Origin of the sequence: Pantoea sp. AN62 (assembly GCF_050432985.1) — a bacterium.
Taxonomy (GTDB): domain Bacteria; phylum Pseudomonadota; class Gammaproteobacteria; order Enterobacterales; family Enterobacteriaceae; genus Pantoea; species Pantoea brenneri.
This window is the reverse complement of record NZ_JBNPYB010000011.1, coordinates 1-56,350: the sequence shown is the minus strand read 5'-3', so window position 1 is coordinate 56,350 and position 56,350 is coordinate 1. Positions and strand designations below refer to the sequence as shown.

Annotated in this window: 54 protein-coding genes, 1 other RNA gene, 1 pseudogene and 1 other annotated feature; of the genes and pseudogenes, 33 read left to right on the top strand and 23 right to left on the bottom strand. The window is 56.3% G+C overall.

Going from position 1 to position 56,350, the window contains the following annotated elements; translation table 11 throughout:
- Positions 1-7 precede the first annotated feature (7 nt).
- From clpX to FHW04_RS14045, 6 genes are all read left to right on the top strand, one after another.
- Positions 8-1,279, top strand: coding sequence for an ATP-dependent protease ATP-binding subunit ClpX (clpX, locus tag FHW04_RS14070; protein WP_031374674.1), 1,272 nt, complete (start codon positions 8-10; stop codon positions 1,277-1,279).
- A 186-nt stretch (positions 1,280-1,465) separates the two neighbouring features.
- A complete protein-coding gene (gene lon / locus FHW04_RS14065; RefSeq protein WP_031374673.1) occupies positions 1,466-3,820 on the top strand; it encodes an endopeptidase La in 2,355 nt (784 codons plus the stop codon).
- A gap of 215 nt (positions 3,821-4,035) precedes the next feature.
- Positions 4,036-4,308: a nucleoid-associated protein HU-beta gene (gene hupB / locus FHW04_RS14060; RefSeq protein ID WP_014606441.1), complete on the top strand. Its 273-nt coding sequence runs from the start codon at positions 4,036-4,038 to the stop codon at positions 4,306-4,308.
- A 247-nt stretch (positions 4,309-4,555) separates the two neighbouring features.
- Positions 4,556-6,424: a peptidylprolyl isomerase gene (gene ppiD / locus FHW04_RS14055; protein WP_031374672.1), complete on the top strand. Its 1,869-nt coding sequence runs from the start codon at positions 4,556-4,558 to the stop codon at positions 6,422-6,424.
- Between the two features lie 139 nt (positions 6,425-6,563).
- Positions 6,564-6,917: a helix-hairpin-helix domain-containing protein gene (locus FHW04_RS14050; protein ID WP_089562052.1), complete on the top strand. Its 354-nt coding sequence runs from the start codon at positions 6,564-6,566 to the stop codon at positions 6,915-6,917.
- 100 nt (positions 6,918-7,017) lie between these two features.
- Positions 7,018-7,416 carry an acyl-CoA thioesterase gene (locus FHW04_RS14045; protein ID WP_031374670.1) on the top strand — a complete coding sequence of 133 codons (399 nt, stop codon included), beginning with the start codon at positions 7,018-7,020 and terminating at the stop codon, positions 7,414-7,416.
- Positions 7,417-7,482: 66 nt separating this feature from the next.
- Here FHW04_RS14045 and queC read toward each other — a convergent pair whose 3' ends face one another.
- A complete protein-coding gene (gene queC / locus FHW04_RS14040; RefSeq protein ID WP_031374669.1) occupies positions 7,483-8,178 on the bottom strand; it encodes a 7-cyano-7-deazaguanine synthase QueC in 696 nt (231 codons plus the stop codon).
- 41 nt (positions 8,179-8,219) lie between these two features.
- Entirely contained in the window at positions 8,220-9,938 is a 1,719-nt protein-coding gene (locus tag FHW04_RS14035) for an SgrR family transcriptional regulator (RefSeq protein ID WP_089562053.1), read from the bottom strand.
- 93 nt (positions 9,939-10,031) lie between these two features.
- Between FHW04_RS14035 and cof the strand changes: the two genes are divergently transcribed.
- Entirely contained in the window at positions 10,032-10,853 is an 822-nt protein-coding gene (gene cof / locus FHW04_RS14030) for an HMP-PP phosphatase (protein WP_089562054.1), read from the top strand.
- 34 nt (positions 10,854-10,887) lie between these two features.
- Here cof and FHW04_RS14025 read toward each other — a convergent pair whose 3' ends face one another.
- The gene (locus FHW04_RS14025; protein ID WP_031374667.1) at positions 10,888-11,922 is read right to left on the bottom strand and encodes a PLP-dependent cysteine synthase family protein; all 1,035 of its coding nucleotides are present in this window, start codon (positions 11,920-11,922) and stop codon (positions 10,888-10,890) included.
- Between the two features lie 116 nt (positions 11,923-12,038).
- Here FHW04_RS14025 and FHW04_RS14020 point away from each other — a divergent pair, with 116 nt between their 5' ends.
- The 5 genes from FHW04_RS14020 (at position 12,039) to amtB (ending at position 17,978) form a co-directional block, all read left to right on the top strand.
- Positions 12,039-12,500, top strand: coding sequence for an Lrp/AsnC family transcriptional regulator (locus FHW04_RS14020; RefSeq protein ID WP_031374666.1), 462 nt, complete (start codon positions 12,039-12,041; stop codon positions 12,498-12,500).
- 24 nt (positions 12,501-12,524) lie between these two features.
- A complete protein-coding gene (locus tag FHW04_RS14015) occupies positions 12,525-14,294 on the top strand; it encodes a SmdA family multidrug ABC transporter permease/ATP-binding protein (protein WP_031374665.1) in 1,770 nt (589 codons plus the stop codon).
- Positions 14,287-16,062 carry a SmdB family multidrug efflux ABC transporter permease/ATP-binding protein gene (locus FHW04_RS14010; RefSeq protein WP_089562055.1) on the top strand — a complete coding sequence of 592 codons (1,776 nt, stop codon included), beginning with the start codon at positions 14,287-14,289 and terminating at the stop codon, positions 16,060-16,062. The genes FHW04_RS14015 and FHW04_RS14010 overlap by 8 nt, the downstream gene beginning before the upstream one ends.
- A gap of 257 nt (positions 16,063-16,319) precedes the next feature.
- Positions 16,320-16,658, top strand: coding sequence for a P-II family nitrogen regulator (glnK, locus tag FHW04_RS14005; RefSeq protein ID WP_003850469.1), 339 nt, complete (start codon positions 16,320-16,322; stop codon positions 16,656-16,658).
- Positions 16,659-16,691: 33 nt separating this feature from the next.
- Positions 16,692-17,978, top strand: a complete 1,287-nt coding sequence (gene amtB, locus FHW04_RS14000) for an ammonium transporter AmtB (protein WP_089562056.1) — start codon at positions 16,692-16,694, stop codon at positions 17,976-17,978.
- A gap of 47 nt (positions 17,979-18,025) precedes the next feature.
- Here the strand turns inward: amtB and tesB are convergent, their stop codons facing one another.
- The gene (tesB, locus tag FHW04_RS13995; protein WP_031374662.1) at positions 18,026-18,889 is read right to left on the bottom strand and encodes an acyl-CoA thioesterase II; all 864 of its coding nucleotides are present in this window, start codon (positions 18,887-18,889) and stop codon (positions 18,026-18,028) included.
- A gap of 189 nt (positions 18,890-19,078) precedes the next feature.
- On the opposite strand from tesB, the gene FHW04_RS13990 reads away from it, so the two are divergent.
- Positions 19,079-19,636, top strand: coding sequence for a YbaY family lipoprotein (locus FHW04_RS13990; protein WP_046288482.1), 558 nt, complete (start codon positions 19,079-19,081; stop codon positions 19,634-19,636).
- Positions 19,637-19,675: 39 nt separating this feature from the next.
- On the opposite strand, the gene FHW04_RS13985 is transcribed toward FHW04_RS13990, so the two are convergent.
- The gene (locus FHW04_RS13985; protein WP_069727948.1) at positions 19,676-19,987 is read right to left on the bottom strand and encodes an MGMT family protein; all 312 of its coding nucleotides are present in this window, start codon (positions 19,985-19,987) and stop codon (positions 19,676-19,678) included.
- A gap of 175 nt (positions 19,988-20,162) precedes the next feature.
- Between FHW04_RS13985 and ffs the strand changes: the two genes are divergently transcribed.
- An RNA gene (ffs, locus tag FHW04_RS13980) (signal recognition particle sRNA small type) lies at positions 20,163-20,259 on the top strand.
- A 135-nt stretch (positions 20,260-20,394) separates the two neighbouring features.
- Here the strand turns inward: ffs and FHW04_RS13975 are convergent.
- The 3 genes from FHW04_RS13975 to FHW04_RS13965 all read right to left on the bottom strand — a co-directional run bounded on the left by FHW04_RS13975 (position 20,395) and on the right by FHW04_RS13965 (position 21,514).
- Positions 20,395-20,610 (bottom strand): HHA domain-containing protein, encoded by a 216-nt coding sequence (locus FHW04_RS13975; protein ID WP_031374659.1) that lies wholly within the window; start codon positions 20,608-20,610, stop codon positions 20,395-20,397.
- A 25-nt stretch (positions 20,611-20,635) separates the two neighbouring features.
- Positions 20,636-21,013 carry an Hha toxicity modulator TomB gene (gene tomB / locus FHW04_RS13970; protein WP_031374658.1) on the bottom strand — a complete coding sequence of 126 codons (378 nt, stop codon included), beginning with the start codon at positions 21,011-21,013 and terminating at the stop codon, positions 20,636-20,638.
- Positions 21,014-21,160: 147 nt separating this feature from the next.
- Positions 21,161-21,514 (bottom strand): hypothetical protein, encoded by a 354-nt coding sequence (locus FHW04_RS13965; RefSeq protein ID WP_031374657.1) that lies wholly within the window; start codon positions 21,512-21,514, stop codon positions 21,161-21,163.
- Positions 21,515-21,864: 350 nt separating this feature from the next.
- On the opposite strand from FHW04_RS13965, the gene FHW04_RS13960 reads away from it, so the two are divergent.
- The 3 genes from FHW04_RS13960 to FHW04_RS13950 are packed head-to-tail and all read left to right on the top strand — an operon-like array spanning position 21,865 to position 24,264.
- Positions 21,865-22,533: a metal ABC transporter ATP-binding protein gene (locus FHW04_RS13960; RefSeq protein WP_031374656.1), complete on the top strand. Its 669-nt coding sequence runs from the start codon at positions 21,865-21,867 to the stop codon at positions 22,531-22,533.
- Complete coding sequence (locus FHW04_RS13955; RefSeq protein ID WP_089562057.1) at positions 22,530-23,369, top strand: metal ABC transporter permease; 840 nt, start codon at positions 22,530-22,532, stop codon at positions 23,367-23,369. The genes FHW04_RS13960 and FHW04_RS13955 overlap by 4 nt, the downstream gene beginning before the upstream one ends.
- 16 nt (positions 23,370-23,385) lie before the next feature.
- Positions 23,386-24,264 (top strand): metal ABC transporter substrate-binding protein, encoded by an 879-nt coding sequence (locus tag FHW04_RS13950; RefSeq protein ID WP_089562058.1) that lies wholly within the window; start codon positions 23,386-23,388, stop codon positions 24,262-24,264.
- 45 nt (positions 24,265-24,309) lie between these two features.
- On the opposite strand, the gene ykgO is transcribed toward FHW04_RS13950, so the two are convergent.
- The 4 genes from ykgO to FHW04_RS13930 all read right to left on the bottom strand — a co-directional run bounded on the left by ykgO (position 24,310) and on the right by FHW04_RS13930 (position 29,520).
- Entirely contained in the window at positions 24,310-24,450 is a 141-nt protein-coding gene (gene ykgO / locus FHW04_RS13945; RefSeq protein WP_031374653.1) for a type B 50S ribosomal protein L36, read from the bottom strand.
- Between the two features lie 11 nt (positions 24,451-24,461).
- Positions 24,462-24,716 (bottom strand): type B 50S ribosomal protein L31, encoded by a 255-nt coding sequence (locus FHW04_RS13940; protein ID WP_031374652.1) that lies wholly within the window; start codon positions 24,714-24,716, stop codon positions 24,462-24,464.
- 435 nt (positions 24,717-25,151) lie between these two features.
- The gene (locus tag FHW04_RS13935; protein ID WP_046288481.1) at positions 25,152-28,307 is read right to left on the bottom strand and encodes a multidrug efflux RND transporter permease subunit AcrB; all 3,156 of its coding nucleotides are present in this window, start codon (positions 28,305-28,307) and stop codon (positions 25,152-25,154) included.
- Positions 28,308-28,323: 16 nt separating this feature from the next.
- Complete coding sequence (locus FHW04_RS13930) at positions 28,324-29,520, bottom strand: efflux RND transporter periplasmic adaptor subunit (RefSeq protein ID WP_031374651.1); 1,197 nt, start codon at positions 29,518-29,520, stop codon at positions 28,324-28,326.
- 142 nt (positions 29,521-29,662) lie between these two features.
- On the opposite strand from FHW04_RS13930, the gene acrR reads away from it, so the two are divergent.
- Complete coding sequence (gene acrR / locus FHW04_RS13925; protein ID WP_031374650.1) at positions 29,663-30,301, top strand: multidrug efflux transporter transcriptional repressor AcrR; 639 nt, start codon at positions 29,663-29,665, stop codon at positions 30,299-30,301.
- On the opposite strand, the gene rsmS is transcribed toward acrR, so the two are convergent.
- The 3 genes from rsmS to priC are packed head-to-tail and all read right to left on the bottom strand — an operon-like array spanning position 30,298 to position 31,295.
- Entirely contained in the window at positions 30,298-30,453 is a 156-nt protein-coding gene (gene rsmS / locus FHW04_RS13920) for a pleiotropic regulatory protein RsmS (RefSeq protein ID WP_069727952.1), read from the bottom strand. The genes acrR and rsmS overlap by 4 nt on opposite strands.
- A gap of 8 nt (positions 30,454-30,461) precedes the next feature.
- Complete coding sequence (locus FHW04_RS13915) at positions 30,462-30,707, bottom strand: membrane protein (RefSeq protein ID WP_031374649.1); 246 nt, start codon at positions 30,705-30,707, stop codon at positions 30,462-30,464.
- A 57-nt stretch (positions 30,708-30,764) separates the two neighbouring features.
- On the bottom strand, positions 30,765-31,295 hold the full coding sequence (gene priC / locus FHW04_RS13910; protein WP_089562059.1) for a primosomal replication protein PriC: 531 nt from the start codon (positions 31,293-31,295) through the stop codon (positions 30,765-30,767).
- Between the two features lie 57 nt (positions 31,296-31,352).
- On the opposite strand from priC, the gene FHW04_RS13905 reads away from it, so the two are divergent.
- From FHW04_RS13905 to htpG, 6 genes are all read left to right on the top strand, one after another.
- Positions 31,353-31,742: a DUF454 family protein gene (locus tag FHW04_RS13905; protein ID WP_031374647.1), complete on the top strand. Its 390-nt coding sequence runs from the start codon at positions 31,353-31,355 to the stop codon at positions 31,740-31,742.
- Between the two features lie 144 nt (positions 31,743-31,886).
- On the top strand, positions 31,887-32,438 hold the full coding sequence (apt, locus tag FHW04_RS13900; RefSeq protein ID WP_089562064.1) for an adenine phosphoribosyltransferase: 552 nt from the start codon (positions 31,887-31,889) through the stop codon (positions 32,436-32,438).
- A gap of 157 nt (positions 32,439-32,595) precedes the next feature.
- Positions 32,596-34,689: a DNA polymerase III subunit gamma/tau gene (dnaX, locus tag FHW04_RS13895; protein WP_089562060.1), complete on the top strand. Its 2,094-nt coding sequence runs from the start codon at positions 32,596-32,598 to the stop codon at positions 34,687-34,689.
- Positions 34,031-34,092 (top strand) — a sequence feature (DnaX frameshifting element). It overlaps the preceding gene by 62 nt.
- 55 nt (positions 34,690-34,744) lie before the next feature.
- Positions 34,745-35,074, top strand: coding sequence for a YbaB/EbfC family nucleoid-associated protein (locus FHW04_RS13890; protein WP_031377860.1), 330 nt, complete (start codon positions 34,745-34,747; stop codon positions 35,072-35,074).
- Entirely contained in the window at positions 35,074-35,679 is a 606-nt protein-coding gene (recR, locus tag FHW04_RS13885) for a recombination mediator RecR (protein WP_031377861.1), read from the top strand. Before FHW04_RS13890 ends, recR begins: the two co-directional genes overlap by 1 nt.
- Before the next feature lie 97 nt (positions 35,680-35,776).
- On the top strand, positions 35,777-37,651 hold the full coding sequence (htpG, locus tag FHW04_RS13880) for a molecular chaperone HtpG (protein ID WP_046288479.1): 1,875 nt from the start codon (positions 35,777-35,779) through the stop codon (positions 37,649-37,651).
- Positions 37,652-37,683: 32 nt separating this feature from the next.
- On the opposite strand, the gene FHW04_RS13875 is transcribed toward htpG, so the two are convergent.
- Complete coding sequence (locus FHW04_RS13875; RefSeq protein ID WP_031377862.1) at positions 37,684-38,553, bottom strand: LysR substrate-binding domain-containing protein; 870 nt, start codon at positions 38,551-38,553, stop codon at positions 37,684-37,686.
- 186 nt (positions 38,554-38,739) lie between these two features.
- Here FHW04_RS13875 and FHW04_RS13870 point away from each other — a divergent pair, with 186 nt between their 5' ends.
- The 4 genes from FHW04_RS13870 (at position 38,740) to FHW04_RS13855 (ending at position 42,806) form a co-directional block, all read left to right on the top strand.
- Positions 38,740-39,624 (top strand): DUF6024 family protein, encoded by an 885-nt coding sequence (locus tag FHW04_RS13870; protein ID WP_069728181.1) that lies wholly within the window; start codon positions 38,740-38,742, stop codon positions 39,622-39,624.
- Positions 39,625-39,729: 105 nt separating this feature from the next.
- Positions 39,730-40,374, top strand: a complete 645-nt coding sequence (adk, locus tag FHW04_RS13865) for an adenylate kinase (RefSeq protein ID WP_031376054.1) — start codon at positions 39,730-39,732, stop codon at positions 40,372-40,374.
- Positions 40,375-40,487: 113 nt separating this feature from the next.
- Entirely contained in the window at positions 40,488-41,447 is a 960-nt protein-coding gene (gene hemH / locus FHW04_RS13860) for a ferrochelatase (RefSeq protein WP_031376055.1), read from the top strand.
- Between the two features lie 57 nt (positions 41,448-41,504).
- Positions 41,505-42,806, top strand: a complete 1,302-nt coding sequence (locus tag FHW04_RS13855) for an inosine/guanosine kinase (protein WP_069727956.1) — start codon at positions 41,505-41,507, stop codon at positions 42,804-42,806.
- Between the two features lie 298 nt (positions 42,807-43,104).
- Here FHW04_RS13855 and ybaL read toward each other — a convergent pair whose 3' ends face one another.
- Positions 43,105-44,799, bottom strand: a complete 1,695-nt coding sequence (ybaL, locus tag FHW04_RS13850) for a YbaL family putative K(+) efflux transporter (protein ID WP_031376056.1) — start codon at positions 44,797-44,799, stop codon at positions 43,105-43,107.
- A gap of 487 nt (positions 44,800-45,286) precedes the next feature.
- Between ybaL and ushA the strand changes: the two genes are divergently transcribed.
- A complete protein-coding gene (gene ushA / locus FHW04_RS13845) occupies positions 45,287-47,053 on the top strand; it encodes a bifunctional UDP-sugar hydrolase/5'-nucleotidase UshA (RefSeq protein WP_069727957.1) in 1,767 nt (588 codons plus the stop codon).
- Between the two features lie 35 nt (positions 47,054-47,088).
- Here the strand turns inward: ushA and FHW04_RS13840 are convergent, their stop codons facing one another.
- Complete coding sequence (locus tag FHW04_RS13840) at positions 47,089-47,520, bottom strand: multidrug/biocide efflux PACE transporter (protein WP_046288477.1); 432 nt, start codon at positions 47,518-47,520, stop codon at positions 47,089-47,091.
- A 90-nt stretch (positions 47,521-47,610) separates the two neighbouring features.
- On the opposite strand from FHW04_RS13840, the gene FHW04_RS13835 reads away from it, so the two are divergent.
- A complete protein-coding gene (locus FHW04_RS13835) occupies positions 47,611-48,480 on the top strand; it encodes a LysR family transcriptional regulator (RefSeq protein ID WP_089562065.1) in 870 nt (289 codons plus the stop codon).
- Here FHW04_RS13835 and ybaK read toward each other — a convergent pair.
- The 3 genes from ybaK to copA form a co-directional block, all read right to left on the bottom strand.
- Positions 48,477-48,956, bottom strand: a complete 480-nt coding sequence (gene ybaK / locus FHW04_RS13830; RefSeq protein WP_069727959.1) for a Cys-tRNA(Pro)/Cys-tRNA(Cys) deacylase YbaK — start codon at positions 48,954-48,956, stop codon at positions 48,477-48,479. The two genes, FHW04_RS13835 and ybaK, sit on opposite strands and share 4 nt — an antisense overlap.
- Before the next feature lie 176 nt (positions 48,957-49,132).
- A complete protein-coding gene (locus FHW04_RS13825; RefSeq protein WP_069727960.1) occupies positions 49,133-49,936 on the bottom strand; it encodes a TraB/GumN family protein in 804 nt (267 codons plus the stop codon).
- Between the two features lie 68 nt (positions 49,937-50,004).
- The gene (gene copA / locus FHW04_RS13820) at positions 50,005-52,521 is read right to left on the bottom strand and encodes a copper-exporting P-type ATPase CopA (protein ID WP_089562061.1); all 2,517 of its coding nucleotides are present in this window, start codon (positions 52,519-52,521) and stop codon (positions 50,005-50,007) included.
- Positions 52,522-52,618: 97 nt separating this feature from the next.
- On the opposite strand from copA, the gene cueR reads away from it, so the two are divergent.
- Positions 52,619-53,035, top strand: coding sequence for a Cu(I)-responsive transcriptional regulator (cueR, locus tag FHW04_RS13815; RefSeq protein ID WP_089562062.1), 417 nt, complete (start codon positions 52,619-52,621; stop codon positions 53,033-53,035).
- On the opposite strand, the gene FHW04_RS13810 is transcribed toward cueR, so the two are convergent.
- Entirely contained in the window at positions 53,011-53,469 is a 459-nt protein-coding gene (locus FHW04_RS13810; RefSeq protein ID WP_031376062.1) for an NfeD family protein, read from the bottom strand. The two genes, cueR and FHW04_RS13810, sit on opposite strands and share 25 nt — an antisense overlap.
- A pseudogene (locus FHW04_RS13805) lies at positions 53,469-54,053 on the bottom strand (SPFH domain-containing protein); the annotation flags it as partial. The gene FHW04_RS13810 and the pseudogene FHW04_RS13805, both read right to left, overlap by 1 nt.
- 56 nt (positions 54,054-54,109) lie before the next feature.
- On the opposite strand from FHW04_RS13805, the gene FHW04_RS13800 reads away from it, so the two are divergent.
- Positions 54,110-55,813 carry a recombinase family protein gene (locus FHW04_RS13800; protein ID WP_089562063.1) on the top strand — a complete coding sequence of 568 codons (1,704 nt, stop codon included), beginning with the start codon at positions 54,110-54,112 and terminating at the stop codon, positions 55,811-55,813.
- Positions 55,814-55,947: 134 nt separating this feature from the next.
- Positions 55,948-56,277 (top strand): hypothetical protein, encoded by a 330-nt coding sequence (locus FHW04_RS13795; RefSeq protein ID WP_158215718.1) that lies wholly within the window; start codon positions 55,948-55,950, stop codon positions 56,275-56,277.
- Positions 56,278-56,350 lie beyond the last annotated feature (73 nt).

Sequence of the window (56,350 nt, the reverse complement as noted above, 5' to 3'; positions counted from 1 at the left end):
TTAACTGATGACAGATAAGCGCAAAGACGGTTCAGGAAAGTTGCTGTACTGCTCTTTTTGCGGCAAAAGCCAGCATGAAGTGCGAAAGCTGATTGCCGGGCCGTCAGTGTATATCTGCGATGAGTGTGTTGATCTGTGTAACGACATCATTCGCGAAGAGATTAAAGAAGTTGCCCCGCATCGCGAACGTAGCGCGCTGCCTACACCGCATGAAATTCGCCATCACCTCGATGATTATGTAATCGGCCAGGAAAAGGCGAAGAAAGTGCTGGCTGTGGCGGTGTATAACCACTACAAACGCCTGCGTAACGGCGATACCAGCAATGGCATCGAACTGGGCAAAAGTAACATTCTGCTGATTGGCCCGACCGGTAGCGGTAAAACGCTGCTGGCAGAAACACTGGCACGCTTGCTGGATGTGCCGTTCACCATGGCTGACGCCACCACGCTGACCGAAGCGGGTTACGTGGGTGAAGATGTGGAAAACATCATTCAGAAACTGCTGCAGAAGTGCGACTACGACGTGCAGAAAGCGCAGCGCGGCATCGTTTATATTGATGAAATCGACAAAATCTCACGTAAGTCTGATAACCCGTCGATTACCCGTGACGTTTCAGGCGAAGGCGTGCAGCAGGCATTACTGAAGCTGATTGAAGGCACCGTGGCTGCCGTTCCACCGCAGGGTGGACGTAAGCATCCGCAGCAGGAATTCTTGCAGGTTGATACCTCTAAGATTCTGTTTATCTGCGGCGGCGCATTTGCCGGACTGGATAAAGTGATTGCCCAGCGTGTGGAGACCGGATCGGGTATCGGTTTCGGCGCCACCGTAAAAGGCAAATCGCAGAAAGCCACCGAAGGCGAACTGCTTTCACAGTGTGAACCGGAAGATTTGATCAAATTTGGTCTGATCCCCGAATTCATCGGTCGTCTGCCGGTAGTCGCTACCCTGAGCGAACTGAGTGAAGAAGCGCTGATACAGATTCTGCGTGAACCGAAAAACGCCCTGACCAAACAGTACCAGGCGCTGTTTAACCTGGAAGGCGTTGAGCTGGAATTCCGTGACGAGGCGTTAACTGCTATCGCGAAAAAAGCGATGTCACGCAAAACCGGCGCACGTGGTTTACGTTCAATCGTCGAAGGGGCGTTGCTGGAAACGATGTACGACCTGCCGTCGATGGACGATGTCGAAAAAGTGGTGATTGATGAATCAGTTATTGAAGGCCAGTCTGAGCCGATGCTGATTTACGGTAAGCACGAAGCGCAGGCTTCTGGCGAATAAATAAACAGATCATCCAGGTTGTCATCTTAAAAAAGGGGAAAATGTTTCCCCTTTTGCTTTTCTCGCCTCTGTGACGTTGAATGTCGGACGATCATCCCCATATACTCAGATACCTGTGGGTTTAACTGCATACCTGCCTGATGCGGTTCCCATCACCTGGCGGACATTAAACTAAGAGAGAGCTCTATGAATCCTGAGCGTTCTGAACGCATTGAAATCCCCGTGTTGCCGCTGCGCGACGTGGTGGTTTATCCGCACATGGTAATTCCGTTGTTTGTTGGCCGGGAAAAATCAATTCGGTGCCTCGAAGCCGCAATGGATCATGATAAGAAGATCATGCTGGTCGCACAGAAAGAGGCTTCAACGGATGAACCTGGCATTAACGATCTCTTCTCGGTAGGGACCGTTGCATCTGTATTGCAAATGCTGAAACTGCCGGACGGTACGGTTAAAGTGCTGGTCGAAGGTTTGCAGCGCGCCCACATCACCACGCTGGCGGATAACGGTGATCATTTTGTGGCCGAGGCTGAATATCTGGTGTCGCCAGAGATTGAAGAGCGCGAGCAGGAAGTGCTGGTGCGCACCGCAATCAATCAGTTTGAAGGCTACATCAAACTTAATAAAAAGATCCCGCCTGAGGTTTTAACCTCGCTGAACAACATTGACGATGCGGCCCGTCTGGCTGACACCGTCGCTGCACATATGCCGTTGAAACTGGCAGACAAACAGTCTGTGCTGGAGATGTCCGACGTTAACGAACGTCTGGAATATCTGATGGCGATGATGGAGTCTGAAATCGATCTGCTGCAGGTTGAGAAGCGTATTCGCAACCGCGTTAAAAAGCAGATGGAGAAGAGCCAGCGTGAGTACTATCTGAATGAGCAGATGAAGGCGATTCAGAAAGAGCTGGGCGAAATGGACGATGCGCCTGACGAGTACGAAGCGTTAAAACGCAAAATCGACGCGGCCAAAATGCCGGAAGAGGCGCGTGAAAAAGCCGAAGCTGAGCTGCAGAAGCTGAAAATGATGTCTCCGATGTCAGCGGAAGCGACCGTGGTACGTGGCTACATCGACTGGATGGTGCAGGTTCCATGGAACGCGCGCAGCAAAGTCAAAAAAGATCTGCGTAAAGCCCAGGAGACGCTGGATATCGACCATTACGGCCTTGAGCGCGTGAAGGATCGTATCCTTGAGTATCTTGCGGTGCAGAGTCGCGTCAGCAAAATCAAAGGCCCGATCCTCTGCCTGGTCGGACCGCCAGGGGTAGGTAAAACCTCCCTCGGTCAGTCGATCGCGAAAGCGACCGGACGTAAATATGTGCGTATGGCGCTGGGCGGCGTACGTGACGAAGCCGAGATCCGTGGTCACCGTCGTACCTATATCGGTTCGATGCCGGGCAAGCTGATCCAGAAAATGGCTAAAGTCGGGGTTAAAAACCCGCTGTTCCTGCTGGATGAGATTGACAAAATGTCGTCCGACATGCGCGGCGATCCGGCTTCAGCATTGCTGGAAGTGCTTGATCCAGAACAAAACATTGCGTTCAACGATCACTATCTGGAAGTCGATTATGACCTGTCAGATGTGATGTTCGTGGCGACCTCGAACTCCATGAACATTCCGGCACCGCTGCTGGACCGTATGGAAGTGATTCGTCTATCGGGTTACACCGAGGATGAAAAACTGAACATCGCCAAACAGCATCTGTTGCCGAAACAGATTGAGCGTAACGCGCTGAAAGCCAATGAGATCACGGTCGAAGACAGTGCGATTGTCGGCATTATCCGTTACTACACGCGTGAAGCCGGGGTGCGTAGCCTTGAGCGTGAGCTGTCGAAATTGTGCCGTAAAGCGGTCAAGTCGCTGCTGATGGACAAGACGAAAAAGCACATCACTATCAATGGTGAAAACCTGAAGGATTTCCTCGGGGTGCAACGCTTCGACTACGGTCGTGCTGACAGTGAAAACCGCGTGGGCCAGGTAACCGGTCTGGCGTGGACCGAAGTGGGTGGCGATCTGCTGACGATTGAAACCGCCTGCGTACCGGGTAAAGGCAAGCTGACCTATACCGGTTCACTGGGTGAGGTGATGCAGGAGTCAATTCAGGCCGCCTTAACCGTGGTGCGTGCGCGTGCCGAGAAGCTGGGCATCAACGGCGACTTCTACGAGAAACGTGATATCCACGTTCACGTTCCGGAAGGGGCAACGCCGAAAGATGGTCCAAGCGCCGGTATTGCGATGTGTACGGCGCTGGTCTCCTGCCTGACCGGTAACCCGGTCCGTGCTGATGTCGCCATGACCGGTGAAATCACCCTGCGCGGACAGGTACTGCCGATTGGCGGACTGAAAGAGAAGCTGCTGGCAGCCCACCGCGGTGGCATTAAAACGGTGCTGATCCCGGACGACAACAAACGCGATCTGGAAGAGATTCCACAGAACGTGATTGCCGATCTCGACATCCATCCGGTCAAACGCATCGAAGAAGTGCTGAATCTGGCACTGGAAAATGCGCCGTACGGTATGCAGGTTGCGACCGCAAAATAGTGATTAACGGCATAAACCGTTAAAAAGCGAAGCTGGCAAGGCAATTGGCGCTTGCCAGCTTTTTTTTGTGCCGCTAATTTAGGTGGCTGCCGACGCGGTGTTCTCAGAGAAATTCCGTTGTTTCGGCTCCACAGGCTTGATATAACTTGCTGCGCGTGCGTATCCGGCGGGAAGCGCGGGTACGATGTGAAATAATAAAAGAGGGGATGAAGAGAGTGAATAAGTCACAGTTGATCGACAAAATTGCTGCGGATGCTGATATTTCTAAAGCAGCAGCGGGACGTGTTTTAGATGCATTCATGGGTTCTGTTTCTGACGCGCTGAAAGGCGGCGACGAAGTGGCGCTGGTCGGTTTCGGCACTTTCTCCGTGCGCGAGCGTGCTGCACGCACTGGCCGCAACCCACAAACCGGCAAAGAGATTACAATTCCGGCCGGTAAAGTACCGGGCTTCCGTGCTGGTAAAGCATTGAAAGACGCAGTCAATTAATAACAACGAAAACGTTCATTGACGTATTTTCTTCAGTGGATCAGAGGACGGTTAACGCGTTCTCATGTAACATACGGGCACATCAATCAGATGTGCCTTTTTTGTTTTAACCGGCGATAATCAGGCCATAATATGGACCGGAGCCGGCTTGAGGCTGACAGCGAAGTCTGCAGCTGCGTGATGCGTCAGGATACGGCGTATTGCGCCCGAGCTTTACATTCACACTACAGCGGAGTGTTGTCATACCATGATGGACAATTTACGCGCGGCGTCGAACCATGTCGTGCTCAAGATTATTTTGGGGTTGATTATCCTCTCCTTTGTGCTGACCGGCGTTGGCAACTATCTGATTGGCGGCAACAACGATTATGCGGCCAAAGTTAACGGTCAGGAAATCAGCCGGGCACAGCTGGAACAGGCGTTCAACAGCGAGCGCAGCCGTCAGCAGCAGATGCTGGGCGATCAATTTTCTCAGCTGGCCAGTAACGATGGCTACATGCAGCAGATCCGCCAGCAGGCGCTGTCGCAGTTAATCGATCAGGCCCTGCTCGACAGCTACATCAAAGACTTACATCTCAGCATCAGTGACGATCAGGTTAAGCAGGCGATTTTTAATCAGCAGGCTTTCCAGACCAACGGCAAATTTGATAATGCCAAATATCTTGGTCTGATCGGCAACATGGGCTTTTCTGCCGACCAGTATGCTGAAGCGCTGCGTAAGCAGCTCTCTAATCAGCAACTGATCAATGCGGTGGCAAACACCGACTTCATGCTTAAGGGCGAAACCAGCAAACTGGTGGAGCTGGTTTCACAACAGCGTGTTATTCGTCAGGCGACCCTCGACGTCAATGCTCTGGCGGCTAAGCAGACCGTGTCTGATGACGAGATAAATCAGTATTACCAGCAGCATAAAACCAGCTTCATGGCGCCGGAGCAGTTCCGTGTCAGCTACATCCTGATGGATGCAGCCAGCATGCAACAGGATGCCAGCGAGGCCGATATTCAGGCCTGGTACGACCAGCATAAAGCTGATTACACCCAGCCGCAGCGTAATCGCTACAGTGTTATTCAGACCAAAACGGAAGCGGACGCCAATGCGTTGCTGACCCAGCTGAAAGGCGGCGCCAGCTTCACCGAACTGGCAAAAAGCAAATCCATCGACCCGATCTCTGCGCGTAAGGGCGGGGATATGGGCTGGCTGGAACCTGCGACCACGCCAGATGAGCTGAAAAATGCCGGTCTGACCGAAAAAGGCCAGATGTCCGGGGTGATTAAATCCTCGGTCGGTTTCCTGATTGTGCGTCTCGACGATATCCAGCCAGAGCAGGTTAAGCCGCTGGATGAAGTTCGTGATGCCATTGCGGCGAAAGTGAAGCAGGAGAAGGGCGTCGATGCCTTCTATAAACTGCAGCAGAAAGTCAGCGAAGCGGCCAGCAACGATAACGAATCGCTGGCGGGTGCCGAGCAGGCTTCCGGCCTGAAAGCCAAAGAAACCGGCTGGTTCAGCCAGGATGCGCTGCCGAAGGAACTCGACTTCGACGCGGTGAAACAGGCGATCTTTAACGGTGGACTGGTCGGGCAGAATGGTGCACCGGGCAATAACTCTGACATCATCAGCGTCGACGGTGACCGGGCCTTTGTGCTGCGCGTCAGCGAGCATAAGCCGGAAGCAGTGAAGCCGCTGGATCAGGTTAAAACTCAGATTGCTGACACCCTGAAACACGATAAAGCTACCCAACAGGCGAAATCGCAGGCTGACAAGCTGCTGGCCGACCTTAAAGCCGGTAAACAGGATGCGTTAACCGCCGCAGGTCTGACCCTGAGCGCCAGTAAAACGGTCGATCGTAATGCCCAGGACCCGGTTGCACAGGCGGCTTTCAATCTGCCACAGCCGGCGGAGAATAAACCGTCGTGGGGCGTGAGCGAAGATATGCAGGGTAATGTGGTGCTGGTGGCGGTGGATAAAGTCACTACCGGCAGCATGCCACAGGCGCAGATCGATGAAATGGTCAAAGGCGTGACGCAGAATAATGCCCAGCTGGCGTTTGAAGCCCTGCTGCAAAATCTGCGCAAAGAGGCAAAAATTAAGTACGGCGCAGCCGCACAAATGCAGTAAGCCTCGCAGAACCTGCGTAACAAATGAAATAATCAAAGGCCGCATTCGCGGCCTTTTCCATATCTGCAATCTGGCTTTTGAAGCCATCCGGCGGGGATGCCATCCTGTGGCTGCTGTTAACCACAAGGAGAAACACAGCATGGCTAAATCGACTTTATGTGCCCTCTATTTTTCACTCGCGCTGGGCGGCGCGTTCTATCAGACCTTACTGTCTGCCGCACCTGCGCCTGCTTCGGACAGCAGCGCAGCTGCGAAAAGTATTTTGCCGTCCACACCATCGGCGGTCGTCACGCCGCAGGAGCAGGTCAGTATCAATCAGGCCACAGCCGAGCAGCTCTCTGCCGCCATGCAAGGTGTCGGGCTGAAGAAGGCGCAATCAATCGTCAGCTACCGTGAACAGTACGGACCGTTCAGCGCCATCCAGCAGTTAAATGAGGTGCCGGGTATTGGCAATTCGCTGCTGGAGCGTAATGCGGCCCGCCTGAAATTGTGAGGCGCCACGCATCTCTGATGCTTTGTCTGCTGTAGCAGAACGACTCTGCTAAAGTGAACAGGTCCAACCAGTTCACTCGCAGCAGCAGGAGAGCATAAACATGCAGACCACAATTAAAGTGCGCGGCTACCATCTTGATGTCTATCAGCACGTTAACAACGCGCGCTATCTCGAATTCCTCGAGGAGGCGCGCTGGCAATGGCTGGAAGAAGTTGAGGCATTTCACTGGCTGCTGGAACAGAAACTGGCATTTGTGGTGGTGAATATCAATATCAACTATCGTCGCCCGGCCGTGCTGGGCGACGTTCTGGCAATCGACAGCCAGATTACCCAGTTGAACGGTAAAAGCGGAATTATTGCGCAGCGGGTGTTGCTGGCGGGAGAAGAGACGGTGGTCGCTGATGCCGCGCTGACCTTCGTTTGCATCGACCTGAGAACCCAGAAGGCGGTACCGCTGGAGGGAGAATTGCGTGAACGACTGACGCGCCTGATGGCCTGAGCACATTGTGGCGCATCCTGATGAAGCAGAGGCGGCAACGGTGGCGTGATTGCCGCCCCGATAGGCTTACTCCAGGCCGCTTTTGGCCTTCATGGCGGCCATGACGCCGGCACGATCGTTAAGGTAACCCTGCAGGCCATTGGCGCGTAAATGGCAGGCGGCACACTCACCGCATCCATCGCCTTTCACGCCGTTATAGCAGGTCAGAGTCTGCTCGCGTACCAGTGGTAACTGCTGCCAGTAGTCCGCCAGCGCCCAGGTTTCAGCTTTATTCAGCCACATCAGCGGGGTTTCAAAACGGACCTCGCGCGCCATACCGAGGCTGACCGCATGATTCAGCGCTTTGACAAACTCATCGCGGCAGTCGGGATAGCCGGAAAAGTCCGTTTCACATACCCCGGTAATCACCGCTTCCGCTTCAACCTGATAGGCATAAACTGACGCTAGGGTCAGGAACAGGATATTGCGGCCCGGTACGAAGGTGCTCGGCAAGCCGCTGGCGTTGGGATCGTAGGTCGGAACCGGGATGTTATCTCGCGTCAGGCTGCTGACAGCCAGATCGTTCAGCATCGTAACATCCAGCACTTTATGGGCGCGTGCGCCCAGCCTGATGGCCAGGTCGCGTGCTACCTCAATCTCTTCACGATGACGCTGACCATAATCGAATGTGACACAGTGAACTTCATCGTATTGCTGTAACGCCTGAACAAGGCAGGTGGTGGAATCTTGTCCACCGCTAAAAACGACAACGGCGCGTTTCATGCTATTTTCCCGATGGTGAGTTATGCGCTTATGGTAATGCCTCACTCCGCCGCTGAACAGCTGTGCGGCCGATCAATCGGCGGTGGAATCCAGGCACGACTGAAATCGAACCAGCCCAGGGTGTTTAACTGAATGCCTTCAACGCCGGGCGGCGCGTAAATCTGATAGCGGTAATTGAATAGCGGCAGCAGGATACCGGCGCGCATCAGTTGATGATAGAGCTGATGCAGGGCCTGATCACGAGCCTCACTGTCGGCCAGTTGCTGCAGGGTCAGCAGTTGCGCTTGTACCGCTTCACCCTGAGCGGTGGCCATGAAAGGGCGCCATAATCTGTCGAGCTGTAACCAGCCTGCAAGAGTAAACACCGGCGCATCCCCGATCAGCCGATCCCCCATCACGATATCTGCTTCATCAAGCTGCGGCACGCTGTGCCAGCTCTTAACCTCATGAAATACCACCCGCAACGTGCAGCCGTGCTGTTGTAATAGCTGGCGCAGGGCCTCAGCGGTCTGGTGCAGTTCGACCGGCAGTTGATAATACAGCGTCAGGCTGGCTGGCAGTGACAGTGGTTCGGCATCAATCGGCGGCACCGGCCAGCCTGGCAGTAACTCCTGGCTGGGGGTAATCAATCCTTCATCAAGCGGCAAGCGCGCGATAATGCCGCTTTGCTGGATCAGCTGGAACAGCCGTCGCGCCTTGGCAGGCGTAAAACCGGCGCGTGGACGACAGACCAGATAGCAAAAGCCAAGGCTGATACTGCTGCTGACCGGTTGCAGGGCTTTCAGATCGCCGGCGTCGCCAATCGCAATCTGCACCGGATGACGGCAACTGCTGCCGAGCATCGGATCAAACAGCTGCGGAGTAATCCAGTACTCCACCGCCTGCAGCAAGGGCAGACGCAGATGCCAGCGGGCATGACTTTCAATTCTCACCAGTTCCGGGGTGAAGTGCATTAGCTTCCAGGGGCCACTGCCGATACTGGCATCGTCGGGATGGGGCAGCAGGCACAGCAGGTGAGCGAGACGATGGGGCAGCCAGAAATCGCTGCGCCGCAGGGTAAACCGCACCGCGAGCGGATGAGGCGCATCGACTTCGATCACCTCAGCCAGCAGCGTGCTGACCCGCGGGTCCTGTAACAGATGCTGCAACTGCGTGACCAGCTGAGCGGCCCGAATTGGCTCCTCGTTATGCCACACCAGCTGCGGGCGTAACCAGAACAGCCAGCGGCAGGCGGACTCATCGTGTTGCCAGTGGTGGGCCAGATCCCCGACCGGCTCGTCCTGCTCAAAACGGGTCAGCCCGGAATAGAGTTGACGCACCAGATGCTGCTCGGCCCGGCCGGTGATGTGTCGCGGCTCGGTACTTTCCAGCGGGCGATAGTACGGAATGCGCAGAACCGGTGAATCGTTCTGCCATTGCCCGCCCATCAGCGGCCGCAGCATATTAATCAGCCGTTCCGGCGGGACATCCAGCAATTGCAGCGCGTCGGCGGTATCCCCGGCATCCAGCTGGCTTTGCAGCAGCTGCTGACGTAGTTGCTCAGGCGAGCGCAGAAACTGCAGCTGTCCCTGTTTGCCGCGACCCGGTTCGCCGTGCCACTGCAACCAGCCGGCATGCTGCCATTGTGACAACAGGGTACGCAGATGGCGCTCACTACAAATGCAGTGGCGGGCCATCTCGGCAACGCAGGTTTGCTGGGCTGCGCCCTGGCTTTGCTGCCACAGGCGCTGAAACTGATTAAGACGGTTGAGCTGACGCATAGTAAACCCGGAACAGTTTTTTCAAAGTATTCACTATTAGTTCCGTAATTAACAGGCAATAGTAAGGCTCACCTTTACAGCAGAGGATTGATTATGGTGCGCTTAGCCGCCTTCGATATGGATGGCACCCTGTTACTGCCCGATCATCAGTTGGGCCAGCAAACGCTGGCGAGCCTGCATGCCCTGCATCAGCGCGGTATTCATCTGGCGCTGGCCACCGGTCGTCACCTGCTGGAGATGCAGATCCTGCGGCAACAGATGATCCTGCCGGCGTGGCTGATCACGGGTAACGGCACCCGGATACACGATCAGCAGGGTAATCTGCTGTTTGCCCAGGATCTGCCGCCTCAGGTGGCGGAAGAGGTGATCCACAGCCACTGGCAGACCCGCGCCAGCATCCATATTTTCAACGATCAGGGCTGGTTTACCGATCGTCCGCAGCCGGATCTGCTGGCGGCCCATCAGATGAGCGGGTTCCACTATCAGCTGCGCGATTTAAAAACCATGCCGGCACATCAGGTCACTAAAATCTGTTTTGTCGATCATCATCAGTCGCTCTGCCAGTTAAAAACGCAGCTGGATGCCGCGCTGGGCGAGCAGGCCAATATCTGTTTCTCTGCCGCCGATTGTCTCGAAGTATTGCCGAAAAACTGCAACAAAGGCAGCGCCCTGGCACGGTTATGCGATGGTCTTTCATTGACCCTGGCAGAGTGCATGGCGTTTGGCGATGCGATGAACGATCGGGAAATGCTGGCGCAGGCGGGGCACGGTTTCATCATGGGCAATGCGATGGCGCAGTTAAAGGCGGCGTTACCGCATCTGCCGGTCTTAGGACATTGCGAGACACAGGCGGTGTCTCACTATTTAAATCACTGGCTGGCGACACCCCACCTCGCGTATTCCCCCGAATGCTGAGGATTGCCGTGTACCGGACAGGATGTCCGGTTTTTTATTCCAGCTCGCGCTGCCACGGCGTGATATCACCGATGTGTTTCGCTACCCACTCCGGCTGATAATAACTATCCGGATAACGCTCGCCGCTGTCACACAGCAGCGTCACCAGCGCGCCCTGCTGGTTAGCCGCCCGTAAACGTTTCGCGACCTGCATCATGCCCCAGAAATTGGTACCGGTAGAGGCACCCGGTTTGCGTCCCAGAATTTTTTCCAGCTTCAGCATGGCGGCCAGCGTCGCGCCATCGGGGACTTTGATCATTTCATCTATTACGTCTGGCATAAACGAAGGCTCCACCCGCGGACGACCAATGCCTTCAATCAGGCTGCCACGCGTGCTGGTCAGGCTGGCATCGCGCTGATGCCAGTAATCAAAAAATACCGAGTGCTGCGGATCGACCACCAGTAACTTCGTGGAGAAACCCTGATAGCGGATATAACGTCCCAGCGTAGCGGAAGTGCCGCCGGTACCGGCACTCATGATCAGCGTATGGGGAACCGGATAGGGCTCATGCTGCATCTGGCGGAAAATGCTTTCGGCAATGTTGTTGTTACCGCGCCAGTCGGTTGCCCGCTCGGCATAGGTAAACTGATCCATAAAGTGGCCGTTCAGCTCGCGCGCCAGCCGTTCAGATTCGACATAAAGCTGGCAGGGATCGTCAACGAAATGGCACTGCCCGCCATAAAAGGTGATCTGCTCAATTTTCCGTTTCGCCGTGCTGGCAGGCATTACCGCGATAAACGGCAGGCCGAGCAGCCGTGCGAAGTACGCCTCAGAAACGGCAGTGCTGCCTGACGAGGCTTCAATTATTGGCGTATCCTGTTTAATCCAGCCGTTCGCCAGGCCATACAGAAACAGTGATCGCGCCAGTCGGTGTTTGAGGCTGCCACTTGGATGGGTGCTCTCATCTTTCAGGTAAAACCAGATGCCGGGATAATCCGCCAGATCGAAACGGATCAGGTGGGTTTCAGCCGATCGTTGAAAATCGGCGTTAATTTCGTTGATAGCGTGGCGAATCCAGCAGCTGTGCATCTTACGCGTCCGGCAGAGAGAGTTGCGGCTATTTTAAGGCACGAGCAGGAAAAAGAGATTGCAATATTGACGCTAAAATAGCGCTAATGGAGAAAATCATTCTCTCGGAGTGGCGAATGTTAGATAAAACTGACCTGAAACTGCTGGCGTTGTTGCAACGCGATTGTACGCTGTCGCTGCAGGCATTAGCCGAGGCGGTCAACCTCACCACCACGCCCTGCTGGAAGCGCCTGAAAAAGCTCGAAGATGATGGCATTATTCGCGCTCGGGTGGCGTTGCTGGATGGCGAAAAAATCGGATTGTCACTGACGGCGTTTATGTTTGTGAAAACCCAGCAGCACAGTCGCGACTGGTATCAGGCGTTTGTCTCGGTGGTCAACAGCATGCCGGAAGTGATGGCCTTTTACCGGATGGCCGGCGAGTATGACTATCTGCTGCGCATCCAGGTGGCCGACATGAAAAGTTATGATGCTTTTTACAAGCGGTTAGTCAACGGCGTCCCAGGCCTGATTGATGTAACCTCCAGCTTCGCCATGGAAGAGATTAAATACACCACGGCCTTACCTGTCGCCCCATAAAGGCATGAGATTGAGAACAGCGTTGTGCGATTATTCAGTCAATTAAGTTGGTACTTTCTGCGTGAGTGGCGGCGCTATCTGGGCGCGGTCACCTTACTGATCATTATTGCCATTCTGCAACTGTTGCCGCCGCATGTGGTCGGGGTAATCGTCGATGGCGTGACGCAAAACAGCATGAGCATGAGCCGCATCATGCTGTGGATCGGCGTGATGCTGGCTACCGCGCTGGTAGTTTATCTGCTGCGCTACGTCTGGCGGGTATTGCTGTTTGGTGCCTCTTACCAGCTGGCGGTCGAGTTGCGCGAAGATTTTTATCGCCAGCTGAGCCGTCAGCAACCCGCATTTTACCTGCGCCACCGTACCGGTGACCTGATTGCGCGCGCCACTAATGATGTCGATCGGGTGGTGTTTGCCGCCGGGGAAGGGGTACTGACGCTGGTCGATTCGCTGGTGATGGGCTGCGTTGTGCTGTTGGTGATGAGCACCCAAATCAGCTGGCAGCTGACGCTGCTTTCGCTGGTGCCGATGCCGATCATGGCAATCGTCATTCATCGCTACGGTAATCAGCTGCACCATCGCTTTAAGGTGGCGCAGGCCGCCTTCTCCAGCCTCAACGATCAGACGCAGGAGAGCCTGACCAGCATCCGGATGATCAAGTCCTTTGGTCTGGAACAGCATCAGTCGCAGCAGTTCTCTGACATCGCCCGCGATACCGGTGAAAAGAACCTGCGGGTGGCGCGGGTGGATGCCCGTTTTGATCCCACCATCTATATCGCCATCGGTTTTTCAAATCTGCTGGCGATCGGTGGCGGCAGCTGGCTGGTCTGGCACGATCAGATGACGCTGGGTCAGCTCACCAGTTTTGTGATGTATCTGGGCCTGATGATCTGGCCGATGCTGGCGCTGGCGTGGATGTTTAACATCGTCGAGCGCGGCAGCGCCGCCTGGAGCCGTATCCGCGCGCTGCTGGCGGAAGCGCCAGCGGTCGAAGATGGCGATAAAACCCTGCCACCGGAACCAGGCAACCTGCAGGTAGCGATCCGTGAATTTCACTATCCGGCCAGTGCCGGTCCGGTGCTGAGTCAGGTCAGTTTCGAACTGAAACCTGGCGAAATGCTGGGGCTGTGCGGCCCGACCGGCAGCGGCAAGAGTACGCTGCTCAGCCTGATCCAGCGCCATTTTGATATCCAGCAGGGCGATATCCGCTATCACCAGATTCCGCTGCCACAGCTGCGGCTGGACAGCTGGCGCAGCCGGCTGGCGGTGGTCAGTCAGACCCCGTTTCTGTTTTCTGACAGCGTCGCCAACAACATCGCGCTGGGAAAACCGGGTGCGACCCAGCAGGAAATTGAGCGGGCCGCCACGCTGGCCTGCGTTCACGAGGATATTCTGCGGCTGCCGCAGGGCTATGAAACCGAAGTCGGGGAGCGTGGCGTGATGCTGTCGGGCGGGCAGAAGCAGCGTATCTCGATTGCGCGCGCGCTGCTGCTGAACGCGGAAATCCTGGTGCTTGATGATGCGCTGTCGGCGGTAGATGGCCGTACCGAGCATGAAATACTGCACAATCTGCGCCAGTGGGGACGAGGCCGGACCCTGATCATCAGCGCCCACCGTTTATCGGCGCTGACTGAAGCCAGTGAAATTCTGGTGCTGCAGCACGGCACCATCGCGCAGCGTGGCGATCATGAAGCGCTGGCGGATCGCCCGGGCTGGTATCGCGACATGTACCGTTATCAGCAGCTGGAAGCCGCGCTGGATGACGATGAGAATGAGAAAGGAGTGCCGCATGGCTAAGTCTGCCCGCTTGTGGCCCACCCTGAAGCGCCTGTTAAGTTACGGCAAGCCGTGGCGGAAATCCCTGTCGCTGGCGGTGGGCATGTTATGGATTGCCGCCGCCGCCGAAGTGACCGGGCCGGTGCTGGTCAGTTACTTCATCGACAATCTGGTGGCGAAACATCAGATGCCGTGGGGGCTGGTTGCCGGGCTGGTAGTGAGTTTTATCCTGCTGCAACTGCTGGCGGCCGCCCTGCATTACTGGCAGGCACTGCTGTTTAACCGCGCCGCCATTGGGGTGGTGCAGCGCTTGCGCAGTGACGTAATGAATGCCGCGCTGTGCCAGCCGCTCAGCGCCTTCGACACCCAGCCGGTCGGACAGATTATTTCGCGCGTCACCAATGACACCGAAGTAATCCGTGATCTCTATGTCACGGTGGTGGCGACGGTACTGCGCAGCGCGGCACTGGTAGGCGCCATGATGGTGGCGATGCTCAGCCTCGACTGGCGTATGGCGCTGGTAGCGATGATGATTTTCCCGCTGGTGCTGGTCGTGATGCTGATTTACCAGCGTTACAGCACGCCGATTGCCCGCCGGGTCCGCAGCTATCTGGCCGACATTAATAACGGCTTCAACGAAGTGATCAGCGGCATGAGCGTGATCCAGCAGTTTCGTCAGCAGGCGCGTTTTGGCGAGCGGATGGGCGAGGCGAGTCGTTCGCACTATCTGGCGCGGATGGAAACGCTGCGGCTTGACGGTTTCCTGCTGCGCCCGTTGTTAAGCCTGTTTTCAGCCATGGTGCTGTGCGGATTGCTGATGCTGTTCAGTTTCTCCGTGCCCGGCGTGTTTGAAGTCGGCGTACTGTATGCCTTTATTACCTATCTGGGACGGCTGAATGAGCCGCTGATTGAGCTCACCACCCAGCAATCGATGTTGCAGCAGGCGGTGGTCTCGGGCGAGCGGATCTTCGAGCTGATGGATGCGGCGCAGCAGCAGTATGGGCCCGACGCGCGGCCGCTGGCCACCGGTCGTCTGACCCTGAGAAACCTCAGCTTTGCCTATCGCGAAGATCGTGACGTGCTCAGCGAAATTAATCTTGAGGTGCCGTCACGCAGCTTTGTGGCGCTGGTCGGGCATACCGGCAGCGGCAAAAGTACCCTGGCAAATCTGTTAATGGGTTACTACCCGATTACCCGCGGTGAGATTCGCATTGACGATCGTCCGATTGGCGAACTCAGCCATGCAGTACTGCGGCGGGGTATCGCGATGGTTCAGCAGGATCCGGTGGTGCTGGCGGATACGCTGCTGGCCAACGTCCGGCTTGGTCGCGAGATCAGCGAAGAGGCGGTCTGGACGGTGCTGGAGCAGGTGCAGCTGGCCCCTCTGGCGCGTGCATTGCCTGACGGCATTCACACCCGGCTGGGCGAGCAGGGTAACAATCTCTCTGTGGGTCAAAAGCAGCTGCTGGCGCTGGCGCGAGTCCTGGTCGATCTGCCGCAGGTGATGATCCTCGACGAGGCGACAGCCAATATCGACTCGGGCACCGAGCAGGCGATTCAGCAAACGCTGCGAACCCTTCGCCAGCACAGTACGCTGGTGGTGATCGCCCACCGGCTCTCAACAATTACCGAAGCGGATAACATCCTGGTGCTGCATCGTGGCAGGGTGGTCGAGCAGGGGAATCACGCGCAATTACTGGCGCTGCAAGGCCGTTACTGGCAGATGTATCAGCTGCAGCAGGTAGGTGATGATCTGGCGACGGGCATCCCCTTAACAACCGCAGGGTAAGTTGCACCTTTTTTGCGCGGTTTTATCAGAATAATCTGTATAAATGCACGCCTTTGATGCCTGGCGCACCAAAGGAGTGCATTCGCTTTTCTGGCAGTGCGCCATTCTCTGCGCTGCTGACTGACCCCCGACAAAACACGCCTTGCCCCGTCTCGCCTCGGTGATTGATTCCACGGTTTTTTTATTTATGGCACAGGCTTTGCTTAGATCCTTGCGTGTCCGTGAGACTCACTCATTTAATCGCTGGAGGGGATCCAATGAAGCTGGTTACCGTCGTAATTAAGCCATTCAAGCTGGAGGATGTGCGTGAAGCGTTATCCTCTATCGGCATTCAGGGGCTGACCGTCTCCGAAGTAAAAGGTTTTGGTCGTCAGAAAGGCCACGCGGAGCTGTACCGTGGCGCAGAATACAGCGTGAACTTCCTGCCTAAAGTCAAAATTGACATCGCCATCGCTGACGATCAGTTAGACGAAGTGGTGGATGTCATCAGTAAAGCGGCTTACACCGGCAAAATTGGCGACGGTAAAATTTTCGTGGCTGAACTGCAGCGCGTCATTCGTATTCGTACCGGCGAGACCGACGAAGCCGCTCTGTAATTAAGACTCAGTACTGTGATGGGATGGAAAAAAATGAATAAAGTTTTCGCTAAGTTGGGCCTCACCAGCCTGGCACTGTTACCATCGCTCGCGATGGCTGCACCTGCCGTTGCGGACAAGGCTGATAACGCATTTATGATGATTTGCACCGCGCTGGTGCTGTTTATGTCGATTCCAGGTATTGCGCTGTTTTACGGCGGATTGATTCGCGGCAAGAACGTCCTCTCCATGCTGACGCAGGTTGCGGTCACCTTTTCTCTGGTCTGCGTATTGTGGATGGTTTACGGCTATTCACTGGCCTTTAGCGAAGGTAACGCCTTCTTTGGTGGCTTCGGCTGGGCGATGCTGAAAAACATCCAGCTGACCGCAGTAATGGGCAGCTTCTACCAGTATATCCACGTTGCCTTCCAGGCATCGTTTGCCTGTATCACCGTCGGCCTGATTATCGGTGCCATTGCTGAACGTATCCGCTTCTCTGCCGTGCTGATTTTTGTTGGTGTCTGGCTGACCCTGGCCTATCTGCCTATCGCACATATGGTGTGGGCGGGCGGCTTCCTGGCTCAGGATGGCGCGCTGGACTTCGCTGGCGGCACCGTGGTGCACATCAATGCCGCAGTTGCCGGACTGGTTGGTGCTTATCTGGTTGGCAAACGTGCTGGCTTCGGCAAAGAAGCGTTCAAACCGCATAACCTGCCAATGGTCTTCACCGGTACCGCCATCCTCTATGTGGGCTGGTTCGGCTTCAACGCCGGTTCTGCCTCGGCGGCTAACGAAATTGCGGCGCTGGCCTTCCTGAATACCGTTGTCGCCACTGCGGGCGCGGTGCTGTCATGGACCTTTGGTGAGTGGGCCGTACGCGGTAAACCTTCACTGCTGGGCGCCTGTTCTGGCTTCATTGCCGGGCTGGTGGCTATTACTCCAGCCTGTGGTTACGTGGGTGTCGGCGGGGCGTTGATTATTGGTCTGGTTGGTGGACTGGCCGGACTGTGGGGCGTCACCACCCTGAAGAAATGGCTGCGGGTGGACGATCCCTGCGATGTGTTCGGCGTGCACGGCGTCTGCGGCATCGTGGGCTGTATCCTGACCGGCGTCTTCGCTTCTTCTTCACTGGGCGGTGTGGGCTACGCTGAGGGCGTGACCATGGGCCATCAGGTGTGGGTGCAGCTGTTCAGCGTCGGCCTGACCATCGTCTGGTCTGGCGTAGTAGCCTTCATCGGCTTCAAGCTGGCGGACATGATTGTCGGACTGCGCGTGCCGGAAGAGCATGAGCGTGAAGGTCTGGACGTCAACAGCCACGGCGAGAATGCTTATAACCAATAAGTTTTCCTCGACAGTTTGAAATCAGGGGCGAGAAATCGCCCCTTTTTTTATTCGCTGCGCTGCCGCATCACCCCTTCCTGCACCGTCGACGCCACCAGCACGCCTTGCTGATTATAGAACTCGCCACGGACAAAACCGCGCGCGCCAGAAGCGGAGGTGCTGACCACGCTATACAGCAGCCATTCGCTGAAGTCGAACGGGCGGTGGAACCACATCGAGTGATCGATGGTGGCGACCTGCATATCCGCCTCGAGAAAGCCTTTACCGTGCGGCTGCAGCGCCACCGGCAGGAAGTTAAGATCGGAAGCATAGCCCAGCAGATATTGATGGATGCGCAGATCGTCCGGCAGCGTGCCGTTGGCGCGGATCCATACCTGACGCTCAGGTTTATCGACGTGACCCTTGAGCGGATTGTGGAGCTGCACCGGGCGAATCTCCAGCGGCCGTTCAGCGATAAACTTCTCACGCAGTTTTTCCGGCAGCAGATGCGCCATTTTCTGCGCCATCACCTGCTCAGACAGCAGGTTGTCAGGGCCGGCAACCTCCGGCATGGCATTCTGGTGTTCAAAGCCGCTCTCCGGTGCCTGGAACGAGGCGGTCATATAAAAAATTGGCTGACCGTTCTGAATGGCGCTGACCCGGCGGGCGCTGAAGCTTTTGCCGTCACGCAGGGTTTCGACATCATAAATAATCGCTTTCTGACTGTCGCCGGGGCGCAGGAAGTAACTGTGAAACGAGTGGATAATGCGATCTTCCGGCACCGTCTGCTTGGCCGCATAGAGCGCCTGTCCCACCACCTGACCGCCAAACACCTGGCGCAGCCCAAGATCTTCACTCTGGCCGCGGTATAACCCTTCTTCCAGTTTTTCCAGATTTAATAAATTCAGCAGATTTTGCAGTGCCTGGCTCATGGCGCATTCCTCAATATAGTGACCGGCTCAGTGTGAAAGATCCGACCAGTTTACGTCAATCAGACTTTCCTCTTTGCTGCGGCCAGGCAAAATCCCGATTTTGTGCCAGTATTAAGCACATACGGCGAGTGAAGCGCTGTACGCAGGATTCGCTGCCGAAATCATTTTGATCAAAAGGAGACGACATCAATGAAACTCTGGCATGTGTTCAGTGGGGTAGTTATGGCGGTTGCTGTTGCAGGATGCGCCGACAAAGGTAAACCGGTGCCAACGCCGACGTTAGGATCGGCAGTGGCAGGACAGCAGGCGGCGATTGCGCAGCCTAACGTCAGCGGTTCGGTCTATATTCGTCAGCGTATTGCGCTGCCGCCGGATGCGGTATTAACCGTTACGCTGTCTGACGCTTCCGTGGCGGATGCGCCGTCGAAGGTGCTGTCACAGCGCGTAGTGCGTACTGAAGGCAAACAGGCGCCGTTCCAGTTCGTGCTGCCGTTTAACCCAGCCGACATTCAGCCGAATGCGCGTATTCTGCTGAGCGCCGCCATCTCGATTGATGGCAAACTGGCCTTTATTACTGAAGGCGTGAAGCCGGTGATCAACCAGGGCGGCACCAAAGCTGAACTGCTGCTGGTACCGGTACCGTCTATGGCGATGCCAACCCAGCCGGGTGCAGCCACCAGCGTCCCATCGACCTCACCGACTCAGGTGACGCCGTCGGCTGCGGTTCCTGCGCCTACCAGCCTGTAATACCTTGTGGGGCGACGCTGTCGCCCCGTTTCGCTGCGTTTAGTAGCGCCAGCGGTAAGCCTCAAGATCGATGTGACCGTCATCACTCACCTCTACGCCTTCTGCCTCCAGCGCATCACGCTGACGAAACAGTCCGTCCCCCTGCAAAGAGATCGCCCCATGACGGTTAACCACCCGATGCCAGGGCAGGGTGCTGCCTTGCGGTAACCGACTCAGCACGCCGCCAACCTGACGTGCGGCGCGGGGAGAACCGGCCAGCTGAGCGACGTCGCCATAGGTGGCTACGCGACCCGCTGGAATGGCAGCAACAATCTGCCAGATGCGTTGCTGAAAACTGTCAGGTTGATCCATCTGCTTATCCCGTCAGGAAAAAAGGCTTCAACTTTAGCACGCGCCGCGCCAGCCGGATGCGGCAAACCACCGGTTGTTCAAGAAACCAACGGTCGTCCCGACTGCGCTTGCAATTGCCAGGGCCTTCCCCGATAATGCCTGCGCTCTCGTAATGAGGGCTTGTCAATGGGGGCCCTGTTGGTTCTCCCGCAATGCTAGCTTGTGAACTCGGTCAGGTCCGGAAGGAAGCAGCCGCAGCAGGTGACGCGTGTGCCGGGATGTAGCTGGCAGGGCCCCCACCCTTTCCCCCGCGTAAAAAATCCCCACTCAGATTGCAGACAGGCGAAACTCGCCTGAGGCCGATCCATTGCCGGCAGGCGAGATGATAAAGCTAAGGATGAGACAGTCGAACGAAAGGGCTGCGCGAATTAACGCACAAATTTCCACACCGAACCTGGGACTTTATCGTAGAGCTTGTTCATCGTCAGTTCAGCCAGGCGATGATCGGCTGCAGAGTAAAATACCGCTAACTCATCTTCAGGTAATTCATACTTATTTTTTTCAATGACCCTTTCAAGGGTATCGATTGAGCGACAGCGGCGCAGTCGCATCAAATAATCCGTTTTAGTCAGGTTTTTGTTCATAAATAAACCGTTCTCACGTCAGTACTTATAATGAATGGCTCGGTTGCTGGAGAAAAGCGCACTCTTCAGTGAACAGGTTAAATAAGCGTTTTGCTGAACGTTGCCATCGTTGCAGATCCTGAGTGTTGACACCGTAGTTGCTGAACAACATAAAGGTATCATCAAGATATTCATCGATTTGCGAAATCAGCGCTTCATCTTCAACGTGCTTAATTTTGTAATTCATGGTGAAAGAGGCGATATGCTCGATCAAATCATTGAGCTGTAAATTGCTTTCAGAAGTGGGATCATTAACCCAGCCGTGATGGCTATCCGTTAATGTTGCCATGCTCTCGTCAAACAGACTCTCACACAGGTATTTAAGCTGGGCAATATCATGCCGTTTCGGTGAGTATTCGTCCATCTTTTTCCCCTCCATAGCTAGCACAGTTGCCGCAGGGCGGCGATATAGGGTAAAGCGGCCAGGAAGCGATTTATCAGGCAGTTATTAAACGGGATTCGTCAAATATAGTGTAAAACCATTAGTTCTACTCACCTCCATTACTAAATATTACAATTCATCGCTGGGGGAGGGCCGCTGATTGGCGATCACATCAAACTCAAGCGCACCGGGCTCAATATGAAAGCTGACCCGGTCGGAATGGCTAACGGTTTCATTTAGATCCTGGCAGGGACTAAATACATTCCAGTCAAAATCATAAAGTAACTTAAAACTATTCGGACCCTGCTTTTCAACAGAAATAATTTTCAGACTGCCTGGAACTAACCGGGCATTTTGAGAATACCACTGTAAATCGCCTACCAGCGCGGGTGATATTTTGAGAATATTCCGCTGAATAATCGCTGCTATTTTTTCGCAGTCGGTTTCGTCCTGCGCAATATCACATTCAATACGTGACAGCATAACTGATCCACTAATAACAGTTGATAAACCTATCATTGGTTTTCTGCAACCGCTTTGCAAGCCAGCCGCGAATGAAATTGTCTATTTCTGTCATTTGCCGACCCCTGACGCCGCAAAATTTGCCTTGCTGGCGGGATTTGCCTCATCCGTTGCCCGGATGACCGTTATTTTTTGATACACATTGCCCTCTGTTCACCGCAGCAGCATTCGTTAGAATGATTGTTATGTTATAACATTATAGGTATGGCGATGCAGCAGAGTGGGCTTTTGATGTCTCTGGCAGGACGGCTGACGGTGGCGATGATCCTCATTGCGTTACTGGCGGCAGCAATATGGTGGGGTGTCAGCGAATGATTGCGTTTAACGCGCTACAGGTGGGTTACCAGGGCAAGGAGGTGACGCCCGCAATAACCGGCCGGCTTGCGCCCGGCAGTATGACCGCTCTGGTGGGCGCAAACGGCAGCGGCAAATCAACGCTGCTGAAAACCATCGCTGGCTTATTACCGCCGGTGAAAGGCGAGTGCCGCTTGCAGGTGAGCCGCCGTGATACCGGCTGGCTGCCCCAGCGCAGCGAACTGGAAACCCGTTTTCCGCTGACGGTGTATGAACTGGTATCGATCGGCTGCTGGCCGCGCTGCGGCTGGTTTGGCGGCATCAACCGGGCGCTGCGTCAGGAGATCTGGCAGGCGCTGGACGCGGTGCAGATGCGTGATTATGCCGATGCGCAACCGGTCACCTTATCTGGCGGCCAGCTACAGCGGGTGTTGTTTGCCCGACTGATGTTGCAGCGCAGCCGGTTGTGGTTGCTGGACGAACCCTTTAACGGCATTGACAGCCAGACCGTCAGCTTACTGATGTCGATACTTGAGCGGCAGCAGCAGGCGGGGACCACCTTGCTGGTGGTACTGCACGATCGCCCGCTGGTCGCGCGCTACTTCAGCGACCTGCTGTCACTGGATGACGGCACCTTCACGCATCGTCCCGTCAGCCCTTTCCCGTTACAGGAGGTCGCGCCGTGACGCTGATTCAGCCTTTTCTTGAATTTGGTTTCATGCGGCGTGCGCTGGTGGCCTGTATCGCGCTGGCAATCAGCGCCACCCCGCTGGGTGTGTTTCTCTCGCTACGTCGCATGAGTCTGATTGGTGATGCGCTATCGCATGCCGTGTTACCCGGGGCCGCCATCGGTTACCTGATCTCCGGGCTGTCGCTGGTGGCGATGGGCATGGGCGGATTAATTGCCGGGCTGGCGGTGGCGCTGCTCTCCGGCGCGGTCAGTCGCTATACGCCGCTGAAAGAGGATGCCAGCTTCGCCGGTTTTTATCTTGGTTCGCTGGCGCTTGGCGTCACGCTGGTCTCACTGCGCGGTTCAAGCGTGGATCTGCTGCACGTACTGTTCGGATCGCTGCTGGCGGTTGATAACGGCGCGCTGCTGCTGGTCGGAGGCATCGCCGCCTTCACCCTGACCCTGCTGGCGATACTCTACCGGCCGCTGGTGATTGATGCTTTTGACAGTGACTTCCTGCGGGCGCAGGGCAGGTGGAATGCGCCGCTGGTACATGGCCTGTTTCTGATGCTGGTGGTGCTCAATCTGGTGGCGGGTTTCCAGGTGCTCGGCACCCTGATGTCGGTCGGCTTAATGATGCTGCCCGCCGCCAGCGCACGCTTCTGGAGTCGCCATCTCGCCGCCATGCTGGCGATTGCCATCCTGATGGCCGTGATCTCAGCTCTGGCTGGCCTGATATTCTCCTGGCACTTTTCACTGCCGGCCGGACCCGCCGTGGTGCTGAGTGCCGCGATGCTGTTTTTTGTTTCGATTCTGACAGGACCGTGCGGTGGTATTTTGCGCCGCCATTAAACTTAAAGGGGTATTGATGAAGAAATTACCGGTTAGTCTGGCGCTGGCTGCGCTATTTGTCGCGCCATTAGCGATGGCAAAAACGGTGGATGTGGTCGCCAGTTTTACCGTACTGGCGGACATCGTTAAACAGGTCGGCGGTGACCATGTGCGGGTTAAAAGCCTGGTCGGGCCGGATGGCGATCCGCATACCTTTGAACCGACGCCGCAGGACAGCCAGGCGCTGGCAAAAGCCGATCTGGTGTTTGTCAGCGGTTTAGGCCTGGAAGGGTGGATGGATCGGCTGGTCAGCGCGTCGGGTTATCGCGGCCAGCCGGTGGTGGCGTCAACCGGGATTACCACCCGTAGCATGGAAGAGGAGGGCAAAACCATCACTGACCCGCATGCCTGGAACAGTATGCAGAACGGCGTAATTTACGCCACTAACGTAATGAATGCGCTGGTAAAGGCGGACCCAGATGATGCTGCACAGATCCGTCAGCGCGGTGAAAACTATATTCAGCAGTTGCAGGCGCTGGACCGCTGGGCAAAAACGGCTTTCGACCGGGTGCCCGCCGAACGACGCAAGGTGCTGACCAGTCACGATGCGTTTGGCTATTTTGGCCAGCGATATGGCATTACATTCCTCGCACCGGTCGGTTTCTCCACCGAAGCGGAGGCCAGCGCCAGTGAGGTGGGAAGCCTGATCACCCAACTGAAGCAGCAGCATATCCAGCGTTACTTCATTGAGAATCAGACCGATCCGCGGCTGGTGAAGCAGATTGCCAGCGCGACCGGCGCACAGCCCGGCGGGGAGCTTTACCCTGAAGCGCTGTCGCCGGCGGCGGGTCCGGCGCCCACCTATGAAGCGGCATTCAGACATAACGTCAACGCGATGCTGAAAAGCATGCAATAAACATAAAAAAGGCCGGGCATGCCCGGCCAGTCATCACGACACAAACTAGCGTTTTTTCTTTCTTCCCTGTACCGCTTTGAAGCGCGGATTGGTTTTGCAAATCACGTAAATACGGCCTTTGCGACGCACCACTTTGCAATCCCGGTGGCGCTTTTTTGCTGAACGCAGCGAGCTTAATACCTGCATCGTCCTCTCCCTTACTTATGACCCAGGAAGCGACCAAAACGCTGGTTAAAGCGTGCGGTGCTGCCCTCTTTGGCGAAATCTTTCTGTTTACCGGTATAAAACACGTGCGAGGCTGACGAGACATCAAGCGTCACGTAAGGCAGGGTTTCGCCTTCGAATTCCACGGTACGGTCGGTGCGGATAGTCGAACCGATTTTGAACCAGACGTCAGCCGAAGTGTCGTGAAACACCACGTGGCGATACTCAGGATGAATAGCGGTTTTCATAATAATGCCTCTTTTGTAATGTTATAATATAACAATATTATGCGCCGGCTCTGTTGAGATTGCAACCACCGGGAAGAGCGGAGCTAAAAGTGAGGGCAGGGGAGCGCAGCGCAGCGCTGGCAGTCATACGCCTGGCAGAGTCAGCGCAACCCGTCAGTGAGGAAACGACAGCAGGCAGCAGAAAGACCAGCGCGATCCGTCAGTAAGGGAACGGCGGAAGAGAGCAGAAAGACCAGCGCAACCCGTCAGTGAGGAAACGACAGCAGGCAGCAGAAAGACCAGCGCAATCCGTCAGTGAAGGAACGACAGCAGGCAGCAGAAAGACCAGCGTGGCCGTCAGTAAAGAACAGCAGCATCATCGCGCCCGCCAGCGAGCAGCGACAGCCGCCATAAAAAAAGGCCGCTTGCGCGGCCTTTTATACTGTCAGTCAGATCTTAGTGAGTCTGGTTGTGTTCAACCGGATGACCTTTTTCGATCTCCGCTTTGTTCTTACCGAAGCGGCGACGCACCACCACGAAGAACACCGGAACGAAGAAGATAGCCAGCGCGGTTGCGGTAACCATACCGCCCATTACGCCGGTACCAACGGCGTTCTGCGCACCAGAACCGGCACCGGTACTGATCGCCAGCGGCAGTACCCCGAGAATGAACGCCAGTGACGTCATCAGGATAGGACGCAAACGCATACGACAGGCTTCCAGCGTCGCTTCAACCAGCCCTTTGCCCTCTTTTTCCATCAAATCTTTAGCAAATTCGACGATCAGAATGGCGTTCTTCGCCGAGAGGCCAATGGTTGTCAGTAACCCCACCACGAAGTAGACGTCGTTACTTAAACCACGCAGCGTGGTGAAGATCAGCGCACCGACTACCCCGAGCGGTACCACCAGCATCACGGAGAACGGAATCGACCAGCTCTCATACAACGCGGCGAGACAGAGGAAGACCACAATCAGCGAGATTGCGTACAGCGCCGGCGCCTGGTTGCCTGACAGACGTTCCTGATAAGACATCCCGGTCCAGTCATAACCGATACCGGCAGGCAGTTTCGACGCCAGCTCTTCCATCAGATCCATTGCCGCACCGGAGCTCTTACCAGGCGCAGCCTGTCCGAGGATCTCCATCGCCGGCAGACCGTTGTAACGCTCAAGACGCGGTGAACCGTACTGCCATTTCGCGGACGAGAAGGCCGAGAAGGGCACCATGGTTCCGCTGCCGTTGCGGACATACCATTTACCAATGTCGTCCGGCAGCATACGCGAGTCTGCCTGACCCATAACGTACACCTTCTTCACACGACCGCGGTCGATGAAGTCGTTGACGTAAGAGCCGCCCCACGAGGCCGCCAGCGTGGTATTGATATCGCTTAACGATACCCCCAGCGCCTGTGCTTTCTCCTGATCGACAATCAGCTTGTACTGCGGCGTATCTTCCAATCCGTTCGGACGGACGCCTACCAGAGTATCCGGATGCTGAGCAATCATGCCGAACAGCTGATTACGTGCCTGGGTTAACTTTTCGTGACCCAGGTTAGCCTGATCGATCAGTTCAAAGTCGAAGCCGGTGGCATTACCCAGTTCGATAATCGCTGGCAGGTTAAATGGAATCACCATCGCATCTTTGATCGCGCCCAGCGCCTGCATGGCACGGCCCGCAATCGCCGGTACCTTCAGGTCGCTACTGCTACGTTCATCCCACGGCTTCAGGCTGACGAAGGCGATACCGGTGTTCTGTCCACGACCGGCAAAGCCAAAGCCGTTAACGGTGAACACCGACTTAACCGAGTCCTTCTCTTTGGTCAGGAAGTAGTCGGTAACCTGGTCCAGCACTTTCTGAGTACGTTCCTGGGTCGCGCCAGCAGGCAACTGCGCCTGTGCCAGCAGCAGGCCCTGGTCCTCTTCAGGTAAGAATGAAGAAGGTAAACGCAGGAACAGAAATGCCATGCCGACCACAATGACCAGATAGATCACCAGATAACGGCCAGTGCTGCGAATGATGTGGCCAACGCTGTCGACGTAATGGTTGGTGCTCTTGTCGAACAGACGGTTAAACCAGCCGAAGAAACCGGTGGTTTTACCGTGATCGCCTTTTTTCACCGGCTTCAGCAGGGTGGCACAGAGTGCTGGCGTCAGGATCAACGCCACCAGTACTGACAGCGCCATCGCCGAAACGATAGTGATGGAGAACTGACGATAGATAACCCCGGTCGATCCGCCAAAGAAGGCCATCGGGATAAATACCGCCGACAGCACCAGGGCGATACCAACCAGCGCACCCTGAATCTGCTCCATCGAACGTCGGGTCGCTTCTTTTGGCGGTAATCCCTCTTCCGCCATCACACGCTCAACGTTCTCGACCACCACGATGGCGTCATCCACCAACAGACCGATGGCCAGCACCATCCCGAACATCGTCAGGGTGTTGATCGAATAACCAAAGGCGCTGATAACCGCAAAGGTCCCTAACAGTACCACCGGCACGGCAATCGTTGGGATCAGCGTGGCGCGGAAGTTCTGCAGGAACAGATACATCACCAGGAACACCAGCACGATCGCTTCTAACAGCGTTTTCACCACTTCGAAGATAGAGATCTTAACGAATGGCGTGGTGTCGTACGGATAAACCACTTTCAGGCCAGCCGGGAAGGAGGACTGCAGTTTTCCCAGCTCCGCTTTCACCGCATTTGCGGTATCCAGCGCATTGGCGCCGGTAGCCAGTTTAATACCGATACCGGAGGCCGGTTTGCCGTTATAACGGGCGATGATCTCGTAGTTTTCAGCACCGAGTTCAATTTTCGCCACGTCACGCAGACGCACCTGCGAGCCATCCTCATTCACTTTGAGCAGGATTTTGCCGAACTCATCGGTAGAGGTCAGACGGGTCTGCGCAATGATTGAGGCGTTCAGCTGCTGGCCCGGCACCGGCGGCGTACCGCCTAACTGACCGGCAGCAACCTGGGCGTTCTGAGTATTCAGCGCGCTGATGACGTCAACCGGCGTCAGGTTGTAGTTATTCAGCTTGTGCGGATCCATCCAGATACGCATCGCATACTGCGCACCAAACACCTGAGTATCACCGACGCCAGGCGTACGGCTCAGCGGGTCTTTGATGTTAGATGAAACAAAGTCAGAAATATCATTCTGAGTCATGTTGTCATCGTCACTGATGAAGCCGGCGACCATCAGGAAGCTGCTGGAGGATTTTTTAACCTGAATCCCCTGCTGTTGCACTTCCTGCGGCAGCAGCGGCATCGCCAGTTGCAGTTTGTTCTGCACCTGAACCTGCGCGATATCCGCATCGGTACCTGACTCAAACGAAATGGTCAGCGTCAGCGTACCGGATGAGTCACTGCTCGAGGACATATACATCAGTCCATCGATACCGTTCATGTTTTGTTCGATGACCTGGGTCACCGAATCCTGCAGTGTTTTCGCATCCGCACCTGGGTAGGTGGCCTGAATCTCAATCGCCGGCGGCGCAACATTGGGATATTGCTCGATCGGAAGTTTGAGAATCGATAGCGCACCAGCCAACATGATGATGATGGCGAGCACCCACGCAAAGATGGGGCGATCGATAAAGAACTTAGCCATGAATCAACGGCTCCTGTTATGACGATGACTTATCAGATGGCGACTTTGAATCGGGTGCAGCTTTAGCATCGTCTGAGACTTCTTGTGGGGTGACCTGCGCGCCAGGTTTAGCACGTTGCAGACCAGTACTGATCACACGTTCACCCGCTTTCACGCCGTCGGTCACTAACCACTTATCGCCAATCGCTTGTGCGGCCGTAACGGTACGCGCTTCCACTTTATTGTCTGCACCGACCACCATCACGGTCGCCTGACCGGTTGGGGTACGGGTTACCGCCTGTTGCGGAACCAGCAGCGCATTAGGGTTGGTGCCTTCATCCAGACGCGCACGCACGAACATGCCCGGTAACAGCGCATGGTTCGGGTTCGGGAAGATAGCGCGCAGGGTGATAGAGCCGGTGGTTTCATCGACGGTGACGTCAGAGAATTCCAGCGTACCTGGCTGAGAGTAAGTGCTGCCGTTTTGCATCAGCAGCGTCACATTGGCTTTACCGTCGTTCTGCTTCAGCTGACCGGATTCCAGTTCGGAACGTAAGCGCATGAAATCTTCGCTCGACTGGGTAACGTCAACGTACATCGGGTCAAGTTGCTGCACGGTGGCCAGCGCGGTGGTTTGCGCGCTCTGCACCAGGGCACCTTCGGTGACCGATGATTTGCCGATGCGACCACTGATCGGCGAGGTGACTTTGGTATAAGCCAGATTGATACGGGCGGTTTCGACGTTAGCCTTAGCCACCTGAACCGCAGCATCGTTCTGCGCGGCCGTAGCGACGGCGGTGTCATAGTCCTGCTGACTGATATATTTGGTGCCAAGCAGCGGCTTGTAACGTTTAACGGTCAGCTGAGCGATGCGGGCATTAGCTTCTGCCTGCACCAGATCGCCTTTCGCACTGTCATAAGCGGCCTGATAGGTAGCAGGATCGATCTGATAAAGCGACTGACCCGCTTTGACATCGCTGCCTTCAATAAAATTACGCTTCAGAATGATACCGGAAACCTGAGGACGCACTTCGGCCACGCGATATGCAGAGGTACGGCCAGGCAATTCGGTGGAAATTTTCAGTGGCTCGGTTTTTAACGTGACTACGCCCACTTCTGGCGCCTGTTGTTGGGCGGCTTGTTCGGATTTATTGTTATCACATCCTGTTAACAAAAAGCTGCCTGATAGCATCAGGACGGCCGCCAGAGGCGATAATCCTCTGATTTTATTCATAAATAAACCTCTAGTGTCCGATATCAATTGATCAATGGATCACAATCCGAAGAACCCATTGCTGCGTCAAATCGCGGGTCATGCTATGGTACATACATTCACAAATGTATGTAAACTTACCCGTTTGTAAAAAAAGTCCCTTATGGCACGAAAAACCAAAGCGCAAGCACTTGAAACGCGGCACCAAATTCTTGATGCCGCCATTGTCCTGTTCTCGCAACAGGGCGTTTCTGCCACTTCACTGGCGGATATTGCTTCGGCGGCCAGCGTCACGCGGGGGGCCATCTACTGGCATTTCAAAAATAAAGCCGATGTTCTGCATGAAATCTGGCTTCGTTGTGATGCCGGGCTGGATGACGTGGAACTTGAGTATCAAACAAAATACCCGGGCGATCCACTTTCTGTTTTACGCGCCATGTTGGTCTATATCTTTGACGCGACAGCAAACGATCCACAACGCCGCGCTCTGATGGAGATCATTTTCCATAAATGCGAATTTGTTGGCGAAATGGCGTCGCTGAAGAATATCCAGCAAAGCTTACTGCTCGAATGCTACGACAAAATTGAAGATATTCTGCGTCAGTGTATCGAAGCGGAACAGCTTCCCGGCAGCCTTAATACCCGTCAGGCCGCGCTGATTATGCGCGGTTACGTTAACGGCATGATGGAAAGTTGGTTATTTACGCCCGAAAGCTTTGATTTAGCCGGCGACGCGCCGGCGCTGGTCGACGCTTTTATCGATATGCTGCGTCTTAGCCCGACCCTGACCGCTCGCGCCTAAACCGGCGGCTGACGATCGCGTTTATTTTCGAAATCGCGCTGCACCATCGCCAGCGCGGATAATACCGTCTCCACCGGCAGCTGGTGCTCTTCCAGCAACTGAATTAAATCGACCGCCAGTTTAACGTCATCCGGGGCATTCTCCAGCGACATCTCTCCTCCTATATACGTAATTTTGCTGCCACCAGCAGCATTAATAGTGAACCGGCAATCGCCATAGCTAAAGCGCCCATATGCAGCGTCGCCAGGCTACCCAATTCAAAATAGCTGGCAATATAGCCGCCAATCAGTGCGCCAATCATCGACAGCGTCAGGGTCGCGAACAGGCCGCCGGGTCGGCCCGGCATCACAATGCGCTTAAGCAACCCTAACAGCAATCCGCTGAGTAGCCAGATGAATAAACCCATTATTCTCCTCCGTACCGAACCCTATCGAGTATAGAAGCGCTTTTTTACCGCTGCGCTTTATTCCTCTTGCTGGTCGCCGCGCAGCGATAATGCCCACTCTACCGAACGAATCGCCTGCCGGCAGCGTGCCAGACGGCCTTCTAACGTCTCAAGATCGTGTTTCAGCTGGTGCTGAACCGCCAGGGTTTCCGCCAGCGCCAGCCGCTGTTCGCGCTGATCGATCATCGCCAGCAGGCGCCGCTCATATTCACGATACTCCTGATACTTCGAGACACGTGGGTTGCTCAGCGGCTTTTCCCGGCGGGTGCGCAGCTGCTGCGTGCTGGCTTCCCGTTGCAGCGCGGCAATTTGATCGACCAGCCGCTCAGCCAGCCAGGCGCTGCGGTCCGGATCGCCGGCGCTGTCGCACAGCCGGGTAAAGTTCTGTTCCACCTCCGCCAGATAATCGGCGAGGCGGGTGCCTTTGCTGCGAAACAGCTGGCTGTCGAAGCGGGGAAGCCGGCACTGTCCGTCGGGATGGGTCGCAATATCCTGACGCAGCGTAATAAGGAGATGTTGCAGACGCTGTTGTGTGGTGATCAGGCTCATGGCGTCAGGCTCAGTTGTGCTAACGTAAGGGGATCAGGAAAGAGTTGGGCGGCATTCATGCAACGCATTGTGTTATTAACCCTCGGCTGGCTGGCAGTTGTGCTGGGAACCCTGGGCATTGTATTACCATTATTACCCACCACGCCATTTATGCTATTGGCCGCCTGGTGCTTTGCCCGCTCCTCGCCGCGCTTTCATCACTGGCTGCTGTGGCGCTCGCCGTTTGGCCGTTACCTGCGCCACTGGCAGCAGCATCGTGCTATGCCGCCTGGGGCGAAAGGGCGGGCTATCTGCCTGATTGTGGTGACCTTTGCGATTTCCATCGTGCTGGTCTCGCTCTGGTGGGTGCGGATTATGCTGCTGCTGATGCTGGCGGCACTGTTGCTGTTTATGTGGCGGATACCGGTGGTGGCAGAAACAGCGGACGCGCCGCCGCCGCCGCGATAAAGTTGCAATTATCCGGTCATTTGCTTAGATTTGGGCGTCTTCGTGCGTGGCTTCCCTTTGTGAATTGACTTCCGCTGAGCCTTTTACCAGGTATTGGCGCTATTGAAGCTGCGCGAAACAGAATTTTTTACCAGGCGTATCATTATGACCGACATTGCGCAGCAGCTTGAATTCATTAAAAACAGCATTAAAAGCATCCCTGATTATCCCAAGCCGGGCATCCTGTTCCGTGATGTCACCAGCCTGCTGGAAGATCCTAAAGCCTATGCCGCCGCTATCGCGCTGCTGGTGGAGCGCTACCGTGACAAAGGCATCACCAAAGTGGTGGGCACTGAAGCACGTGGTTTCCTGTTCGGCGCGCCGGTGGCGTTAGGCCTGGGCGTAGGTTTTGTTCCGGTGCGTAAGCCAGGCAAGCTGCCGCGTGAAACGTACAGCGAATCTTACGAGCTGGAGTACGGCACCGATCGGCTGGAACTGCATAAAGATGCGATTCAGCCTGGTGACGTGGTGCTGGTGGTGGACGATCTGCTGGCAACCGGCGGCACCATTGAAGCGACCGTTAAGCTGATTCGTCGCGCAGGCGGCGAAGTCCGGGATGCCGCGTTCATTATCAACCTGTTCGATCTGACCGGTGAAACGCGCCTGAAAGCCCTTGGCGTTGAGAGCTACAGCCTGGTCAATTTCCCCGGCCATTAAGCCATTTTTCGGCCTTGCCAGGCGGCAGGGTCGTCACGCCTTCTCGTTCAAGATAACGAGTGCCAGGCAAAAGCGTAGCTGTTAGACTACTGCAATCCTGTACAGGGGTTGCAGAGCGTCTGCGCTCACCTTTTCCATCCAACTTCGTCGAATCCACATGAGCTATCAGGTACTTGCGCGAAAATGGCGTCCCCAGGCTTTTGCTGATGTTGTCGGTCAGGAACACGTTCTGACGGCGCTGGCGAATGGATTGTCTCTGGGACGTATCCACCATGCTTATCTCTTCTCCGGCACACGCGGCGTAGGGAAAACCACCATTGCGCGTCTGCTGGCCAAGGGCCTTAACTGCGAAACCGGTATCACCGCCACGCCATGTGGCCAGTGTGATAATTGCCGGGAGATTGAGCAGGGCCGTTTTGTCGATCTGATTGAGATCGATGCCGCGTCGCGTACAAAAGTCGAAGACACCCGCGATCTGCTCGATAACGTGCAGTACGCACCGGCGCGCGGCCGCTTCAAAGTCTATCTGATTGATGAAGTGCACATGCTGTCGCGTCACAGCTTCAATGCGCTGTTGAAGACGCTGGAAGAACCACCATCACACGTTAAATTCCTGCTGGCGACCACCGATCCGCAGAAGCTGCCGGTGACTATCCTGTCTCGCTGCCTGCAGTTTCATCTCAAAGCGCTGGATGTCGATCAGATCCGACAGCAGCTTGAGCATGTTCTGCAGCAGGAGCACATCGACAGCGAAACGCGGGCGCTGCAATTGCTGGCGCGCGCGGCTGACGGCAGCATGCGTGATGCGCTGAGTCTGACCGACCAGGCGATTGCGATGGGGCAGGGCGCAGTGACCAGCACCACGGTCAGCGCCATGCTCGGCACGCTGGATGACGAACAGCCGCTCGGCCTGCTGGAAGCGCTGGTTGACGGCGATGGTCAGCAGGTGATGTCGCTGCTGAGTCAGGCCGCATCGCGCGGTGTGGAGTGGGAAGCGCTGCTGGTTGAAATGCTGCGCTTACTGCACCAGATTGCCATGGTGCAGCTGTTGCCAGCCTCGCTGAATGACGACGACGAAAGTAACGCGCTCAGGCTGCGTGAACTGGCACGCGTGGTGCCGCCAGCCGATCTGCAGCTCTACTATCAGACCTTGCTGATGGGCCGTAAAGATCTGCCGATTGCGCCAGATCGCCGGATGGGCGTTGAGATGACGCTGCTGCGGGCGCTGGCCTTCCACCCTAAAGCCGCAGTGGCGGAACCGATTGCCCGGCCGACGTTAACGCAACAGTCGGCCCCGGTCGCGCCGGTGGAACACGCGTCGTCGCAGGGAATGGCACCCTCGGCTCCGCCGGCTGGCCGGCCAGTAACCGCGCCGTCGTCTTCCGCGCAGGCTCAGCCGCCAGCCCGGCCAGCCGCTTCCGCGCCGTCGCCGGTTGCCTCGTCGTCCAGCCAGCAGCAGATTGCTGCGCAGCCGCAGATGGCCGCGCCCGATCCTGCGCCGCAGGCCGCGACGCCACCGCCTGCTGCCGCCGCGGATAATGCCCTTTCCAGTTCCACCAGTCAGCTCCTGCAGGCGCGCACCCAATTGTTGCGTCAGGGAGCGAACAAGCCAAAAAAGAGTGAGCCGGCGGCGCCAGGTGCGCGGCCGGCCAACTCCGCGCTGGAGCGGCTGGCCTCGGTTACCGAGCGCAGCCAGCAGCGTATCCGCGAGCGTGAGCCTGCTGCGCCGGTAAAAGAAGAGGCATATCGCTGGAAGGCGCAAACCCAGCCGGTGGTGGTGGCGGAACCGGTTGCCACGCCAAAGGCCTTGCGTTCTGCGCTGGAGCATGAGAAAACCCCTGAGCTGGCGGCGCGTCTGGCGGAAGAAGCGCAGCAGCGCGATCCGTGGGCGGCTGAAATTGCTTCGCTGCCGCTGCCTAAACTGGTGCAGCAGCTGGCGCTGAATGCCTGGAAAGAGACCACCGAAACCGGTGTCTGTCTGCATCTGCGTTCCAGCCAGCGCCACCTTAATTCGGCATCTGCTCAGCAGGTGTTAAGCGCCGCCCTGAGTGAGGCTGCCGGGCAGGCAGTTGAACTCTCGGTGGTTGAAGACGATAATTCATCGGTGTTGACACCACTTGAGTGGCGTCAGGCCATTTACGAAGAGAAACTGGCGCAGGCGCGTCAGTCGATCACTTGCGATACCCACATTCAGACGTTACAGCGGTTTTTCGATGCCGATCTGGATGAAGAGAGTATCCGACCTGTTTGAACACGCTGCCGCTATCTCAACGATAGCGTTGTGGCCCCAGCTGAGAGAGAAAACTATGTTTGGTAAAGGCGGATTGGGCAACCTGATGAAACAGGCCCAGCAGATGCAGGACAAAATGGCCAAGGTTCAGGAAGAGATCGCCGCGCTGGAAGTGACCGGTGAATCAGGCGCAGGCCTGGTGAAGGTCACCATCAACGGTGCTCACAACTGCCGCCGCGTCGAAGTCGATCCCAGCCTGCTGGAAGATGACAAAGATATGCTGGAAGATCTGATCGCTGCGGCGTTCAACGATGCTGCACGCCGCATCGATGAAACCCAGAAAGAGAAGATGGCGTCTGTCTCCTCCGGTATGCAGCTGCCACCAGGCTTCAAGATGCCGTTCTGATGCAAACCAGCCCACTGCTTGAATCATTGATGGAGTCGCTGCGCTGTCTGCCCGGCGTTGGGCCGAAATCGGCGCAGCGCATGGCTTTTCAGCTGCTGCAACGCGATCGCAGCGGCGGGATGCGCCTGGCGCAGGCACTGACCCGGGCGATGTCGGAAATCGGCCACTGTGCCGATTGCCGTACCTTTACCGAGCAGGAGATCTGCACCATTTGCGCCAATCCACGGCGTCAGCAGAATGGTCTGATCTGCGTGGTAGAGAGCCCGGCGGATATCCACGCCATTGAGCAAACGGGCCAGTTTGCCGGTCGTTACTTCGTGCTGATGGGGCACCTGTCACCGCTTGACGGCATTGGCCCGGCCGATATCGGTCTGGATCGCCTTGAGCAGCGACTGGAAAGCGAAACCATTCAGGAAGTCATCCTCGCCACCAACCCGACGGTGGAAGGGGAAGCGACCGCTAACTATATCGCCGAGCTGTGCGGTCAGTATGGCGTAGACGCCAGCCGCATCGCGCACGGAGTGCCGGTTGGCGGTGAGCTGGAAATGGTCGATGGCACCACGCTCTCCCATTCGCTGGCGGGCCGCCACAAGATTAAATTTTAACCACTTGCCGGTGTTGTGACAGACACCGGCTTGAAAACCTCGCCGTCATCCCCACATCAACCTCAACGTTTGTTCAACCTGTTTTGTTGAGGTAGCAATGACCATGAAAGGACAAGAGACCCGTGGCTTTCAGTCGGAAGTAAAACAACTTCTGCACCTGATGATCCATTCTCTCTATTCAAACAAAGAGATTTTCCTGCGTGAGCTGATTTCCAACGCCTCGGATGCGGCAGACAAACTGCGTTTCCGTGCGCTGTCGGATGCCAGCCTGTATGAAGGCGACGGTGAACTGCGCGTCCGTCTCTCTGTTGACAAGGACAACCGCACCCTGACCCTGAGCGACAACGGTATCGGTATGCGTCGTGACGAGGTGATTGAGAACCTCGGTACCATCGCAAAATCGGGTACTAAAGCGTTTCTTGAATCGCTGGGCTCCGATCAGGCGAAAGACAGCCAGCTGATTGGACAGTTCGGGGTGGGCTTCTACTCTGCCTTCATCGTGGCGGATAAGGTCACCGTGCGGACCCGTGCGGCCGGTGCCTCGGCTGACGAAGGCGTATTCTGGGAATCAGCGGGCGAGGGTGAATATACCCTCGCGGACATTGAGAAAGCCGATCGCGGTACCGAAATCACCCTGCATCTGCGCGAAGGCGAAGATGAATTCCTCGACGCGTGGCGCGTCCGCAACATCATCAGCAAATATTCCGATCACATTGCGCTGCCGGTTGAAATCGAAAGCAAAGATGAAGAGAGCGACAGCACCCACTGGGAAAAAATTAACAAAGCCCAGGCGCTGTGGACCCGCAACAAGTCAGAGATCAGCGACGAAGAGTACAACGAGTTTTACAAGCACATTGCCCATGACTTCAGCGATCCGGTCGCCTGGAGCCATAACCGGGTGGAAGGTAAGCAGGAATACACCAGCCTGCTCTACATTCCGGCGCGCGCACCGTTTGATATGTGGAACCGCGAGCACAAGCATGGCCTGAAACTTTACGTACAGCGCGTCTTCATCATGGACGACGCCGAACAGTTTATGCCGAACTACCTGCGCTTCGTCCGCGGTCTGATCGACTCGAATGACCTGCCGCTTAACGTCTCCCGTGAGATCCTGCAGGATAGCCGGGTCACCCAGAGCCTGCGCGGCGCGCTGACCAAACGCACCCTGCAGATGCTGGAAAAACTGGCGAAAGACGACAGCGAAAAATACCAGACATTCTGGAAAGAGTTCGGTCTGGTGCTGAAAGAGGGCCCGGCTGAAGATCACGCTAACCAGGAAGCAATTGCGAAACTGCTGCGTTTTGCCACCACCCAGAGCGAAGGCGCGGCGCAAACCGTTTCGCTGGAAGATTACGTCAGCCGGATGGTGGAAGGTCAGGAGAAGATTTACTACATCACCGCAGATAGCTATGCCGCTGCGAAGAGCAGCCCGCACCTCGAGCTGTTCCGTAAGAAAGGTATTGAAGTGCTGCTGCTCTCCGATCGCATCGATGAGTGGATGATGAGCTACCTGACTGAGTTCGACGGTAAAACTTTCCAGTCGGTGAGCAAAGCGGATGATTCGCTGAGCAAACTGGCGGATGAAGAGACCGAAGAGCAGAAAGAGGCGGAAAAAGCGCTGGAGCCGTTTGTTGAGCGGGTGAAAACCCTGCTGGGCGAGCGGGTGAAAGAGGTGCGTCTGACTCATCGTCTGACCGACACGCCAGCGATCGTCACCACCGATGCCAACGAAATGACTACCCAGATGGCGAAGCTGTTTGCTGCGGCCGGTCAGGAAGTGCCGGAAGTGAAGTACATCTTCGAGATCAACCCGGATCATTCGCTGGTGAAACGCGTGGCGGACACCCAGGATGAAGCGCGCTTCGGCGAGTGGATCGAACTGTTACTGGATCAGGCGCTGCTGGCAGAACGCGGCACGCTCGACGATCCAAACCAGTTTATCCGTCGCATGAATCAGCTGCTGACGGCATAACCAAAAAAGCCGGTGACCCTCACCGGCTTTTTTTATGGCTGCGCGGCCTCACGCAGCCAGTCCCGAAACAGACTAATTTCCGGCTCAGGAGAGCGGCTCTGTCGGGTCAACATCCAGGTCGCACGTTCAACGCGAACAAACCCCAACGGCGCGATCAGCGTGCCATCCTCCAGCTCCTGCCGCACCAGCAAATGGGGCGCCATTAACACGCCCAGTCCACTGCGCGCTGCCTGGATACCCAGAGTCAGGCTATCGAAATGCTGACCCCCGCTAAAGTTGCCGCTGATACCGGCTTTTTCCGCCCATTCTGACCAGGCGTGCAGCCGCGTATCGGCATGCAGCAGCGGCAGGGCGCGCAAATCGTTGCCGCTCTGTAACTGACGGGCAAACTGCGGTGCGCACAGCGGACCGATCTCATCTTCACTGATCAGCATGGCGTCAATGTCGCTTTCAGGGCGCGCGCTGTGGCTCAGAATCAGCACATCGACATGTTCACTGCGCAGCTGCGCCAGATCCGCCAGCGGCTGGAAGCGGATCTCAATCCCGGGGTAGCGCTGGTAAAAGCTGGCGATGCGTGGGATCAGCCACTGTGACAAAAAACTCGGGGCGCAGGAGACGCTGATATACTGGCGCAGGCCGGTGCGGATGGTTTCACAGCTGCTGCGCAGTTCACTGAACGCCTGCTGACAGCTCTGCAGCAGGCGTTCACCGTGTGAGGTTAACTTTACGCGGCCGTTGCTGCGAACAAACAGCGGTTTGCCCATCCAGCTTTCCAGCTGACGTATCTGATGGCTGATCGCACTGTGCGTGACGTGCAGACGGTCCGCCGCCACGCTAAAGCTGCTGTGTAATGCCGCCTGGTGAAAATAGTGCAGCGCCCTCAGCGGTGGCAGTCCGGTCATCCTCATCCCCTGTTTAAAAATCTAACAAGGATTGTTCATTTATATCATTTTAAAGTCCAGCCGCATTGACCTACTCTACAGGGCAGATTCTGGCGGGTTGACTCAGCATATTATCTATGTGTCCTCCTGATATTCCGCCGCATTTCACCTTCTCTTATGCTGCACTACAACGAAAACGAGACGCTCATGGCATATGCTCCATCTTCCTCTGCCACGCCGTCAGAGACGCGCGACCGTTTGCGGCTGGCACTCTCACGTTTTTACAAGCTGGAGCAGTTCGATCTCTTCTTCGCCCCTTCGCTGCATATAGCGCGGGTGCTACTGTCACAGCTGTTTTTGCGCCAGGAGCAGGCGCGCAATCAGACACGCTACGCCTCACACTATCCGGTGACTGAACTCAACATTTTGCCGGCGATCCCGCTGATGGCCGGTAACATCATGCTGGTGCCACACGTCGATTTGCCCAACGCGCGGGTTCGCCCGCTGCGCGATTGCCAGAATCAGGGCGTTACTGAGGCGAGCGAAAGCTTTGCCAGCGTGCTGCACCATAATCTGATCGATGATGCGCATTTGTTTGTCACCCGGCTGGATCGTCACGCTGAGATCTGTGGCGATCTGGTGCTGGTGGCGCTGCGCACCTGTGATTTCAGTACGCTGGTGCGCAGCGAACTGCGCCTGTTTGAACAGGGGCTGAGTCTGACGGCCGTCGACGCGGCGCTGCGCCGTTTTGACGATCCGCAGTGGCGGCCGTATAACGCCGCGACCGTGGATGCGCTGTCGCTTCCCGGCCCGATGTCACTGCATTCCAGCCATCAGCCCGGCTTGCCTTTTGCCAGTTTTAATCTGCCGCCGGCGATCATCACCACCCTGTGTGACGCGGAGGATGTGGTGAAATGGCCACAGCAGGCGCGGCTGCAGCTTAATGCCAACGTGCGCGGCAGCGGCAAAAAGAGCATCAATATGACCCACCAACTGGGCAAGCGATTGCAGACCTTATTGGGGTGCGGCGGTAAATCTGAAAAAGGCGCGGGCCGCTCGACAGGCGCTGCTATCGGGCCGGAAAGGCAGTAGAGTAGACGGGTGCGATCCGCGCCCTTCCTTGTGATGAGCGGGTCATAATGGTATGTTCTTCGCCTTCTCAGATAGATCAATGCGATTCGCAAGGGGATTTACGCAATGCGTATTATTCTGCTCGGAGCTCCGGGCGCAGGTAAGGGGACTCAGGCCCAATTCATCATGGAGAAATATGGCATTCCGCAAATCTCCACCGGCGACATGTTGCGTGCAGCGGTAAAAGCAGGCAGCGAGCTGGGCAACCAGGCGAAAGCCATCATGGATGCCGGCAAACTGGTAACCGATGAGCTGGTGATTGCGCTGGTTAAAGAGCGTATCACTCAGGAAGACTGCAAAAACGGTTTCCTGCTGGACGGTTTCCCACGCACCATTCCTCAGGCGGATGCGATGAAAGAAGCCGGGATCACCGTTGATCACGTGCTGGAGTTCGCCGTACCGGATGAACTGATCGTTGAGCGTATCGTCGGTCGTCGTGTTCATACGCCATCTGGCCGGGTTTACCATGTCACCTTCAATCCACCGAAAGTGGAAGGTAAAGATGACGTTACCGGTGAAGAGCTGACCACCCGTAAAGACGATCAGGAAGAGACCGTGCGTAAGCGCCTGGTGGAATACCATCAGATGACCGCACCGCTCATTGCCTATTACAGCAAAGAAGCGGAAGCCGGTCACACCGCCTATCACAAAATCGACGGCACCCGTAAAGTGACCGAAGTGAGTGCCGAGCTGGCGAAGATCCTCGGCTAAGCACCAGGGGGCCGGTATTACTGGCCCCTTTTGCAGTAATTGCTTTTACCTCCCACTAATTCCGCTACAATTTCCTCGTTTTCACGCATCCCCGTCGTCATCAAGGAATCACAATGAGGCAAGATAAGCCCGGCGTGTTACTGGTTAATTTAGGTACGCCAGACGCCCCAACCACACCTGCTGTTAAACGCTATCTGAAACAGTTTTTAAGCGATCCTCGCGTGGTCGATACGCCGCGCTGGCTCTGGTGGCCGATCCTCAATGGCGTGGTGCTGCCGTTTCGCTCGCCGCGCGTGTCGAAACTCTACGCCTCGGTCTGGATGGAAGGCGGCTCGCCGCTGCTGGTTTACAGCCAGCGTCAGCGTGATGCGCTGGCGGCACGTGTCGATATGCCGGTTGAGCTTGGCATGAGCTACGGAAATCCTAGCATGAAAAGTGCGGTAGATAAGCTGATGGCGCAGGGCGTAACGCGCCTGATCGTGCTGCCGCTCTATCCGCAGTTCTCCTGCTCGACGGTGGCGGCGGTGTGGGATGGTTTAACCGCAGTATTTAAAGATTACCGTTCGTTGCCTGAGGTGCAGTTCATTCGCGATTACGCCGAACATCCGGCCTATATCGCCGCGCTGAAAGCGTCAGTAGAGCGATCTTTCGCGCAGCATGGTCAGCCCGATCTGCTGGTGATGTCGTTCCACGGCATCCCGCAGCGTTTCGCGAATGAAGGCGATGACTATCCTCAGCGCTGTGCCGATACCACTGCGGCACTGACCAAAGCGCTGGGTCTGCGTGACGACCAGTTTATGCTGACCTTCCAGTCGCGTTTCGGCCGCGAACCCTGGCTGATGCCTTACACCGACGAAACCATGAAAAGCCTGCCGGCCAAAGGCATCAGGCATGTGCAGGTCATGAGCCCCGGCTTCTCTTCAGACTGTCTGGAGACGCTGGAAGAGATCAGCGGTGAAAACTGTGAAATCTTCATGCACGCCGGTGGCGAGAAGTTTGAGTACATTCCGGCGCTCAACGCCGACGAAGCCCACATCGAAATGATGGTGCAGCTGGTCAACGCACGCCGTTAAAGCGAAGGCAGAGAGTGTGATATCATTCTCTGCCTGTTTTTCCAGACGGCATTCCCGATGAAATTTCCCGGCAAACGCAAATCCAAACACTACTTCCCGGTCAGCGCACGCGATCCCCTGTTACAGCCTGCTCAACACGATGTTGACGCGGGAAGCTGGGTAGTCGGCATCGATCAGACGCTGGTCGATATCGAAGCGAAAGTCGACGAGGCTTTCCTGACCCGTTATGGCCTGAGTGCCGGTCATTCACTGGTGATCGACGATGCCGTCGCGGAAGCGCTCTACAACGAACTGATGCGCGATGCGCTGATCACTCACCAGTTTGCCGGTGGCACCATTGGCAACACGCTGCATAACTTCTCGGTGCTGGCCGATGACCGTTCAGTGCTGCTGGGCGTGATGTGCAACAACATCCAGATCGGCGGCTACGCCTATCGCTATCTGTGCAATACCTCCAGCCGGATGGATCTCAACTATCTGCAGGGGGTTGATGGTGCGATTGGCCGCTGCTTTACGCTGATTGGTGAGAATGGCGAGCGGACGTTTGCCATCAGCCCGGGCCAGATGAACCAGCTCCAGCCCGATAACGTGCCGGAGTCGGTGATTGCCGGCGCTTCAGCGCTGGTGCTGACCTCCTACCTGGTGCGCTGCGCTGAGGGTGAACCGATGCCGCAGGCCACCTTGCGGGCGATCGAGTACGCCAAACGTCACAATGTACCGGTGGTGCTGACGCTCGGCACCAAACACGTGATCGGCGATAACCCCCAGTTCTGGCGCGACTTCCTGCGCGAGCACGTCACTATCGTGGCAATGAATGAAGAGGAAGCACTGGCGCTGACCGGCGAAGCCGATCCGCTGCTGGCCTCGGATATGGCGCTGGAGTGGGTGGATCTGGTGTTGTGCACTGCCGGGCCGACCGGGCTCTACATGGCGGGTTATACCGAAGAAGAGTTCAAACGTAAAACCAACCATCCGCTGCTGCCGGGTGCCATCGCTGAGTTTAACCAGTATGAGTTCAGCCGGGTAATGCGCCAGCAGGATTGTCAGCAGCCGCTGCGGATTTTCTCGCACATTGCGCCCTACATGGGCGGACCGGAGAAGATCATGAACACCAACGGTGCCGGAGATGGCGCGCTGGCGGCGTTACTGCATGATATTACCGCCAACAACTACCATCGCCTCAACGTGCCCAATTCCAGCAAGCACGCCCGCCCTTATCTGACCTATTCATCGCTGGCGCAGGTGTGTAAATATGCCAATCGCGTAAGCTATCAGGTTCTGAATCAGCATTCGCCGCGCTTAACCCGCGGGTTACCGGAGCGGGAAGACAGTCTGGAAGAGTCTTACTGGGATCGTTAAGCTGCCAGCCACAGGGCGTCAGATAGCTGACAAACTCAAATAAGGCTGAATCTGGCAGCAATGGATTAGCTCAACGCACAGGGTACAGGGTCAGAAGAGGAAAGCGTTCCGTCGCCCGGATAAAACGCCGGGCGCGTTTTTAGACAACGCAAAGCGTTGGCCCGGCTCTGGGCGCACCTCAGGGATGAGGTGCGTAATCGCGTGGGCCGGGCGAGTCAGGGATGGGCTTTTGCGTCTTACCGATCTGGCCGTGTTCCCTGTGCCGGCTCGCTCTCACCGCTATCCGGCCCTGGCTGAATCAACGCACCACGTCGCAGGCATGTAAATCTGTTCCCTGCTTCATCTCATCCTGCAGAATCTGCAGCATGCTGCTGGCAATTTCACGCTCGCCCATCACCACCCGGGTCGCGCCGCGCTCCATGATGTATTCCACCTCATCGTCGTAATGCGCCCGGGCGATGATCTCAATATTCTGGTGCTTCTCGCGCGCGGCGGTCACGACTTCACCCGCTTCATAGCCATTCGGGATGGTCAGCAACAGCCAGCGGGCGCAATCCAGCCGTGCCAGCTCCATGGTTTCAGCCCGGGCTGCATTGCCCAGCACCGCTTTAATGCCTCGCTCACGCAGCGCTTCGACGCGTGGACGGGAATTCTCAACCACCACCAGCGGCACGTTGGCCTCAATCAGCTTCTGGCCGATCAGGCTGCCGACCCGGCCATAGCCGACGATGACCGCGTGATTGCAGAACTCCACCGGGATCTGCTTCTCTTCCTCGATCGCCTCTTCCAGCGTCTGCTCTTCCATGGTTTCGGTTTTCGCCAGGAAACGCTCCAGCAGGGTAAACAGGATCGGGTTGATCATGATCGACAGGATAGCCGCTGCCAGCACCAGATTGCGGCCTTCATCGCTCAGCAGGCCGAGCGAGATGCCGAGTCCGGCCAGAATAAAGGCGAACTCGCCAATTTGCGCCAGGCTGACCGAGATAGTCAATGCGGTACGGCGGGAGTGGCCCAGCAGCGTCACCAGCAGCCAGGCGGCAACGGATTTGCCCACCACGATAATCACCAGCGCACCCAGCACCGCCAGCGGCTGCGTCACCAGAATCGACGGATCAAACAGCATGCCGACCGAGACGAAGAACAGCACGGCGAAAGCATCGCGCAACGGCAGGGTATCGCGGGCGGCGCGGTGGCTCAGTTCAGATTCGTTCAGCACCATGCCGGCAAAGAAGGCGCCGAGCGCGAATGAGACATCGAAGAATTCAACCGCGCCAAACGCAATCCCCAGCGCCAGCGCTAACACCGCCAGCGTAAACAGTTCGCGTGAGCCGGTGGCGGCGCTGCGGGCGAGGATCCACGGAACGGCACGCCGTCCGACCACCATCATCAGCACCATAAAGGCGGCCACTTTACCGATGGTCCACAGCAGGTCCCACGCCAGCAGTCCGGCGCTGGCGTTACCCTGTTCCATCATGCCAGCAATCGCCGGCAGCAATACCAGCGTCAGCACCATCACCAGATCTTCAACAATCAGCCAGCCAATAGCGATCTGGCCGCGCTGGCTATCAATTAACTGACGCTCTTCTAACGCCCGCAGTAACACCACGGTACTGGCGGTGGAGAGACAGAGGCCAAACACCAGGCCGGTCATCCACGACCATCCCAGCGTCCATGACAGACCCATTCCCAGTAACGTCGCAACCGCTATCTGTGCGACCGCACCGGGAATGGCGATCGACTTTACCGACATCAGGTCTTTTAACGAGAAGTGCAGGCCAACGCCAAACATCAGCAGAATCACCCCCAGCTCCGCCAGTTCCGGCGCGAGGTTAGTATCGGCGACAAAACCTGGCGTAAAGGGACCGGCCAGCACGCCAGCCAGCAGGTAGCCGACCAGCGGTGAAATGCGCAGGCGGTTTGCCAGCATCCCAAGGAGAAATGCCAGAACCAGTGCTCCGACAATGGTGGTGATCAACGGTGTGGTGTGATGCATGCCTGTCTCCTTGTATGCAAATGTATCTGCTTGTAACAAAGAAGTTTAATGCAAAATGGACGCTTTCGCTGAGCAATTTGCGGGAAGAGCAGAAAAAATCGGTTAAATGAGAGAAAAACGTAACCGAAAGGCCATTTTGGTTGCTTATCGTTAATATCGGCCGTGCTGGCGCATTATTAAAGGCCGGATAAATAAAGATTACGTCGGATAAATGCCCTAAGCGTGACGCGAATCAATGGCTAATGACCCTATTCGTCAGCTAAACCGTCGCCCGGCACAGTTTTGACAGGCCGTCAGCCGTCAGGTCGGCGCAATCCACTTTCATCTGGCATTCACTATGCTGCCCGCCGGGGCGTAATTCATCGTCACTGACGCCTGCCGCGTGCTTTAGCCTTGAGTTCATCAGAAGAATGTGCGAAACAGTGGGGCAGCCCGGTGAGCGAACCCGCAGAGATAAACGGGCCAGACAGAAATAAGGAGATTAACGGTGTTGTTATCACGATGGGCAGGATCGAGCGTTGCGCTAGTACTGGCGCTGATGCCGCTGTTTTCTCAGGCTGCAGAGCCTGACCGCACGTACCGCTTTAGCCTGCTGCACACCAATGATGAACATGGTCACTTCTGGTTCAATCCGCAGGGTGAATATGGTCTGGCAGCACAAAAAACGCTGATGGATACGCTGCGCTATGAGGTGCAGGCCAAAGGCGGCGGCGCATTAATCCTCTCGGCGGGCGACGTCAACACCGGGGTGCCGGAATCGGATGAACTGGATGCTGAACCCGATTTTCGCGCCATGAACCTGATTGGTTACGATGCAATGGCGCTCGGCAATCATGAATTCGACAAGCCGATTGCGGTGCTGCGCAAGCAGGAGAAGTGGGCAAGATTCCCGCTGCTGGCGGCTAATGTCTACCAGAAGAGCAGCGGCGAGCGGATGTTTAAACCGTGGGCGGTGTTCAATCGTCTCGGCCTGAAAATTGCGGTACTGGGGCTGATTACGCCCGATACTGCCCGGCTGGCCAACCCGGCGGGCTTAACCGATGTCGAATTCCGCGATCCGATCGCCGAAACCATCAAAGCGGTGGCAGAGTTACGCGCCAGTGAGAAACCGGACGTGATTGTCGCGCTGACGCATCTGGGCCACTACGACGACGGCAAGCACGGCAGTAACGGCATCGGTGATGTCACGCTGGCACGCAGCCTGCCGGCCGGCACCCTCGACCTGATCGTCGGCGGTCACTCGCACGATGCAGTCTGCATGGAAAAAGAGAACGTCAGCGTGAAAAATTATCAGCCTGGCCAGCCGTGTCAGCCCGATAAACAGAACGGCATCTGGATCATGCAGGCGGATAAATGGGGCAAATATGTCGGGCGCGGCGATTTCACCTACCGTAATGGTCAGGTCACGCTGGAGGCGTACCAGCTGGTGCCGGTTAACCTTAAGCATCTGGTGAAGAATGCCGACGGCAGTGAAACCTGGCTCACCTGGCAGCAGGAGATCCCGAAAAACAGTGCGATGATGAAGCTGCTGATGCCGTTTCAGAAACGGGCTGAAGCAAAGCTGACCGTCAATGTCGGCAGCGCAGAGGGGGATTTCAGGGGCGAAAAAGAGCAGGTGCGCTTTGAGCAGACCAATCTCGGCCAGCTGATTTTACGGGCACAGATGGCGCATACCCAGGCTGACTTTGCGGTGATGAGCGGCGGCGGTATCCGCGCGTCCCTGAAAACCGGCAAACTGAGCTGGCGCGATCTGCTGCAGGTTCAGCCGTTCGGCAATCAGGTGGTGTCGGTAAGCCTGACCGGTGCCGAGATCAAAAAATATCTGGCGGTGGTGGCCAATATCCAGCCTGACTCAGGCGGCTACGCCCAGTTTGCCGGGATCAGCCTGACGGCCGACGGTAAAGAGGTCAGCGATATCCGCATCAACGGTAAGCCGCTCGAGGAGACGCAGCACTATCGCATGGCGACCAACAGCTTTAATGCCGCGGGCGGCGATGGCTATCCACGGCTGGATAATCATGCTGGCTACGTTAACAGCGGCGTGCCAGATGCGCAGGTGCTGCGCGACTGGATCAAGGCGCATTCGCCGATCAAGGCCAGCGACTACCAGCCGCAGGGACAGGTAGTGCATCTCACCGACGAGCAGATCAGGCAGCGTGATGAGGCGGCGGAGAAAGCGCGTAAACGCAACTACCCTAAAATGATTCTGGCGTGGATCTGGCCGTGGGGGAACGAAACAGCCCGGGCGCATTGAACGCATCGGGAGGCGCTTGCGCCTCCCGATTGTTTTTATGCCTGACAGGATTTGCGGCTGATCCAGCGCTCGCGCAGTTTGTCCCACACCCAATTATAGGCCATGGTGTAGGGCAGGAAGAACAGGAAGAAGGCGACTTCCACCAGAAACGCCTGCCACAGCGAAATAGCCAGCATCCAGGCCGCAATCGGCAGGCCAATCAGGATAAATCCCCCTTCAAAACCCAGTGCGTGCATCACGCGCACGCCAGCACTGCGTTTCTGCCCTGGCGGGTGCAGCCGATCAAATCCGCTGTTGTAGATCATGTTCCACAGCATCGCGACGGTAGACAACATAATCGCCAGCGATCCCATCTGAAACAGTGGCTTATTCATCGCCCATGCGGCCAGCGGTGATACGGTCAGAATCGCCAGCGTTTCAAAACAGACGGCATGTAAAATACGTTCTTTTAGTGAGCGGGTACGCATGACTTAACTCTCCTCGGGTTATGCCAGGCATTCTCTCACCGCAGAATGCTAAAATGAAATGAACACCTATCGAAAAAAGCGATGGATAAGATGCGTTACTCCCCGGAATCCCTTGAGGCCTTTGTCCAGACCGTGACCAGCGGCTCGTTTTCTGCCGCCGCGCGGGCGCTGGGAAAAAGTCAGTCCACCATCAGTGCGGCGGTGGCGAATTTAGAAGACGACCTCGGCCTGGTGTTGTTTGATCGTGGCGGACGCCAGCCGGTATTAACCGAGCAGGGACGACGCGCACTGCCGCAGGTGCAGCAAATTCTCGCCGCCAGTGAGCGGCTGGATGCGCTGGCAATACGTTTATCGCAGGGCGTAGAGCCGCGGTTAAGTTTTGCCGTCTCTGATTTCTGGCAAACCGATCATCACGAGCATCTGCTAAAGCAGTTTGACGCACGCTTTCCGGAGATCGAGCTGGAGTGCATGATGGCGGAAGATGGCGATGTGCTGGATCTGTTGCAGGCCGGGCGGGTCCATCTCGGGGTGGTGCGGGCGCAGCCCGCGCTGCCAGCCGATATTGCGGTGGCACGCCTGCAGGTGGAGGCTCAGATGGCGGTTTATCTGCACCATCAGCATCCGCTGGCGATGCTTAAAACCTTCAGTGAGAGTCAGCTTGAAGAGGTGCGCCATCTGCGACTGAATACCTGGGTCGAGCAGCGCGAACCGACCTCAATGGGGCGCATCTGGTCAGCGCCCACCTATTTATTGCTGCTGGAGATGGCAGAGCAGGGCTTTGGCTGGACCATCCTGCCACGCTGGCTGGTAAAGCAGTTTGGCCATGGCGTGTTGCAGGAGCTGCCGCTGCCGGGCTGGCCGCAGCATATTGCGGTTGAGGTGATCTGGTCGCGCCGTAACCCACCGGGGCCGGCGGGACGCTGGATGATCGATCAGCTATGCGCCCAGCCGCGGGTTTAATCGTGGCGGGCGATATCCGCCAGAGGGGCGTCCAGCAGGCGGGCAAGTTCCTGCGGTGCCAGTTCAATATCCAGCCCGCGCTTGCCGCCGGAAATAAAGATAGTGGCAAAGTCGGCAGCAGAAATATCGATCACCGTCGGCAGCCGTTTCTTCTGCCCCAGCGGACTGATGCCGCCGACCAGGTAGCCGGTCACCCGCTGCGCCTGTAGCGGATCGGCCATATCGACTTTTTTAGCCCCCAGCGCTTTGGCGACTTTTTTCAAATCGAGCTGGGTTGATACCGGCGTGACCGCCACCGCCAGCTGTTTTGCCTCGCCATTCAGCGCCACCAGCAGCGTTTTATAGACCTGACGCGCGTCCAGATTCAGTTTACGCACTGCCTCATCACCAAAATGGGTTTCGCTGCTGTCGTGTTCATAGGGGTGCAGAGTGAAGCTGACTTTTTGTTTTTCCAGTAGTTTTACTGCAGGTGTCATACCGGTCCCTTCCTAAGAAAAATCTTATTGCGCCCGATCGTTGAATAAAGGTGGCGAAATTTTGTGCTTTGCGCGAGAATTGGCCGCGCGCCAGCAATCTGATTGCTGAGCGATAACCAAAATCATAAACAAATTCCTCTTTGACGGGCCGGTAGCATTATCGGCTCTCTTTTTTTTCAGCGCGTCTTCAGCATCCCGGGCAAATTATCCTCACCGTAGAGATGCAGCGCACCGACCGCCACCACGTAGTCTCCCGCCGCTAAGGCCTGCAGTTTATCCCGCCACTGCGCATTACGCTGACCGATCAACGTATCGTTGAGCGCCTGACTAAACGTGGCCGGCAGAGCAATCTGCGGCTGGCGCGGCGGCGTATCCAGCCACCAGCTGACCATCATTTGCAGCAGCCGCGCATTGGTATGCCAGTGGGTCAGCGTATCCTGCAGCAGCGCCATGCCGTCATCCGGCAGCGTATTCAGCAGCGCAATCTGCGCTTCAGCGCCCTCCAGCTCAATCACCGGCTTGTTCCAGCGCTTTGCCGCCTGCAACAGCTGATAATCAATGCCGTAGTCGGGCCGCAATCCCAGCCGTTGCGCCTGCTGCGCCTGCAACATCAGCGCAATCTGCCAGGCGGGCAGGGTATCAAATGAACCGATCGACAGGTTCATTTCGTGACACAGCGCGGTGAGCGTCTGCAAAGCCTCATCATCAAGCCGGGTCGCCAGCGGGGGACGATCCGCGCTGCCATCAAACGGCGAGCTGCCCTGGGTAATATCCGCTTCGACGATCAGCGCATCGGCCTTCTGCAGCTGACGCAGCAGCCGCGCCGGCAGCGGCTGCATATCCCGCGTTCCCATATGAATACTGCCCACCAGATGCAGATGACATTCGCCGAGCCGGACATCGATGGCAGGCCAGCGGTAGCTGGCGGGAAAAAGTTGGCTGATGAAGCCGCGCAGTGAGCGCCAAACGTTGCCTGTCATTCCCGGTCCTTCGCTATTTAAAACCCCATGCTAGCGGCTTCAGTCGCCGAAAAACAGCGCCGAAACGGCTATTGCTGGCGCGGCGGCTGATAGCGCAGCAGGCGATTGGCGTTGGCAACCACCGTAATCGAGGAGAGCGCCATCGCAGCGCCTGCCACAATCGGGCTGAGCAGGGTACCGGTCAACGGGTAGAGCACGCCAGCCGCTACCGGAATACCAATACTGTTATAAATAAAGGCCCCGAACAGGTTCTGGCGGATATTGCGCAGCGTGGCTGACGAGATGGCTAACGCATCGGCGACGCTGTTGAGATCGGCGCGCATTAACGTAATGCCGGCGGTTTCTACCGCCACGTCGCTGCCGCCGCCCATGGCAATCCCTACCTCAGCCTGGGCCAGTGCGGGCGCATCGTTAATGCCGTCACCGACCATGGCGACGCGCCGGCCCTGCTGCTGTAACTGCGCAATCGCCGCTGCCTTGCCTTCTGGCAGCACGCCGGCGATCACCTCATCAATTCCCACCTCAGCCGCAATCGCCTGCGCAGTATTCTGGTGGTCACCGGTGAGCATAATCAGGCGATAACCCGACTGATGCAGCCGTTTCAGGGCGGTGGCGCTTTCCGGCCGCAGCGCATCGCGCAGGGCGATCAGGCCAATCAGCTGGCCCTGTTCAGCCAGTAACACCGGCGTCGCACCCTGTTGCGTCAGACGTTCGATATCCGCCATCGCGGGCTGAGAATCGACCCCATTCTCCTGCAGCAGGGCGGCATTACCCAGCAGTAACGCTCTGCCATCCAGTATGCCGCTGACCCCTTTGCCGCGTATTGTACGAAATTGTGCCAGTGACGGCGCACGGGTGAGGTCAGCCGCGGCAACAATCGCTTTAGCCAGCGGATGGCCGGAGGAGTATTCCAGCGCGGCGGCGGTCTGCAGTACCGACTCGCGGCTGGCATCACCCCAGACCCGAACCTCGCTGACCTGCGGCGTACCGGCCGTCAGGGTGCCGGTTTTATCGAACACCAGCGTGTCGATTTGACTGGCACGCTGCAACGCATCGGCATCCCGTACCAGCACGCCGAGTTCGGCGGCCCGACCCACGCCAGCGATAATCGACATCGGCGTCGCCAGTCCTAATGCGCAGGGACAGGCAATAATCAGCACGGTGGTGGCGATCACCAGCATATAGGCGATTTGCGGTTGTGGCCCGAACAGGTACCAGATGCCGCCGCTGATCAGCGCAATCGCCACCACCACCGGGACGAACACCGCAGAGATGCGATCGGCTAAGCGGCCGACGTCAGGTTTGCTGCTCTGGGCCTGGCGTACCAGCCGGATAATGCGCGACAGCGTAGTGTGACTGCCGGTTGCGCGGGCTTCAAACTGCACTGAACCATCCTGCACCAGCGTACCGGCAAACACCGCCTCACCCGGGCCTTTACTTTGCGGCACCGCTTCACCGGTCAGCATCGCCTCATCAAACCAGGCCTCACCAGCGGTAATCTCCCCATCAACCGGCACCCGATCGCCGGTCACCAGACGCAGCATCATGCCGGGCTGCACCGCGCTAAGGGGAATTAAGCTATCGCCCTGTTCATCGGCCAGTCGCGCCTGCGCCGGAGTCAGATCGAGCAGGCGTTCCAGCGCTTTTGACGATCGCTGACGCGCCCGCTGCTCCAGCGCATGCCCGAGGTTGATCAACCCGAGGATCATCACGCTGGCTTCAAAATAGAGATGCCGCGCCTGCGACGGGAAAAAGTCGGGCCACAGCACCACGCCGAACGAGTAGATCCAGGCCGCGGCGGTACCCAGCGCCACCAGCGTATCCATGGTGGCGCTGCCGTTGCGGGCACTGCGCCAGGCGCTGCGATAAAAATGTCCGCCGGTGATCACCATCACCAGCAGTGTCATCACCCCCAGCGTCAGCCAGAGGCTGTGGTTGCTGGCGGTCAGCATCATGTTGTCGCCCAGCATGCCCCAGATCATCAGCGGCACGCCAAAGGCTAAGGCCACTGCGGCCTGCCAGCTAAAACGGCGCATTGCGCTGCGGGCGCTCTGCTGCTGTTTTTCACGCCGTTCCTGCTCATCATCGACTACCTGCGCGCCATAACCGGCGGCATCCACCGCCGCGATCAGCTGCTGCGGATCGGCTTCGCCCAGCACCAGCGCGCTGCGTTCGCCCAGGTTAACCCGGGCCTGGCTAACGCCAGCCACCTGCTGCAACGCTTTTTCTACCCGACTTACGCAGCTGGCACAGGTCATGCCTTCAATCAGCAACATGTGAGCAGGAACGGTTTTTTCTGCCGGACGGGAAAGCGATTCCGTTGTCAGCGCCTCCGGCGGCGGCTCCGATGCTGTCAACGGCTCAGGCTTTGGGGAGCTGTCAGGCGTTTTCAGCGTGGCGTGATAACCGGCCTGTTCGACGGTCGCGATCAGGTCTGCCGCATCGGCCGCACCGGAAACCCGTGCTTCCTGCTGCGTGACCTCAGCCTGCTCAACATCGTCCCGCTGTTCCAGCGCTTCTTTTACCCGTTTAACGCAATGGCCGCAGGACAGACCGTCCAGGGCCAGAGAAATGGTATGTGACATGATGAACTCCTTGTGTGATCAGATTTGACCGGGTGGTCAGTTTCGATTCATGATTAAGCATAAACCTTCCATCAAGGGGAAGGTCAAGGGGAGCAAAATGAACATCAGCGATGTGGCGAAAAAGACCGGACTCACCAGCAAGGCGATTCGTTTTTATGAAGAGAAGGGGGTGGTGACGGCTCCGCTGCGCAGTGAAAATGGCTATCGCAGCTACAGCGTGCGTCATCTGGATGAACTCAATCTGTTACGCCAGGCGCGTCAGGTCGGCTTTACGCTGGATGAGTGTCGTGAACTGGTGGCGCTGTTTAATAATCCGGTGCGCCACAGTGCCGACGTTAAGGCGCGGACCCTGCAGAAAGCCGATGAGATTGCGGCGCATATTGAGGAGCTGCACGCGATGCGCGCACGTTTGCTGGCGCTGGCCGAGGCCTGTCCGGGCGACGACAGCGCAGAATGCCCAATCATCAACAATCTGGCCGGATGCTGTTCTCAGCCGGGCGGTAAGCGCGGCTGAATGCGCAGGGTAATGCCTTCAACCGCCACCACTTCGACCGGCGTTCCCGCCGGCAGATCCTGTTCAGCCTGAACCCGCCAGCTGCTGTCGCCAATCCGCACGTGCCCGGTGCGGTTCTGCAGCGCGCTATCGAGGGTTAACTGCAGGCCAATCATCTGGCTGCCGCGCTGATTGAGCGAGTTCGGAACCTGGCGTGCTTCACGGTAGCGCATCCAGCGATACCAGAAAAAGACGCAGACCAGCGTCAGGACGGCAAACATTGTGCCCTGAGCGGTCCAGCTGAACGGGATAAACCATTCGATAATGCCTACCATCACCGCGGCCAGGCCGCTCCACAGCAGATAACCGCTGGTGCCCAGCATTTCCGCCGCCAGCAGCAGGCCGCCGAGCGTCAGCCAGAACCAGTGCGGATGGGCAATGATATCGACCAGCATCAGCGTTTCGACTCGGTGCGGGATTCTTTCAGCAGTTCACCGATGCCGGCAATCGAGCCGAGTAAGCTGCTTGCCTCCAGCGGCATCATCACCACTTTGCTGTTATTGGCTTCGCCAATTTTTTGCAGTGCGTCGGTATATTTCTGCGCCACGAAGTAGTTGATCGCCTGAATATCACCGGCGGCAATCGCTTCAGAAACCATTTTGGTGGCGTTGGCTTCCGCTTCCGCCTGACGTTCCCGCGCTTCGGCCTGCAAAAAGGCCGAGGTCCGTTCCCCTTCGGCTTTAAGGATCTGCGACTGTTTATCCCCTTCGGCGCGCAGGATCGCTGCCTGTCGTACTCCTTCCGCCGTCAGAATATCGGCGCGTTTGGTACGCTCCGCTTTCATCTGCGCATTCATCGCACCGATCAGCTCCTGCGGCGGACGCACATCGCGGATCTCAATACGGGTGATTTTAACGCCCCACGGATTGGTAGCTTCATCGACGATATGCAGCAGCCGGGTATTAATGCTGTCGCGCTGCGATAACATTTCGTCCAGCTCCATGCTGCCAAGCACGGTGCGCATATTGGTCAATAGCAATTTATTTCGTAATTTCATAAAATACCCTCATAGATGAGCGATTGAGGTGTAGGTGATTGAAAATTATAAAAGATGCTGTTGGTTATGTTCGTTTCAGCTCAGCAATACAGGAGCAGGGAACATCTATCAGGCGTCAGCGCAAATTGATTAAAGATTGGTGTGACCACCAGCCACAAATTATCTATCACAGCACGTATCAGGACATTGGTAAATCAGCATGGAAGAAGCACGAGCATGACGAACGTAAAGCATTCTTGCAGATGCTGGAAGATCGAAAGCTACAGCGATTCCCTGAACCCTGCTATCTGCTGGTAGAGGACGCCTCCAGGCTCTCAAGGCTTGATTATGATGATGCAATCGCCCAAATGAAGGATCTGTTCAGTCTGGGGTTTGTCGTTGTATTCCTCGCCACAGGACGTATCTATGACGCTGACAACTTTAAGGACATGGGTGGGCGTATCTCATTCATGGTTGATGCAGAGACCTACCACAAAGCGTCTGAGCAGAAATCCCATCATAGCAGGAAGAATTGGTCACAGCTTCGGGCAGATGCAATTACAACGGGTAAGCTGATCTCTAAATCCTGCGCCCGTTGGGTGAAACCTGTCCCAACAGGTGAAGGTTTACCCAATCATGAGGGACGAAACACAACATTCATCTATAACACTCATGCTCAAACCATAAAACGTATCTTTGAAATGCGTCTGGCTGGTGTCTCAATGAGCGTCATCGCTCAGACACTTAACAGTGAAGACGTACCCACACTCACCAATCAATCCAAAACTTGGAATCAGTCTTCTGTGAATGGGTTGCTCAACAATCGGGCTGTAATTGGTGACTATGTCCCCTCAAAGAAAACCGTTAACGTCGATGAAGCTCAGATCATACCGGGCTACTATCCCCGTTTAATCTCACTTGCTGACTTCCAGACGGTTCAGGCCATGCGAGAGGGGAAAGGAAGATCCAGCAATAGTGACAACCCAACGAACGTAAATCTGTTCAAAGGTATCCTCAAGTGTAAGTGTGGCAGTGCTGTTATCTCATCATCTGTCACACCTGAGCGATATGGTTACTACGTTTGCTCAATGTACCGCCTGAAACGCTGTAGCTGCCACCCTGAGCAACGTTATGAAGGGGGGAAGGGTAAGGGCAAGCGGGGGAAAGGAAACGCTATATCACGCTCTCTGGTGGATTCTGTGCTGGTTGAAGGACTCCTGTCAAACCTGCCCCTGTTACTGTCTGGTAACAACACTGACAGCCACCAGCTACAGACACTTGAGGCAGAGCATCAAGCGATTGAGCAGACCCTTACTAACTTTGAGAGCATGATAGTCCGTACTGGTGGATCTGACAGGTTAGCGAAGCTGTATCAGCAGGCTGAAGCAGATCTGACCAGCAAGCAATCAGAGATCGACAAACTTCGGCTAAGGATGCTGACCAGCGTTAACGTTGAAACAGTCCATCAGCTTGACCTGTCCAGACGTGCTGACAGAATCGAATTAAACCTGATTGCTAAGAAACACATCTCAGAAATCAGGCTCGATATGAAAAAGCAAACCTGTGACGTATGGCTTCACAGTGGGTTCACATTCTACGATCTGCCACTGAACAGGGAAGGATTTGACATAGGCGGGTGGATACACTTCTTCATTCAGCTTAACGAGAAGGAATACAGGTTTACTGGTAACGAACCTTTGAATAGTGGTCTGAAGGGAAGGGTCACTGATTACGTTGATGTTAAGCCTGATAGTGATGCCTGAAACGCCAGCTATGAAGTTCTGAGAGGCTCATTTTGCCCACATAACCACGAAAAGAGTAACGGCTTTAAATCAGAGTAGAAGTAAGCTGTGCTTATAGATAACATGAGTGTTTGACTACACAGTGAGCAAAAACCATGCAAGACTCGCCCGTTCTCAAGCTGCAAGATATGGCAAGTTCAAGTTCAACCAACATCGAAGATTTGCTATCAAGAGCAAAGATGATATCGGTCAAACTTGGACTTACTGACATTTCCGAATGGATTGAATTTGAGTTAAAAAGCTATCCATCTTTTGACTCTTTGCCTGATTACCGAATTCTTCATAATGTACCTATCAGAGCATTCAACCCTTTTCATGGCTGGATTCCTTTTAACCTTGATAACACTACTGATAAAAATCGGGAAGTTTACGATTCACTCACGACTGTTCATCTTACTAATCCTGACCTGCTCCCCGTTGATTAGTACACCCCGATGTTAGTAATGTCTTCATAAGCCACATGAGGACATCCCCATGAAGAAGCGTTTTTCCGACCAA

What these genes read in the sequence shown, in the direction of transcription:
- clpX (WP_031374674.1), top strand. Translation starts at nt 8, where the DNA reads ATGACAGATAAGCGCAAAGACGGTTCAGGAAAGTTGCTGTACTGCTCT.
- lon (WP_031374673.1), top strand. Translation starts at nt 1,466, where the DNA reads ATGAATCCTGAGCGTTCTGAACGCATTGAAATCCCCGTGTTGCCGCTG.
- ppiD (WP_031374672.1), top strand. Translation starts at nt 4,556, where the DNA reads ATGATGGACAATTTACGCGCGGCGTCGAACCATGTCGTGCTCAAGATT.
- FHW04_RS14050 (WP_089562052.1), top strand. Translation starts at nt 6,564, where the DNA reads ATGGCTAAATCGACTTTATGTGCCCTCTATTTTTCACTCGCGCTGGGC.
- FHW04_RS14045 (WP_031374670.1), top strand. Translation starts at nt 7,018, where the DNA reads ATGCAGACCACAATTAAAGTGCGCGGCTACCATCTTGATGTCTATCAG.
- queC (WP_031374669.1), bottom strand. Translation starts at nt 8,178, where the DNA reads ATGAAACGCGCCGTTGTCGTTTTTAGCGGTGGACAAGATTCCACCACC.
- FHW04_RS14035 (WP_089562053.1), bottom strand. Translation starts at nt 9,938, where the DNA reads ATGCGTCAGCTCAACCGTCTTAATCAGTTTCAGCGCCTGTGGCAGCAA.
- cof (WP_089562054.1), top strand. Translation starts at nt 10,032, where the DNA reads ATGGTGCGCTTAGCCGCCTTCGATATGGATGGCACCCTGTTACTGCCC.
- FHW04_RS14025 (WP_031374667.1), bottom strand. Translation starts at nt 11,922, where the DNA reads ATGCACAGCTGCTGGATTCGCCACGCTATCAACGAAATTAACGCCGAT.
- FHW04_RS14020 (WP_031374666.1), top strand. Translation starts at nt 12,039, where the DNA reads ATGTTAGATAAAACTGACCTGAAACTGCTGGCGTTGTTGCAACGCGAT.
- FHW04_RS14010 (WP_089562055.1), top strand. Translation starts at nt 14,287, where the DNA reads ATGGCTAAGTCTGCCCGCTTGTGGCCCACCCTGAAGCGCCTGTTAAGT.
- glnK (WP_003850469.1), top strand. Translation starts at nt 16,320, where the DNA reads ATGAAGCTGGTTACCGTCGTAATTAAGCCATTCAAGCTGGAGGATGTG.
- amtB (WP_089562056.1), top strand. Translation starts at nt 16,692, where the DNA reads ATGAATAAAGTTTTCGCTAAGTTGGGCCTCACCAGCCTGGCACTGTTA.
- tesB (WP_031374662.1), bottom strand. Translation starts at nt 18,889, where the DNA reads ATGAGCCAGGCACTGCAAAATCTGCTGAATTTATTAAATCTGGAAAAA.
- FHW04_RS13990 (WP_046288482.1), top strand. Translation starts at nt 19,079, where the DNA reads ATGAAACTCTGGCATGTGTTCAGTGGGGTAGTTATGGCGGTTGCTGTT.
- FHW04_RS13985 (WP_069727948.1), bottom strand. Translation starts at nt 19,987, where the DNA reads ATGGATCAACCTGACAGTTTTCAGCAACGCATCTGGCAGATTGTTGCT.
- FHW04_RS13975 (WP_031374659.1), bottom strand. Translation starts at nt 20,610, where the DNA reads ATGAACAAAAACCTGACTAAAACGGATTATTTGATGCGACTGCGCCGC.
- tomB (WP_031374658.1), bottom strand. Translation starts at nt 21,013, where the DNA reads ATGGACGAATACTCACCGAAACGGCATGATATTGCCCAGCTTAAATAC.
- FHW04_RS13965 (WP_031374657.1), bottom strand. Translation starts at nt 21,514, where the DNA reads ATGCTGTCACGTATTGAATGTGATATTGCGCAGGACGAAACCGACTGC.
- FHW04_RS13960 (WP_031374656.1), top strand. Translation starts at nt 21,865, where the DNA reads ATGATTGCGTTTAACGCGCTACAGGTGGGTTACCAGGGCAAGGAGGTG.
- FHW04_RS13950 (WP_089562058.1), top strand. Translation starts at nt 23,386, where the DNA reads ATGAAGAAATTACCGGTTAGTCTGGCGCTGGCTGCGCTATTTGTCGCG.
- ykgO (WP_031374653.1), bottom strand. Translation starts at nt 24,450, where the DNA reads ATGCAGGTATTAAGCTCGCTGCGTTCAGCAAAAAAGCGCCACCGGGAT.
- FHW04_RS13940 (WP_031374652.1), bottom strand. Translation starts at nt 24,716, where the DNA reads ATGAAAACCGCTATTCATCCTGAGTATCGCCACGTGGTGTTTCACGAC.
- FHW04_RS13935 (WP_046288481.1), bottom strand. Translation starts at nt 28,307, where the DNA reads ATGGCTAAGTTCTTTATCGATCGCCCCATCTTTGCGTGGGTGCTCGCC.
- FHW04_RS13930 (WP_031374651.1), bottom strand. Translation starts at nt 29,520, where the DNA reads ATGAATAAAATCAGAGGATTATCGCCTCTGGCGGCCGTCCTGATGCTA.
- acrR (WP_031374650.1), top strand. Translation starts at nt 29,663, where the DNA reads ATGGCACGAAAAACCAAAGCGCAAGCACTTGAAACGCGGCACCAAATT.
- rsmS (WP_069727952.1), bottom strand. Translation starts at nt 30,453, where the DNA reads ATGTCGCTGGAGAATGCCCCGGATGACGTTAAACTGGCGGTCGATTTA.
- FHW04_RS13915 (WP_031374649.1), bottom strand. Translation starts at nt 30,707, where the DNA reads ATGGGTTTATTCATCTGGCTACTCAGCGGATTGCTGTTAGGGTTGCTT.
- priC (WP_089562059.1), bottom strand. Translation starts at nt 31,295, where the DNA reads ATGAGCCTGATCACCACACAACAGCGTCTGCAACATCTCCTTATTACG.
- FHW04_RS13905 (WP_031374647.1), top strand. Translation starts at nt 31,353, where the DNA reads ATGCAACGCATTGTGTTATTAACCCTCGGCTGGCTGGCAGTTGTGCTG.
- apt (WP_089562064.1), top strand. Translation starts at nt 31,887, where the DNA reads ATGACCGACATTGCGCAGCAGCTTGAATTCATTAAAAACAGCATTAAA.
- dnaX (WP_089562060.1), top strand. Translation starts at nt 32,596, where the DNA reads ATGAGCTATCAGGTACTTGCGCGAAAATGGCGTCCCCAGGCTTTTGCT.
- FHW04_RS13890 (WP_031377860.1), top strand. Translation starts at nt 34,745, where the DNA reads ATGTTTGGTAAAGGCGGATTGGGCAACCTGATGAAACAGGCCCAGCAG.
- recR (WP_031377861.1), top strand. Translation starts at nt 35,074, where the DNA reads ATGCAAACCAGCCCACTGCTTGAATCATTGATGGAGTCGCTGCGCTGT.
- htpG (WP_046288479.1), top strand. Translation starts at nt 35,777, where the DNA reads ATGACCATGAAAGGACAAGAGACCCGTGGCTTTCAGTCGGAAGTAAAA.
- FHW04_RS13875 (WP_031377862.1), bottom strand. Translation starts at nt 38,553, where the DNA reads ATGACCGGACTGCCACCGCTGAGGGCGCTGCACTATTTTCACCAGGCG.
- FHW04_RS13870 (WP_069728181.1), top strand. Translation starts at nt 38,740, where the DNA reads ATGGCATATGCTCCATCTTCCTCTGCCACGCCGTCAGAGACGCGCGAC.
- adk (WP_031376054.1), top strand. Translation starts at nt 39,730, where the DNA reads ATGCGTATTATTCTGCTCGGAGCTCCGGGCGCAGGTAAGGGGACTCAG.
- hemH (WP_031376055.1), top strand. Translation starts at nt 40,488, where the DNA reads ATGAGGCAAGATAAGCCCGGCGTGTTACTGGTTAATTTAGGTACGCCA.
- FHW04_RS13855 (WP_069727956.1), top strand. Translation starts at nt 41,505, where the DNA reads ATGAAATTTCCCGGCAAACGCAAATCCAAACACTACTTCCCGGTCAGC.
- ybaL (WP_031376056.1), bottom strand. Translation starts at nt 44,799, where the DNA reads ATGCATCACACCACACCGTTGATCACCACCATTGTCGGAGCACTGGTT.
- FHW04_RS13840 (WP_046288477.1), bottom strand. Translation starts at nt 47,520, where the DNA reads ATGCGTACCCGCTCACTAAAAGAACGTATTTTACATGCCGTCTGTTTT.
- FHW04_RS13835 (WP_089562065.1), top strand. Translation starts at nt 47,611, where the DNA reads ATGCGTTACTCCCCGGAATCCCTTGAGGCCTTTGTCCAGACCGTGACC.
- ybaK (WP_069727959.1), bottom strand. Translation starts at nt 48,956, where the DNA reads ATGACACCTGCAGTAAAACTACTGGAAAAACAAAAAGTCAGCTTCACT.
- FHW04_RS13825 (WP_069727960.1), bottom strand. Translation starts at nt 49,936, where the DNA reads ATGACAGGCAACGTTTGGCGCTCACTGCGCGGCTTCATCAGCCAACTT.
- copA (WP_089562061.1), bottom strand. Translation starts at nt 52,521, where the DNA reads ATGTCACATACCATTTCTCTGGCCCTGGACGGTCTGTCCTGCGGCCAT.
- cueR (WP_089562062.1), top strand. Translation starts at nt 52,619, where the DNA reads ATGAACATCAGCGATGTGGCGAAAAAGACCGGACTCACCAGCAAGGCG.
- FHW04_RS13810 (WP_031376062.1), bottom strand. Translation starts at nt 53,469, where the DNA reads ATGCTGGTCGATATCATTGCCCATCCGCACTGGTTCTGGCTGACGCTC.
- FHW04_RS13795 (WP_158215718.1), top strand. Translation starts at nt 55,948, where the DNA reads ATGCAAGACTCGCCCGTTCTCAAGCTGCAAGATATGGCAAGTTCAAGT.